The following is a 56,585-nucleotide window of genomic DNA, read 5'->3' on the forward strand; positions in this document are numbered from 1 at the left end:
CGGAAGTCGTGATGGTCGAACGGTTGGTGGCGGCCGAAGACCTGCCCGCGGGCACGCGCCTGCAGGCCGGCCATCTGGCGGTGCGCGACATCCCGCTGCCGTGGGTGCCCAGCGGCACGCTGGAACCCGAAGCGGCTGACCGCGCCATTGGCGCCATCCTGGCCAATGATGTCGGGCAGGGGGACCCGCTGCTCGATGTGCAGCTGATGCAGGAAGGCGCCTCGCCACCGCTGTCCGAGCTGCTGCCGGCCGGCCGGCGCGCCGTCACGCTGCCGGCTGACGAGATCAATGCGGCTTCCGGGATCCTGCGGGCCGGCGATGTCATCGACCTCTATGTATCGTTCGCGCATCGCGGGCAGCAGTTGACGGCGCCGTTGCTGCAGGGCGTGCGGGTCCTCGCGGCCGGCGGCGGGCCCGACGCCGCGCCGTCAGTCACCCTCGATACCGCGCCACAGGACGCCATCAAGCTCATTGCCGCGCGCCAGACGGGGGCCTTGACGGCCATGTTGCGGCACCGTGGCGATGCGGCCGTGCCGGGCCCGTCCGCGTCGGGCGACCTGGCCGCCCTGATGGGGCTCGAGAATCCGGATGCGTCGGCGCGGCGCGCGGTCCAGATTCTCTATGGCGACCGCGTGGATGCCGAAGGCGCGCGTGACCTGGATGGCGCGGCGGCCGGCCTTGCGGCCGCGGAGGGACCATGAAGCTGCCCTTCACGTTGGCGATGCTGTGCGCGATGGCGATGCTGGCGTGGCCAAGCGTCGCGGCCGAGCCCTTGCCGCTGACGCTCGAGGTCGGCCAGACCCACGTGGTGCGCCACGCGGGAGTCACCCGTGTGGCGGTGGGCAATGGCCAGGTGCTGAGCGCCGTGTCCGTCGATGGCCGCGAAGTCGTGCTGTTCGCGCGCCAGGAGGGCATGTCCTCGGTGCACGTCTGGACGCCCCGGGGCGTCGGCGCGGCCTACGAGGTGCAAGTCCGGCCAGCGGGATGGTCGCACATGCAGGAAGAGGTGCGGGCGTTGCTGCGGCACATTCCCGCGGTGCGCAGCAGCCTGGTGGGCGACAACATCGTGCTCGAGGGCGAAGATCTGGCGGACGATGACCGGGCCCGCGTGGCGGCGCTGGCCCAGCGCTATCCGCGCATTCTCGATTTCACCGGCCAGGTCGGCTGGGACCGCATGGTGCTGCTGGACGTGCAGGTCGTCGAACTGCCCAGCTCGCGCCTGCGCGAGTTCGGCGTGCAATGGGATGGCGCCACGCAGGGCGGCCTGCAGGCGGGGGTGGTATGGCGGCCCGGCTCGAGCGCGCAGCCGGGCGAAGCCGTCGAGGCTCCGCCGCTGACGGTCACGGGGCTGGGCGTCTTCGGCTATTTCGGCGCCAACGCCTTGCTGTCGTCGCGCATTGCCGCGCTGGCGCAGCGGGGCGAGGCCGTCATGCTGGCGCAGCCGCAGTTGCTGGCCCGCAGCGGCACGACAGCGTCCTTCCTGGCCGGCGGCGAGGTGCCCTATACCTCCACCGACGCGCAGGGCAACCCCAACACCGAATTCAAGCCATACGGCGTTTCGCTCAACATCACGCCGCGCATCGACCGCAACGGAACCATACGGTCGCGCATCGATGTCGAGGCCAGCTCGATCGATACTTCTCTCAGCGCGGATGGCGGTCCCGCCTTGCGGACGCGCCGCGCTTCCACCGAGTTCAATGTCCGCTCGGGCCAGACGCTGATCCTGGGCGGCTTCCTGTCGCGCGAACGCTCCAGCGAGCGCAGCGGCCTGCCGCTCTTGCAGGATATTCCCCTGCTGGGCGTGCTGTTCTCCGGGCGGCGCGAGCAACGCAAGCAGACCGAACTGGCCATTTTCGTGACGCCGCGCATCGTGTCCCAGGATCATCCCGAACTGGCCGCACGAGTGGAGCGCGGCCGCCAGGTGCTGGGGCAGGCCTTTCCCGATCCACCGCCACTGGGCACCGCCGTGCCGGGGCCGGACACGCCCGACTGGAGCGCGCATATGGGCCCGGGTTCCCAGTGGCAGGCCGCGGGCGGCGCGGCACTCGCTCATGGAGGCAATTGATCATGCTCGACATACATATGACATTCGAGGACGGGCAGCAGCGCACGATCCGCGCACCGTTGCCATTGGTCATCGGCCGCGCGCCGCAGTGCGGACTGCGCATCGCCAACTGGCGGGTCGCCAAGCGCCACGCGCGGCTCGATTGCCAGGGCCAGGCGCTGGAGCTGGAAGACCTGGGGTCGCTTGGCGGGACCTTCGTCAATGGGGTGCGCATTACCGTGCATCGCCCGGTGCTGCCGGGCGACGATGTGCTGATAGGCCCCTGCCGCTTGCGCGTGCGGATGCTCGCCGACGCCGAGTCCCGGGAGGCCGGGCGGGGCGAGGAGCCGGCCGGGCCGGCCACGCCGGACACAAGCCTTGCCGACGAGCCCGTTCCGGCCGCGCTGACCGCGTTGGCACTGCTGCCGCATCGCCGTCGCCTGCATGCGGCGCTGCTGCAGGCCCTGGACCTGCGGCGCCGCGACGTGGCGGGCATGAGCGATGGCCTGCTGCGCAGCGAGGCGCAACGCCTGCTCGGCGCCATCGTCGCGGCCGATCCCGAGATCCCCGCCCAGGCGGATCGCGCCGCGCTGTGCCGTGACGTGCTGGACGAGGCGGTCGGGCTGGGGCCGCTGGAGCCGCTGCTGGCCGATGCGGGCATCAGCGAAATCATGGTCAACCGCTATGACGAAATCTATATCGAGCGCCAGGGGCGCCTGTCGCGGCACGACGCGGCATTCAGCAGCGAGGATTCGGTGCGCTGGGTGATCGAGCGCATCGTGGCCCCGGTGGGGCGGCGCATCGACGAAAGCGCGCCCATGGTCGACGCGCGCCTGCCGGACGGTTCCCGCGTCAACGCGGTGATTCCGCCGGTTGCCCTGAAAGGCGCCAGCTTGACGATACGCAAGTTCCCGGCACGACGCCCGCAGATGGCCGATCTCATCGGCTCCGGCTCGATCGACCGGCCGATGGCCGAGTTCCTCTGCCTGTGCGTGCGCGCGCGCAAGAATATCGTGGTCTCGGGCGGTACGGGATCGGGCAAGACGACGTTGCTGAACATCTTGTCCAATGGCATTCCGGAGGGCGAACGCATCGTCACCATCGAGGACGCCGCCGAGCTGCGGCTGGACCACGAACACTTGATTGCGCTCGAGGCGCGGCCGGCCAACCTGGAAGGGCGCGGCCGCATCGATATCCGCGAGCTGGTGCGCAATGCCCTGCGCATGCGTCCCGACCGCATCGTGGTGGGCGAATGCCGCGGCGCCGAGGCCTTCGACATGCTGACGGCCATGAACACCGGCCATGAGGGCTCGCTGACCACGCTGCATGCCAACTCGCCGCGCGATGCGCTGGGCCGGCTGGAGGCCATGGTGCTGATGGCCGGAATGGATCTGCCCCTGGCCGTAGTGCGCGAGCATATCGGAGCCAGCATCGACATCATCGTGCAGCAGGCCAGGCTGTCCGACGGACGCCGGGTCGCCACCTCCATTGTCGAGATCACCGGCCTGGAAAGCGGCCGCATCCAGCTGCAGGAGCTGTTCCGCTTCCAGCACGGGCGGGGGTTCACGGGCTGCGGCTTGCTGCCGAGCTTTGCCGACGAATGGCGGGCCGCCGGCATCGGGCTGGATGCCGGCATGTTCTGCGGCGGCGCCGAACCTGGTTTCACGGCGGGCGGCCAGCCATGATCTGGCTGGCGGCCGCAATGACGATGGCGTCCGCCGGCGTGCTGGTCTGGCGCGCGCAGGCCTGGTTCGGACCGGCGCTGCGGCGCTATCGCGAGCTCTACACCCAGGATGCCGGCGTGCGCCTCGGCGAGGTCTTCCTGTTCATCGATCCGGCGCAGCTATGGCTGGCGGCCATGGTGCTGGCGGTCCTGGCCGGTCTTTTCGGCTTCGCCATCAGCGGCAGCACGGTGCTGGCATGCGGCGCCGCGCTGTTGGCGGCACGGCTGCCGCGTCACTTGATCGAGCGCCTGCGCCGCCGCCGGCTGGCACGTTTCGACCAGCAATTGCCGGGCGCCTTGCTGGCGCTGGCCTCGGCCTTGCGGGCGGGGGTCAGCGTGGCCACCGCATTGCGGCACATCGTCGATCACAGCGAGGCGCCGCTGGCCCAGGAGTTCGGGCTGATGCTGCGCGAACAGCGGCTGGGGGTTTCCTTCGACACGGCGCTGGCCAACCTGAGTGGCCGCGTGCCGTCGGAGGCCAGCGCCCTGGTGGCGGCGGCGCTGCGCGTGGCCGCCCACACCGGCGGCAACCTGGCCGAAACCCTGGATGGCATTGCGCTCACGCTACGCGAGCGCCTGCAACTGCAGGGCAAGGTACGCGCCCTGACCGCGCAGGGGCGCCTGCAGGCATGGATCATGGGGGGGCTTGCCGCTGCTGCTGATGTGGGTGCTGGATCGCATGGAGCCGGACGCCATGGCGGTGCTGTGGCATACCCCGCCGGGCTGGGCGGTACTGGCCGTCATGGCGGTGCTGGAGACCGCCGGCGTGGTGCTGATCCGGCGCATCGTGGATATCGACATCTGATGCTCTCGATACTGGCAGTCTGCCTGGCGGGCGCGGGCACGGCGGTAGCGGCCTGGCTGCTGGCCAGGCCGCTGGCGGATGCGCCGGCCGCGCCCGCCACGCTCGGACACATGCCGTGGGCCTGGCGGGCGGCATGGCCATGGCTGTCCGCCGTGGCCAAGGCATGCGGGCCATGGCTGCCATGGCGGCTACGGGCCCGCCTGGCGCGGGCGGTGGCACAGGCGGGCTTGCCTGCCGAGGTCACGGCGGCCCACGCCGCAGCCCTGGTCGGCAGCACGGCCCTGCTGGGCATGGCGGCCGGCGCCGCGCTGGCGTGGTGGGCCGGCTCGCTGGCGGCCGTGCCCTGGCTGGCGTCGGCTGGCGCCATGCTGGGCGGCGGCTGGCCCGTCGTGTGGGCGCACAACCGGGCGCGGCGTCGCCGCCGGCGCATCGGACGGGAGCTGCCGTTCGTGCTCGACATGATGACGTTGTGTGTCGAATCGGGCCTGGGCCTGCACGGCGCCTTGCAACAGGCCGAGCAGCATGGGCCGCCCGGGCCGCTGCGCCAGGAGCTGGCCCGGGCCTTGGCCGACATGCGGGCCGGCATGCCGCGCGCGGCCGCGCTCAAGGCGCTCGCCGAGCGCGCCGACGATCCGGCGGTACGCAGTTGGGTGGCGGCCCTGACGCAGGCCGAAGGCCTGGGCATGAGCATGGGGTCCTTGTTGCGGGGGCAGGCGGCACAGTGCCGGACCGATCGATTCCAGCGCGCCGAGAAGCTCGCCATGGAAGCGCCCGTCAAGATGCTGCTGCCCTTGATAGGCTGCATCTTCCCCTGCACTTTCATCGTGCTGGCGTTCCCCATCGCGGTGCAGCTATGGCAGGCGACGCAGTGAGCCCGCGCGCGCGCCGCCCGCTGGCCGTGGGCCGGATCCGGCTGGTGCGCGCACACGGCGCCCTCGGCCGGCTGCGTGGCCTGCTGTGCCGCGGGCGGGCGCCGGGCCCGCGCAGCGGGCTGTGGCTGGCGCCGTGCCGCGCCATCCATACCCTGGGCATGCGCCACCCCATCGATGCGGCGTTTCTCGATGCCGACGGCCGGCTGCTGCGCCTGGCGCGCAATCTGCCGCCCGGCCGCGTGGCGCTATGCCTGCGCGCGGCCTCGGTGGTCGAATTGGCGGTCAATGGCGTGGATACGCCGCTGCGCTATCGTCGCCGCCTGCGCGTCGCGGTGCGCCGCGCGCAAGCCCCGGGCAAGCGCGGGGCGTGCGGCAAGCGTGGCCGGACGCTATGAGGCCGGAGCGAAGAACCGCTCGCGCAAGGGCTGCAGCCCGATGCGGTCCAGTATTTCATTGAGCCGCTCGGCTGGCTTGCGGCGCGGCAGGTTCTTGTAGTGGGCGATGATCAGCTCGTTCTTCATCGAGTGTTCCCAGCCCACCAGTTCCGTGACGCTGACCTGGTAGCCATGCGCCTCGAGTTGCAGGCAGCGCAGCACGTTGGTGATCTGGCTGCCGAATTCGCGCGTGTGCAGCGGGTGGCGCCAGATCTCGGCCAGCGGGTCGGCCAGCGCGCGGGCCTTGTTCTTGCGCAGCACGGCGGCCACCTCGGCCTGGCAGCAGGGCACCACGACGATGTACTTGGCGTGCTTTTCCAGCGCGAACCGGATGGCGTCGTCGGTGGCGGTGTCGCAGGCGTGCAGGGCGGTGACCACGTCCACCCGCGCGGGCAGTTGCCCGGAGGCGATCGATTCGGCCACCGTCAGGTTCAGGAACGACATGCCGCCGAAGCCGAGCCGGGCGGCCAGCGCCTGCGACGAGGCTACCAGTTCGGCGCGGGTCTCGATGCCGTAGACGTGGGAGTCGTCGCGCAGCGCCTTGAAGAACAGGTCGTAAAGAATGAACCCCAGGTACGACTTGCCGGCGCCGCGGTCGACCAGGGTGACGGCGCCGCGTTCGGCCTTGACGTCGCGCAGCAGGGGCTCGATGAACTGGAACAGGTGGTACACCTGCTTGAGCTTGCGGCGGCTGTCCTGGTTCAGTTTGCCGTCGCGCGTCAGGATGTGCAGTTCCTTCAGCAGTTCGACGGATTGGTCGGGGCGGATCTCGGGGGCAGGGGACATCGGGGCGGCGCGCCGCGAGCGCGGCTGGCGAAAACCGGTATTTTACTGAAACCCGCGCCGCCGCCCCGCCGGTTGCCGGCTCAGTCCTGCGGGAATACCGGCTCGCCCAGATTCAGCATCAGGCGGTTGGCCCAGGCGAAGATGGCGTCCGAATGCAGCAGGTCCAGCACTTCGGCGTCGCTCAGGCCTACGTCCTTCAGCGCCTGGATGTCGGCCGCCGAGATCTCGGCCGGACGCTCGGTAATGGCGATCGAGAAGCGGGCGATAGCCTGTTCGCGCGGCGTGGTGCCGGCGCTGGCGGGATCGTCGAACACCTGTTCGACCACGTCGTCGCGCTTGGCCAGCTGGGTGAAGCGCTGCGCATGCACCGAGGCGCAGTACACGCAGCCGTTGATGCGCGACACCACGGTGGCACCCAGCTCGCGTTCGGCGCGCGGCATGCCGCCGGGCGCGTACATGATGGCGTTGAAGGCGGTGGAGCGCTGGCGCAGGATTTCCGGCTGGTGCACCAGGAACAGGTAATAGTCGGACACCTTGGCCTTGGGATGGCTTTCTTCCAGCACCGCGATCTGCTCGGGGCTGGCGCCCTCGACATCGACCACGTCCAGCCAGGCGCGCCATTCGAGCGTTTCGTTGGTGAAGCCGTGCGATTTGATGATGCGGCTCATGCGGACTCCTCGAGGGCTTTCATGGCTTTCAGGCCGGCGACCAGGCGTACCTGGTACGACAGGAAGGCGATCAGTTGCGACAGCGCCACCACCGCGGGGGTAGACAAGCCGGCGGCGGGCAGGGTATGCAGCGCGGCGCGGTCGCCTTCGACCGGCTTTTCGATCAACTTGCGGGTGAAGGCCAGGATGGCGGCCAGTCTCGCGTCGCCGGCATCGGCCGGCTCGCCGCGCTCCGCCAGCTCGACCAGCGCCGGCGCGGCGCCGCTGGCCGCCAGGCGCTCGCGATAATGCGCGGCCAGTTCCGGCGCGGGCGTCAGGCGGCAGGCATACAGCGCCACCAGCAGGCGCTCCTGCAGCGGCAGGCCGGGCAAGGCCGGGTCGAACAAGGCGTCATAGCTGCCCTGGGTGGCCGCGACCACCTTGTCGCGCTGGTGGCGCACCGCGTGGGTCTTGCTGCCGGGCGCCAGGCCGACCAGGCGGTCGACCAGGTCGTCGGCGGCGGAATGGGGGCGATCTTGCATATGCAGGCTCCTCGGGGTTATTGAGTGGCGGCGCGTGCCGCCACGGCGTCGCGCAGGAATTCCAGCACGGCCGGCCAAGATTCGGCGTCGGCGCGGGCGTTGGGGGCGGGGCTGCCGCCGCTGGTGCTGATGCGGCCCGAGACCGGGTGCGCGTATACCAGTTGCGTGGTGGGTACGTACGGAAACAGGATCGAGTGGCCGCCGCCCTCGTAGTCCAGCCATCGCACCGGGTACGGGTGTCCGGCCTCGCGCAGCGAGTCGCGCACCATGCGCGAATACAGCGAAGAGGGCCATGAGCCGTCGTCGGTGCCGGACAGCAGCATGACCGGGCCCTGGATGCGCTCGACGGGGATGCGGGCGCGCGCCACGGCGTCCGGGTCTTGCAGCGCGGTCAGGATGGCCCGCTCGTGGCGGTGCGGCGCCGGCCCCTCGTCGAAAGGGGCCCAGGTCGCGGTGCGGTTGCCTTCCCAGACATGCGGCAGCGGCTTGCCGCCGAGCAGCCAGGCCGGGCCTTCGCGGCCGATCCTGGGGTCGCAGGCGTTCTGCGCGCTATGCACCACCGCGCCCGGCACGTAGGCGACTACGGCCGAGACCGCCTCCGGGAAGGTCGCACCCAGCAACAGCACCAGTTCGCCGCCGCGCGACTGGCCGCTGACTGCGACGAAGTCGTGGGCCGGCTTGAGCGTGCGCCGCATCCAGCCCAGCCCGGTCTGGAAGTACTCCAGCGGCGTGTTGGAGATGTAGTCGGACAGCCCGGGCGCCTTGAAGTAGGCCAGCGCCAGCGCCGCGTAGCCGCGCGAGGCGTATAGGGCGGCGCGCGGCTCGTTGATGCCGCCGCCCGAGCCGTTCAGGATCATGACTGCCGGATGGGGGCCCGGCCCGGCGGGCGTGTACAGCACGCCGACCAGTCCGTCTTCGCGGATCTCGCGGCGCGTCACGCCGTCGGCCGCCAGGCGCTGCACCAGTTCGCCCTCGAGCGCCACACCGGGCGCGCGCACGTTGACCTGGGTGCGCAGCGGCTCGACGACGGCCGAATGGAAGTAAGTGCGGCTGGCTCCGTCTTCGGGCACCTGCGCCCAGATCAGCCCCATCGGGCTGACGTCCTGGTAGCTGCCGGAGGCGGGCGCATCGCGCGACAGGTCGACGCTGCCGGCCGCGTCGGCGCGGTAGTGCGCGCTGCTGGTCCAGGCGATGCCGTCGCGCAGCGTGCGGGTGGCGATCTCGACGGACTGGCCGGGCGCCAGTCCATCCACGCGGATCTGGCGGGCGACGTCGATCAGGTCGTCGGCGGGGGTGATGCGAAGCGTGGGCCGGGTCATGCAGGGCTCCATGAGAATCCGGGATCCGCCGCGCCGGCAATCGGTGCGGCGGGCGGCGGCGCGGGTTACTGTGCGTCCGCCTTGCTGACCATCTGCGCGGCGGTGCGGTCGCTGGTCATCGGCGTGACCTTCAGGCCCTTGCGGGCCGCCCAGATGTTCTTGTAGTGGTACAGCGGGATCACGCCCACGTCGTCCGACACCACTTGCGCCGACGTGCGCAGGATGGCCTCGCGCTTGGCCGTGTCGAATTCCGCCGTGGCCTGCGCCAGCGCCTGGTCGACCTTGGGATTGCTGTAGTGGCCCCAGTTCGAGGCGCCCAGGCCCTTGTCGGGCGCGACCGTGGCCAGCACATTGACCAGCGCATAGCTGGCTTCGCCGGTGCCGTTGCCCCAGGCCAGCATGCTGACCGCGTATTCATTCTTGCGCGCGCGGCTGGAATAGACGGCCCACGGCATGACTTCCACCTTGGTCTTGACGCCGATGCGGGTCCAGAACTGCGCCACCGCCTGCGCCGTCTCGGGGCCTTGCGGATAGCGGTCGTTGGGCACGTGCATGGTCAGGTTGAAGCCCTCGGGGTAGCCGGCCTCGGCCAGCAGGGCCTTGGCGCGCTTGGCGTCGTAGGCGATGTCGCGGATGTCCGGGTTGTAGCCGAAGGTGTCCTTGGGCATCCACTGGTTGGCCACGGTGGCGGCGTCCTGCAGGATCCGGTCGACGATGGCGGGGCGGTTGATGGCGATGCTGAGCGCCTGGCGCACCCGCACGTCCAGCAGCGGGTTCTTGGGCAGCGGCTTGCCGGCATTGTCGGTGATGTACGGGTTGGGCGCCGGGTTGAAGCTGGGCTGCAGCAGCATGACGCGCAGGCCGTCGTACGGGAACACCGTCACGCCGGGCGATTTCTTGAGCTTGTCCAGGTCGGACACCGACACCTTGTCGATCACGTCCACGTCGCCGGCCAGCAGCGCGGCGGTGCGGGCCGCGGCGTTGTTGATGTAGCGGTAGTTGACCTTGTCCCAGACCTGCTTTTCGCCCCAGTAGCCGTCGTTGCGCGCCATGATGACGCGGTCGCCCGGCGTGTAGGACACGAACTTGTACGGGCCGGTGCCGATCACGGCCTTGCCCGAGTTGTAGTCTTCGGTGCTGGATTTTTCGCCGACGTGCTTGCTGACGATGTGCACCGAGGCCAGGTTGAGCGGCAGGTCGGGGTTGGGGATCTTGGTCTTGATGACCAGCGTCAGCGGATCGGGCGCCTGCATCGACTCGATGGTGCGCAGGTAGCCGGCAAAGGTGGCGACGCTGCCCGGCACGTCGCGGGCGCGCGTGTACGAGAAGATGACGTCCTCGGCGGTGAACGGCTGGCCGTCCTGCCACTTGACGTCGGGCCGCAGCTTGAATTCCCAGGTGGTATTGTCGAGCGGCTTCCAGCTCAGGGCCAGGCCGGGCTGCAGCTTGTTCCACTTGTTCTCGACCAGCAGGTCCCAGAAATGCAGGTCGACCGAGCGGTCGCCCGCGTGGTTGTTCAGCTGCGGGTCCAGCGACGACAGGGGGTCGGCGAAGCCGATGCTCAGGTCGTCCGCGGCGGCGGCCGCCGACAGGCCGACGAGGGCGGCGGCAAGGGAGGTCAGGATCAGGCGCTTCATGGTTCGGGTTTCCATTGGGAGGATTGGGGGCGGCGGCGAGCCGGCCGGTTCATTTCCCGTCATTCAGGTGACAGGCGCTCAGGTGATTGATGGCGATGCCTTTCAGCGTGGGCGCTTCCACTTTGCAGCGCGGCATTGCGTGCGGACATCGCGGGTGGAAATGGCAGCCGGGGGGCGGGTGCAAGGGGCTCGGGATCTCGCCCTTGATGGCGGTGAACGTCTTGTGGCGCGCGTCCAGGCGCGGGATCTCCGCCAGCAGCGCCTGGGTATAGGGATGGTTGGCGCGCCGGAAGACCTGCTCGACCGGCGCGCTCTCGACCACGCGTCCCAGGTACATGATGACCACGCGGTCCGACAGGTGCTCGACCACGCCCAGGTCGTGGCTGATGAACAGGTAAGTCAGGCTCAGTTGCTCGCGCAGGTCCATGAACAGATTGAGGATCTGCGCCTGGATCGACACGTCGAGGGCGGCCACGGCCTCGTCGCACACCAGCACCGACGGCTGCACCGCCAGCGCCCGCGCGATGCCGATGCGCTGGCGCTGGCCGCCGCTGAACTGGTGGGGATAGCGATGGCGCAGCGCCGGGTCCAGGCCGGCGCGCTGCAACTGGGCGCTGACATAGTCGTCCAGTTCGCCGCGGCCCGCGATGCCGTGGATGGCGGCCGCCTCGCCGACAATCTGGTCCACGCGCAGGCGCGGATTCAGGCTGGCGTACGGGTCCTGGAAAATCATCTGCACCTGCAGGCGCGCGCGATGCGCCTGGCGGGCATCCATGCGGCCGCGCGGCAGGCCGTCGAACCACACTTCGCCCGCCGAGGGCGGCAGCAGGCCGGCGGCGATGCGGCCGAGCGTCGATTTGCCGCAGCCCGACTCGCCCACCAGGCCGACCACTTCACCCGGCCGCACCAGCAGGTCGACATGGTCGACGGCGCGCGTCACCGCGGGAGGACGGGCCAGCCCGAGCCGCTGCGCCAGCCGTCCGGCGGCGCCTACGCGGCGCTCGCCGAAGCGCTTGCTGACCTGCCGCAGTTCGATCATGGGCGCCGGTGTCGTGGCGGAAGCGTTCATGCCACCTCCGCGACCTTGAGAGTCGGATAGAAGCAGCGCACCAGGCGGCGCGGCGCGGGTTGAGTCATGGCGGGGCGTTCGCCGCAGGCTGCGCCGGCGCGCGGGCAGCGCGCCGGCGCAGCCGGCCGGCAGCTCGAGCAGGTTCGGGGTCATGCCGGGGATCTGGCGCAGGCGCTGGCCGCGGCGGTTGTTGCCGGGCAGGCTGCCGATCAGGCCGGCGGTGTAGGGGTGCAGCGGCGCGTCCAGCACGTCGTCGACCGGGCCGTGCTCGACGATGCGGCCGGCATACATCACGGCGACTTCGTCGGCCAGCCCGGCCACCACCGACAGGTCGTGGGTGATCCAGATCAGGCTGGTGCCGTGCTGGCGCGCCAGCTTCTGCACTTCGGAAAGAATCTGCGCCTGGATGGTGACATCCAGCGCGGTGGTCGGCTCGTCGGCGATGATCAGGTCGGGGCGGTGCAGCAGCGCGATGGCGATCGCCACGCGCTGGCGCATGCCGCCCGACAACTGGTGCGGGTAGGCGCGCAACCGGTCTTCGGGGCTGGGGATGCCCATCATGCCCAGCGTGTCGCGCGCCAGGGCGCGCGCCTGCCCGCGGGTCACGCGGCTGTGGGCCCGCACCGCCTCGATCATCTGCGCGTCCACCCGCAGCACCGGGTTGAGCGTCATCATCGGGTCCTGGAAGATCATGGCGACGCGGTTGCCCTGCAGGGCGCGCAGTTCGCGCGGCGCCAGGCGGGTCAGGTCGCGGCCCTGGAACAGCACCTCGCCGCCGACGATGCGGCCCGGCGCATCCACCAGCCCCATGATCGAGAAGCCGGTCACCGACTTGCCCGAGCCGGATTCGCCCACCAGGCCCAGGATGCGGCCGCGCTCCAGCGTGAAGGACACGCCGTCGACCGCCGGCAGCACGCCGGCACGCGTGAAGAAATGGGTGCGCAGGTCGCGCACCTGCAGGGTGGCCGGCGCGCCGGCGGCGGACGGGGGCGCGGCGGTCATTTGTGCGTCCTCGGGTTCAGCACGTCGCGCAGGCGGTCGCCCACCAGGTTGATGGCCACGATGGTCACCAGCAGCGCGATGCCGGGGTAGAAGCTGATCCAGTAATCGCCCGACAGCATGTACTGGTAGCCATTGGAAATCAGCAGGCCCAGCGACGGCTCGGTGATCGGCACGCCCAGGCCCAGGAAGCTGAGGGTGGCTTCCAGCGTGATGGCGCGCGCGATCTGCAGCGTGCCGATCACGATCAGCGGCGGCAGGCAATTGGGCAGGATGTGCCGCAGCATGATGCGCCAGTCGGGAATGTCCAGGCAGCGCGCCGCTTCGACATACTCGCGGCGCCGCTCGACCAGCGCCTGGCCGCGCGCGGTGCGCGCGTAGTAGGCCCATTCCAGGATCACCAGCGTCAGCACCACGTTGCCGACCCCCTTGCCCAGGTAGGCCAGGATCATCATGGCCACCAGGATCGAAGGGAACGACAGCAGCAGGTCGACCACGCGCATGATGAGGGCGTCGACGCGGCCACCGGCGTAGGCCGCCAGCAGGCCCATCAGCGTGCCCACCACGCCGGCGATCAGGGCCGAGCCCACGCCCACCATGAGGCTGATGCGCAGGCCGTACAGAATGCCGGAATACAGGTCGCGGCCCTGGCCGTCGGTGCCCAGCAGGTAGACGTAGGTGCCCAGGCCGTTCTCCGTGCCGGGCGGTAGGCGCGCATCGAGCACGTCCAGCTGCAGCAGGTCGTAGGGGTTCTGCGGCGTGATCCAGGGCGCCAGCGCGGCGGCCAGGATCAGCACCGCCGACACCGCCAGGCCCAGCACCGCCACCCGGGAGGCGAAGAACTCCGCCAGGTTGCGGCGCCATGGCGATTCGCGGCGCAGGGGGATGGCGACGGTGTTCATCGGGCGGCCTCCGCTTCCAGCCGTACCCGTGGGTCCAGCAGCTTGTACAGAATGTCGACGACCAGGTTGAGCGTCACGAACAGGCACACGATCACCACCAGGTACGACACGATGACCGGCCGGTCCAGGGCGTTGATGCTGTCCAGGATCAGCTTGCCGGCGCCCGGCCACGAGAAAATGCTCTCGGTGACGACCGCGAAGGCGATGGTCGAGCCCAGTTCGAGCCCCAGCACCGTCACCAGCGGGATCAGCGTGTTGCGCAGCACGTGCACGCCGACCACGCGCAGCGGCGACAGGCCCTTGGCGCGGGCGAACTTGACGTAGTCGAGCGGCAGCACTTCGCGCACACCGGCGCGGGTCAGCCGGATCACCAGCGAGATCTTGAACAGCGACAGGTTCAGCGCCGGCAGGATCAGGTGGCGCAGGCCGTCGAGCGTCAGCCACGACCACTGCGCGCCCAGCAGTTCGCGCGTCGCGCCGCGCCCGCTGGCCGGCAACCAGCCCAGCGATACGCTGAAGGCCATGATCAACATCAGGCCGACCCAGAACGTGGGCAGCGAAAAGCCCACGATGCTGCCGGCCATCAGCGCCTTGGACAGCGGGTGCTCGGGGTACAGGCCGGCCAGCAGCCCGAGCGGCAGGCCGATCACCACCGCCAGCAACAGCGCGGCCACGGCCAGTTCCAGCGTGGCCGGCATGCGGTCCAGGATGAGCTGGATGGCCGGCATGTTGTAGACGAAGCTGTTGCCCAGGTCGCCATGCAGGGCGCCGGACAGGAAGGCCAGGTACTGGCGCCACAGGGGCTGGTCCAGGCCCAGCCGGGCGATGATGCGCGCGCGCTCGACCTGGTCGACATCCTGGCCGATCAGGATGTCGACCGGATTGCCGATGGCGTGCAGGCCGATGAAGACGATCAGCGTCATCAACAGCACCACCACCAGCGCCTGAGCCAGGCGGCGAAGCAGCCAGGCGGTCATGCGAGCGGCTCCTGCACGCCCTCGGCGGGCACCCATTCGTCGCCGTAGACCTCGGGCTCGGCGAAGGCTTCCATGTTGGCGTAGTGCTGGGCCACATCCTCGCGGTAAAGCAGGCCGGCGATCCCCTGCGCCAGCCGCTTGGCGCCGTCGCTGATGGCCGGGATGTCGCCCGACACTGTGCCGTGCGTCAGCGCGGCCGGGTAGGCGAAGCAGTGCACGCGCTCCAGGCCCGGGCAGGCGCCCGGGGTCTTTTCCTGCAGCTCGAAGGCCGGGCCGAGGTCGGGGGAGTCGGTCAGTTCCTGGTCTTCCTGGCCGGGCGCCGGGGTATAGCGATCACCCCAGGCGCGCACGTGCGGCGCCAGGGCGGCGAACTCGGGCCGCGCATGCCAGTCGATGCGGAAGCCCGTCGAGAGGATCAGGAAGTCCAGCGCGAACACGCCGCGCGGCGTGGCGATGCGGATCTCGTCGCCCTGCATGGCGGCATCCAGCACCGGGCAGCCGAGGTTGAAGCGCGCATTGGGGTGGCGCGACACGCGCAGCGTGCTGCCGCGCGGCGGCGGCACCTGCTGCACATTGATGTAGTGGCGGATCTTCCATTTCCAGTCGTCGGGCAGGCCCAGGTGGCCATGCACCAGCCCGGCATTGCCGGCGCCCTTGCCCTTGTTGACGCGCGGGATGTCGGCGCGGCGGATCAGCAGGTCGACGCTGGCCGCGCCGGCTTCCAGCGCGGTGGCCGCGCTGTCCATGGCCGAGGCGCCGGCGCCGATCACGCCGACGCGCTTGCCGGCCAGCGTGGCGTAATCCATGGGGTCCGACGAATGCGCCCAGCGGTTGCGCGGCAGGGCGCGCGCGAATGCCGGCACATAGGCGCCGCCCAGGCCGTCGCGGCCGGTCGCCAGCACGACGCGGCGCGCCAGCACGCAGGCGGCACCCGCCGGCGAAGCGATGTCCAGCTGCACCACGCCATCGCCGCGCGGCGCCACGCGCCGCACTTCATGCAGGTTGCGCACGTCCAGGTCGAGCACGCGCCGATACCAGCGCAGGTAGTCCATCCACTGCAGGCGCGGGATCTTGTCCAGCTCTTCCCAGGCCTGCGCGCCGAACTGCGCCTCGAACCAGGCCCGGAACGTCAGTGCCGGCAGGCCCAGGGCCGGGCCGGTCAGTTGCTTGGGCGAGCGCAGTGTCTCCATGCGCGCGGTGGTGGCCCACGGGCCTTCATAACCCTGCGGTGCGCGATCGAAGACGGGCGCCTGCACGCCCAGGTGGTGGAGCGCGGCGGCGGCCGCCAGGCCGGCCATGCCGCCGCCGATGATGGCGACGTCCAGCACGGGCTGGCCATCCACCGTACAGGGCGGCACCCAGCGCCGGGCCGGGAGATCCAGCCAGGCCAGGTCCTGGCGCAGGCGCGCTTCCAGCGCGGCCAGGCCCGACGGCGAGCTTGCGGCGGTCGAGGTCATGATGCGGAATCCGAAAGAGGGGTGGCTTCGCCGTAGATGGATTGCAGCAGCGCGGCGTGCTCGCTGGCCGCGTGGCGCACGAAGCCGGGCAGCAGTTCGGCGGCGGCCTCCGCCAGCGCTTCGGCGGTCGCCAGGACGGCGGGCAGGGGCGGCTGCGACTGCGGCGTGATCACGCCGAAGAAAAAAGGAATCTCCACATCGAGCAGGCGGATCGCCACGCCCTCCAGCGGTGCGCCGTAGGCGGTCACCGGTTCCAGCACCGCGGCGCCCAGGCCGGCCCGCACGGCCGCCAGCGCGTTGACCGACGAGTTGGTCTCGATCAGGCCCGGCCGCTTGCCGCCGCGGTCGGCCAGCGCCTGGTCGAGCCGGCGGCGCAGCCGATAGGGGTTAGCCATGGTGATGAGGCGAAGGTCGGCCAGCGCCTCGGCCGGCACGGTGGCCTGCGCGGCCAGCGGGTCGTCGGCCGGCAGCGCCACCACGCACGGCGCCTGGCCGATCCAGTGGACCGTCAGCCCGCGGTGCTCCAGCGGCAGGCTGGTGGCGCCCAGCTGGGCGGCCCCGGTCAGCACGTCGTGCAGCACGCGCTCGGGCGAAGCGCTGCGGATGTGGATGTGGGAGGTGGCGGTATGCGCTTCGATGCGCTTGAGGGCGGCCGGCAGCAAGCCGGTGGACAGGGCCGAGGTCGCCGCCAGACGCAGCGGCCGCGCATCGCCGCGCGCGATTTCCTCGGCGCGGTTGCGGATCTGCTGCAGGTTGACCAGCGCCCGTTCGACGTCATCGTAAAGAAGAAAGCCTTGCTCGGTGGGCGTGACGCGCGGGCCGTTGCGGGTGAACAGCGCATAGCCGATCTCCGCCTCCAGTTCCTGGATCAGGCGGGTGATCGCGGGCTGCGAACGGCCCAGCAATCGGCCGGCAGCCGTCACGCTGCCGGTGGACATGACGGCCGCAAAGGCCTCCAGCTGGCGTAATTCCATTTCTTTGGTTTATGTCAAAGACGAATTCTTGCGCCGCTAGTATGTGCCTTACAAATACTTAAATGACATAAGTAAATTCCCCTAGCGCCCGGCGCGCCAGCCGGCGCTACGCCCGTGCGGCCGCCAGGGACTGTTGTGCTGGCGGAACACGCATCGATGTGCAAACGTTACGCCCCTTGTACCGATGCCTGGTCGCAACCAAAATACCCGGGATTAATTATTTTCCGCAGCGGCGGTAGGGCCAATGACCGATGTAGCCAGCGCAGTGCCGGACGTAGGTATGCCGAAGACGGCCGTCCTTGTCGTGGACGACAATGCCACCGTGCGCTGGCTGCTGGCCGAGCTCCTGGCGGTCGAAGGCTACGAGACATGCGAAGCCGGCGACGCCGACGAGGCGATGCAATGCATGGCTTTGCGTCCCGATATCCAGGCGGTGGTGACCGATATCGAGATGCCGGGCTCCATGAACGGCCTGGCCATGGCGGCGAAGATCCGCGCCGCCTTCCCGGGGACCGCGATACTGATTACCTCCGGCCGTCACCACCCGTCGGCCGCCGACCTGCCGCCGGGCAGTGCCTTCCTGGCAAAGCCGTGGCTGCCGGGGGATGTCATCGCCAGGCTGCAGCAGTTGCTGTTGTCGCACCCGGATGCCGCGTGAGCCGGTGCGCCCGCCGCCGCGGCAGCGGCGGGTTCAGGCGGCCGGCGCCACTTGCGGGAAGTACAGGGTGAATGTCGTGCCGGTGCCCGGAGTGCTGGAGACGTCGATCTGCCCGCCGGACTGCGAGACGTAGCCGAACACCTGGCTCAGCCCGAGGCCGGTGCCCTGGCCGGCCGGCTTGGTCGTGAAGAATGGTTCGAATATCTGGCCGAGCGTCTCGGGCGGCATGCCCGTGCCGCTGTCCCGGACCACGATGGCCACGTGCCGTCCGCCGGCGCGGTGGCCGTGCGAGACTTTCGGGACGGCGCCGACGGATCGGACGTGGATCTCGAGCCTGCCGCCCGACGGCATGGCGTCGCGCGCGTTGATCACGAGATTCAGGAGCGCCGTTTCCAACTGGCTGCGGTCGGCGCAAATGACGCAAGGCTCATCGGCGAGCCGGTAGTCGACCTGGATTGCCGAGCCGACCGTGGGCATCGAACAGCGGATTCATTCCGTCGATGCAGTCGCGCACGTCGAATGCGGTCGGCTGGAGAGACTGGCGGCGGGCATAGGCCAGCATCTGCCTGGTCAGCTGCGCCGCGCGCCGCGTCGTATCTGCAATGGAGTCCAGATGGTAGAGGCGCTTGTCCGGCGGCAAGGCCGGGTTGCGCAGCAGTTCGGCATTGCCGCCGATGACCGACAGGAAGTTGTTGAAGTCGTGCGCCAGCCCGCCTGTCAGGCGGCCCAGCGCTTCCATTTTCTGGGCCTGGTGCAGCGCTTCCTGGGCGGCGCGCAACTCTTCCCTGGCCTGGCGCTTGTCGGTTATGTCCCGGGTAATTTTGGCATAGCCTATCAGCCTGCCCGCATCGTCGCGGATCGGGTCGATGACCACGCTCGCCCAGAACTGCGACCCATCCTTCCGGACGCGCCAGCCTTCCGCTTCGAAGCGCCCCTCGGTGGTCGCGGTCTGCAGCGCCCGGCCGGGCACGCCGGCGGCGCGATCGTCCGGGGTATAGAAGCAAGAAAAATGCTTGCCGATGATCTCGGCGGCCCGATAACCCTTGAATCGCTGCGCGCCGGCATTCCAGCTGGCCACGAAGCCGTTTGCGTCGAGCAGGAAAATGGCATAGTCGAGCACCGCCTCCACCAGGACTTTATAGCGGTAGGGCTCGTCGAGGCCGGCGAGGTTGGTGATTTGATTCCTTTCGTCTAGCCCGGCTCGGCGCGTGGTCATCGGGATTCCATGGGTAAGGCTGCTTGTCGCTGGATGGCGCCCGAATCGATGGAGATCGATGCGGCTGATGCGGGGCCGGCTTGGCGTATCCGCCGCGCGGGACAAAGAAGCATACTCTCTATCCGGCATGCACAGTTGGCAGCGTTTGTACGGGACTGCTAATGGTCTTGCATATCCGGCGGCGCCGCGCCGCGAGGGCGATCGCATTCCCTCGCGGCGCTGGCTGGAAAAGGCATCGCGCCCGCTGCCATGGCGCGATGCCCGGGCTGGCGCTCAGAAGTCCATGGCTTCGGCCGGCGCGGCCTGCCGCTTGGTTTCTTCCGGAACTTGGGCCACGGTGGCGTCCGTCGTCAAGATGAGCCCCGCGATCGACGCCGCGTTCTGCAGCGCGGTCCGTGTGACCTTGGTGGGGTCGACGACGCCGATATCGACCAGGTCGCCGTATTCGCCCGTGGCGGCGTTGTAGCCGTAGTTTCCTTTGCCGTCCGCCACCTTGGCCACGACCACCGACGGCTCGTCGCCGGCGTTGGCGACAATCGCGCGCAGCGGCGCCTCGAGGGCTCGCAGGACGATGCGGATGCCCGCATCCTGGTCGGCGTTGGCGCCCTTGAGCTGCTCGATCGCCGCGCGGGCGCGCAGCAGCGCCACGCCACCGCCCGGCACGATGCCTTCTTCGACGGCTGCGCGCGTGGCATGCAAGGCGTCTTCGACCCGGTCTTTCTTTTCCTTCATTTCGACTTCCGTCGCGGCGCCGACCTTGATGACCGCCACGCCGCCGGCCAGCTTGGCCACGCGTTCCTGCAGCTTTTCGCGGTCGTAGTCGCTGGTGGCGTCTTCGATCTGCTTGCGGATCGACTTGACGCGAGCCTCGATGGCGTCCTGTTTGCCGGCGCCGTCGATGATGATGGTGTCTTCCTTGCGCACCTCGACCCGCTTCGCGCTGCCCAGGTCTTGCAGCGTGGCTTTCTCCAGCTGCTTGCCGGTTTCTTCCGAAATGACCGTCGCGCCGGTGAGGATCGCGATGTCTTCCAGCATCGCCTTGCGGCGGTCACCGAAGCCCGGCGCCTTGACGGCCGCCACCTTCAGTACGCCGCGCATGGCATTGACCACCAGCGTCGCGAGCGCCTCGCCTTCCACGTCTTCAGCGACGATGAGCAGGGGCTTGCCGGCCTTGGCGCTGCTTTCCAGTACCGGCAACAGCTCGCGCACGCTGGAGATCTTCTTGTCGTGCAGCAGGATGAGCGGGTCCTCGAGCTGGGCGACCTGTTTCTCGGGGTCGGTCATGAAGTACGGGCTGAGGTAGCCGCGGTCGAACTGCATGCCCTCGACGATATCGAGTTCGTTGTCCAGCGACTTGCCGTCTTCGACCGTGATCACGCCCTCGCGGCCGACTTTTTCCATTGCGTCGGCGATGATCTTGCCGATCGCCTCGTCGGCATTGGCCGACAACGCGGCCACCTGCGCCGTTTCCTTGCTGGTGGAAATCGGCTTGGACATCTTGCGCAGGGATTCGACCACCGCGGCTACGGCTTGATCGATGCCGCGCTTGAGGTCCATCGGGTTCATGCCCGAAGCCACGTACTTCATGCCTTCCTGGACGATGGACTGCGCCAGGACCGTCGCGGTCGTCGTGCCGTCGCCGGCCACATCGGCGGTCTTGGAGGCCACTTGCTTGACGATCTGCGCGCCCATGTTCTCGAACTTGTCCTGCAGTTCGATTTCCTTGGCCACAGAAACCCCGTCCTTGGTGATGACCGGCGCGCCGAAGCTGCGCTCGAGCAGCACGTTGCGCCCCTTCGGGCCGAGGGTGACCTTCACCGCATCAGCCAGGATATTGACGCCCTTGACCACCCGGCTGCGGGCGTTATCGTGGAACTTAACGTCTTTGGCACTCATGTCTTGCTCCTTGATGTGTCATTGGCCTGGCGGGCTTTACGCCGCCTTCTTCAATTGATCATTTTGGGAAGCGAGCACGGCGAAGACATCTTCTTCGCGCATGACCAGCAACTCTTCGCCATCGACCTTGACAGCCTGGCCGGCGTATTTGCCGAACAGCACCTGGTCGCCGACCTTGAGTTCGAGAGCGCGTATCGACCCATCGGCATTGCGCTTGCCGCTGCCGATCGCGATCACCTCTCCCTGTTCGGGTTTTTCCGCCGCCGTATCGGGAATGACGATGCCGGAGGCTGTCTTGCGCTGCTGTTCGATTCGCTTGACGACAATCCGGTCATAAAGGGGACGGATCTTCATGACTCTATCTCCTTAAGTCTTGAATCATCAAAAAGTGAATTCCAGCGCGGCCTGGCGCGGCCGCATGCCGTACCACCCAGGACGGGTGCGCGAGAAATTTATGGGCGCCCGGAAGCGCTTCAAGAGCCTGGTTTGATTCTCGATGAAACTTATTGAATCAAAATGTTTCTTCCGCGACCAAGGCGATAAAGCACCCGGCGGCGCAGTTGCCGCCCCTCCGCCTGTACAGGCACGGGGCAGGGCGCCGAGCGCCCGCCGTCGGCATCCAGGGTGCAATCGTCGTCGTCCAACTGCTTCCAGAGCCCGCCTTTCCGGGGCCTGAACAGCCAGCGCAAATAGCCGCGCCGGGCCGCCAACTCGAGCAGCATCTGCTGGTCCGGGGCGTCGAGGATGACCGCGTTATCGGACTCCGGCAGGTCGGAATAATCGCCAAAAGCCCGGTGGCCGGCCAGTGCTTCGGAGACGGGGGCGTTCAGGCGCCACCACGCCGGCCGGGCCACACGCTCCACGTCCCAGGCACCCAGCTTCCAGCCGGCATCCAGCACCGCGCGGTCGATGTCGGCGTAGTCGTGCCAGCGCTGATTGATTTGCACCGCCGAGCCGGCGACGGAATCCAGCTCGCCCGGCATCTGCCCGCTTTTGCGAAAGCCGTGCCAGTGCATGATCACCATGACCGGCGTGTCGGATTTTTGTATGGCGGTCGCCGTGACGGCATACAGCGGCAGCCGCAGGGCGGCCGCGTGCGTAGCGATGGTCTCGAATATATCCATCCGTATACCTCATCGAGTTCGCCAGCCTTGCAACAAGGCCGAGGCAACGATATCGCTCTGAATTAATTTATCGCCTCGCATGGCGATGCTCAAGCCGGCGGCGCGGCGACTTGAATCCGGGCGGTCCGCCCTTATATCGCCATCGCAGTCCGCCTGGTCCCCCGCCGGACCAGCAGGCTTTTCGTTGATTCTGATTCCCTAGTGACTCAAGGCGTGCCCTTTCTTGGCAAGGGCAGAGAACATTTTGTGCTTAGGAGAATAAACGTTGAGCAACAACAGGCTAATCAGCACCGTCGTGGCCACTCACAACCGGCCCGACTTCGTGGTCAGGACGCTGCAGTGCCTTGCCCGGCAGACATGCCGGCCGACAGAGGTCATCGTCATCGACGACGGTTCGCAACCCGATACCGAGCAGGCCATAGCGGCGTGGCGCCGCACCTGCCGCCCGAATTTTCCGCTGGTTTATCTGTGGCAGCCCAACTCGGGCCCTGCCGTCGCGCGCAATCGCGGGGTCGCGGTGAGTTCATGCGATTTGATTCATTTCATCGACGATGACGACATCATGCATCCAGGTGCGCTCGAATCGTTGGTTGGGGCGCTGGATACCGACGCGGCCGCCATCGCCATGGCGTCATACCAGGACCGCTGGGACAGCGGCGCGGTCGGCGAGCTGGTCGGACCGCCGGACCTGAGCGCGGACGAGCGCCTGGCGGCGATGATCGCCGGAACCTGGTTCGTGCCGATCCACGGTTATCTGTTTACGCGCGCCGCGGTCGAGCGGATCGGCGGCTGGAATACCGCGCTGACGTCCCAGGAGGATGACGATTACCTGTTGCGTGCCGCCCTGGCGGCGATCGACTTCCGGCCGGCGCCGGCCTCCCGCGTTTACTACTGCCAGCATGCCGGCGTGCGCCGCGCCACGCCCGGCAAGCCGGGAGAATCCGTCCAGCGCGGGCTGGAGAAGCGGTTCTACGCCGACCTGGCGATTCGCGAGTCCATTTACGAGCATCTGCGCGGCACGGGTCAGGCGCAAAAGTACCGGCACGCTTTCGGGATGTGGCGGGAGCGGTTGCGCGATCGCTACCACACGGTGATGGGCAGCACGCGGCCGAAGAGTCGCTTGCTCGACTGGCTGGAAGCCACCGAAGAAGCCGCGGCCACGACGGTGGCCTGCGCGGCGCGGCAGAGCGGCGCGGCGCCGCAGCCGGCGGTCCGCCCCATGCTCGCTCCAGCCGATTTCACCCTGCGGCGCTCGATGAAACGGACCGGCCGCAGGGCAGAGGGGCCCGCCGGGGCCCAGGCCGCGCGCAAGCCGGCGGCCGGGCCCTGGATCAACGGAGCATCGCGCCGGTCTCCTTGATGCCGCGCCGGCGCCTCGTTCATGCAAACGCCAGCCGCGTCGCGTGTTCGCGTATGTCCGCCGGCCAATCCGCCACGCATTCGGCGAAACGGTCCGGGTCGCCGGCGAACAGGGCGCGCGTGGCTTCCTCGAAGCCCGGCATGTCGCCGGCGATGGACGACATGAAGGCATAGGCGGCCTCTTGACGCTGGCGCAGCCGGTCCTGGTCTTCATTGGCGCGGCGCGCTTCTTCGACCAGCTTGCGCAAGGCCACCGACGCGCCGCCCGGCTGCGCGGCCAGCCATTCCCAGTGGCGCGGCAGCAAGGTGACCTCGCGCGACACCACCCCCAGTTTGGGCCGGCCGCGGCCACGGACGCCGGGGGCGTCGTCCGGCGGCGCGGCTGCGGCAGGCGTCAGACGCGCCACGATTTCGGCGTCGGAGCCGCGCAAATCGACATCGACCAGACGCCCGGTGGCGTCGCTGTAGATCAGGACCGGCCCGGCCGCATGGGCGTCCACGGCATGCTTGACCGCCAGCGCCACCGCCGCCAGGTCGCCCGAGGCGATGCGCCGGTGGCCGTCGAAGGCCGTGCAGAGGGACAGAGAGTCGCTCGTATTCATGGGTGCTCTCCCAGGTTGCAGAGCCTTAATTATTATCCGGGTAAAAATTACAGTCAATATTACCCGGGTTAATTTGTGCAACCAGATTAGACCTGTCCCCTGTAAGGGGAAACACCTAGTAAAAACACTTCAACGGCGTATAATCTTGCTTTGCGCCCGGAGTTCCCCATGCGTCTCGTCCAAAAAGCGCTCACCTTCGACGATGTGTTGTTGGTGCCTGCGTACTCCGAGGTGTTGCCGCGCGACACCTCCCTGGTCACCCGCCTCACTCGCAACATCACCCTGAACATCCCGCTCGTGTCCGCCGCCATGGACACCGTCACCGAATCGCGCCTGGCCATCGCCATGGCCCAGGAAGGCGGCATCGGGATCATCCACAAGAACCTGTCGGCCGACGAGCAGGCCAAGGAAGTGGCCCGCGTCAAGCGCCACGAGTTCGGCATCGTCATCGATCCGGTCACCGTCACGCCCGACATGAAAGTGCGCGACGCCATCGCCCTGCAGCGCCAGCACGGCTTTTCCGGCCTGCCGGTGGTCGAGGGCAAGAAGGTGGTCGGCATCGTCACCAACCGCGACCTGCGCTTCGAAGAGCGCCTGGACCAGCCCCTGCGCAACATCATGACGCCGCAGGAACGCCTGGTCACCATGCAAGAGGGCGCCACGCTGGAAGAAGCCCAGGCGCTGATGCACAAGCACCGCCTGGAGCGCGTGCTGATCGTCAACGACGCCTTCGAACTGCGCGGCCTGGCTACCGTCAAGGACATCGTCAAGAACACCGAGCACCCGGTCGCCAACAAGGACGCCCAGGGCCAGCTGCGCGTGGGCGCCGCCGTGGGCGTGGGCGCCGGCACCGAAGAACGGGTCGAAAAACTGGTGGCGGCCGGCGTCGACGTCATCATCGTCGACACCGCCCATGGCCATTCCGCCGGCGTGCTGGAGCGCGTGCGCTGGGTCAAGCAGAATTTCCCCAAGGTCGAGGTCATCGGCGGCAACATCGCCACGGCCGAGGCGGCGCGCGCCCTGGTCGAGCACGGCGCCGACGGCGTCAAGGTCGGCATCGGCCCCGGTTCCATCTGCACCACCCGCATCGTGGCCGGCGTGGGCGTGCCGCAGATCACCGCCATCGCCGACGTCGCCAAGGCGCTCGAGGGCACCGGCGTGCCGCTCATCGCCGACGGCGGCATCCGCTACTCGGGCGATATCGCCAAGGCCCTGTCGGCCGGCGCCTTCGCCTGCATGATGGGCGGCATGTTCGCCGGCACCGAAGAAGCGCCCGGCGAAGTGGTGCTGTTCCAGGGCCGTTCGTACAAGTCCTACCGCGGCATGGGCAGCCTCGGCGCCATGTCCGACGGCTCGGCTGACCGCTACTTCCAGGACCCGGCCAACAACGCCGACAAGCTGGTGCCCGAGGGCATCGAAGGCCGCGTGCCCTACAAGGGCAGCGTGCTGGCCATCATCTACCAGCTGGTGGGCGGCATCCGGGCCTCCATGGGCTATTGCGGCTGCGCCACCATCGACGACATGCGCACCAAGACGCAATTCGTCGAGATCACCTCGGCGGGGGTGCGCGAGTCCCACGTGCACGATGTGCAGATCACCAAGGAAGCGCCCAACTACCGCGCCGACTGATCCGCACCGGCCAGTACAATGCAATCCATCGCGCACCGGCAGAACTCCCGCGGTTCTGGCCGGTGCGCTTTTATTTAACCGGCAGAGTCTCCATGCACCACCAGCGCATTCTCATTCTTGACTACGGTTCGCAAGTCACCCAACTGATCGCCCGGCGCGTCCGCGAAGCCGGCGTCTATTCGGAAATCCACCCGGGCGACGTCGACGACGCCTTCGTGCGCGAGCAGGCGGGGCAGGGGCTCAAGGGCATCATCCTGTCCGGCAGTCATGCTTCCGCCTACGCGGAAGACTCCCTGCGCGTGCCGGCCGCCGTGTTCGACCTGGGCGTGCCGGTGCTGGGTATCTGCTACGGCATGCAGTCGATGGCGCAGCAGCTGGGCGGCACGGTCAGCTTTTCCGACCACCGCGAATTCGGCTACGCCGAGGTGCGGGCGCATGGCCACACCAGGCTGCTGGACGGCCTGGCCGATTTCACCACCCCGGAAGGCCACGGCATGCTGAAGGTGTGGATGAGCCACGGCGACAAGGTCACCGAGCTGCCGCCCGGCTTCAAGCTGATGGCCTCGACCCCGTCGTGCCCGATCGCCGGCATGGCCGACGAAAGCCGCGGCTTCTACGCCGTGCAGTTCCATCCGGAAGTGACCCACACGGTGCAGGGCAGGGCCATGCTGTCGCGCTTCGTGCACGAGATCTGCGGCTGCCAGGGCGACTGGAACATGCCCGACTACGTGTCCGAAGCCGTGGCCCGCATCCGCGAGCAAGTGGGCAGCGACGAGGTCATCCTGGGCCTGTCGGGCGGGGTGGACTCTTCCGTCGCGGCGGCGCTGATCCACAAGGCCATCGGCGACCAGCTCACCTGCGTGTTCGTCGACCACGGCCTGCTGCGCCTGGACGAAGGCAAGCAGGTCATGCAGACCTTCGCCGAGAACATGGGCGTGAAGATCGTCCACATCGACGCCACCGGGCAGTTCATGGGTAAGCTGGCCGGCCAGGCCGACCCGGAAGCCAAGCGCAAGATCATCGGCCGCGAGTTCGTCGAAGTGTTCCAGGCCGAGGCCGCCAAGCTCAAGAGCGCCAAGTGGCTGGCCCAGGGCACCATCTACCCCGACGTGATCGAATCGGCCGGCGCCAAGACGGGCAAGGCCACCTCGATCAAGTCGCACCACAACGTGGGCGGCCTGCCGGACACGCTGAACCTGCAACTGCTGGAGCCCTTGCGCGAACTCTTCAAGGACGAGGTGCGCGAACTGGGCGTGGCGCTGGGCCTGCCGCCGCAGATGGTGTACCGCCATCCGTTCCCCGGCCCCGGCCTGGGCGTGCGCATCCTGGGCGAAGTCAAGCAGGAATACGCCGACCTGCTGCGCCGCGCCGACGCCATTTTCATCGACGAACTGCGCAGCACCATCGACGAGACCAGCGGCAAGAGCTGGTACGACCTGACCTCGCAAGCCTTCGCGGTGTTCCTGCCGGTGAAGTCGGTGGGCGTGATGGGCGACGGCCGCACCTATGAATACGTGGTGGCCCTGCGCGCGGTGCAGACCTTCGACTTCATGACGGCCGACTGGGCGCCGCTGCCCCACGCGCTGCTGGCCCGGGTGTCGTCGCGCATCATCAACGAAGTGCGCGGTATCAACCGGGTGGTGTACGACGTGTCGAGCAAGCCGCCGGCGACGATTGAGTGGGAATGATCCCACGTCCGGTATAGACCGGCACCAAAGAGCATTAAAACACCCATAAGCCCGCGTAATTGCGGGCTTTTTTCGTTCTTGGCGTTGCACTGTCTGGCAAATTTTCGCATCGCCAAGCACCCCGTTTCTATGGCATGGTAGATGGTACGATTTGAACCTGATGCCATGTTCGGCACTCGATACCATGCCGCCTCTGATGGAGTTTTCATGGTATTTAATTTAGGTAACACATTGTTCTTAAAGAGTTTTTTTGAGGATTTGTGGGGCTTTTTGAGCATGGTATTTTTGAGAGGAAACCCAACCCGACCATGCTGACTGATACCAAGCTGCGCAACCTCAAGCCAAAGGACAAGCTCTACAAAGTGAATGACCGTGACGGCCTCTACGTGGCCATCACGCCAGCGGGTTCGATTTCATTCCGCTACAACTACTCGATCCACGGCAGGCAGGAGACAATCACCTTCGGCCGCTACGGTGTCGGAGGGATCACGCTAGCGGAAGCCCGCGAACGGCTGGGCGAAGCCAAGAAGATGATCGCCGCAGGGAAATCTCCAGCCAAGGAGAAGGCGCGGGACAAAGCCCGCGTCAAGGATGCAGAGACATTCGGCGCGTGGGCCGAGAAATGGTTGCGCGGCTATCAGATGGCGCCCAATACCCGAGACATGCGCCGCTCGGTCTACGAACGCGAGTTAAAGCCGAAATTTGGCAACCAAAAACTGGTAGAGATTACCCATGAGGACTTGCGAGCGCTGACAGACGCCATCGTAGAACGAGGCGCACCGGCAACAGCGGTGCATTCGCGAGAGATCGTCTTGCAGGTCTACCGCTGGGCCATCGAGCGCGGCCAGAAGGTCGAGAACCCGGCCGATCTGGTGCGCCCCTCGACCATCGCCAAGTTCGAGCCGCGAGATCGAGCACTGACGCCCGATGAAATCGGCTTGATGTACCAGTACATGGAGCGCATTGGCACCACGCCTTCCATTCGGGCGGCCGCCAAGCTGCTGTTGCTGACGATGGTACGTAAAAGCGAACTGACTAACGCAACGTGGAGCGAGATCAATTTCACCGAAGCGCTTTGGACAATCCCCAAGGAGCGGATGAAGCGCCGCAACCCCCATTTGGTGTTCCTTTCGAGGCAGGCGCTCGACATTTTCATAGCTCTGAAAACCTTCGCGGGCGGCTCGGAGTACGTGCTGCCATCGCGCTATGACTCGGACTTGCCGATGAGCAGCGCCACGCTCAATCAGGTGCTCACGCTGACCTATCGTCTGGCCCAGAAGGAAGGGCAGTCGCTTGGCAAGTTCGGACCGCATGACCTGCGGCGCACAGCCAGCACGCTTCTACATGAGGCGGGCTATAACACTGACTGGATCGAGAAGTGCCTTGCGCACGAACAGAAGGGGGTTCGCGCCGTCTACAACAAGGCCGAGTACCGCGATCAGCGCCGGGCAATGCTTCAGGATTGGGCGGACATGATCGATGAGTGGACAATCAGGAAGCCCCGCCTCCAGGACTGATTCGGAGCCTTGAGACCTGCATTTTGTCGCGAAATGCCCACTTTGGTGGGCATTTTTTTGTCCCGAAATAGACGTTTGTTGGACAGTCTTTCTCTCCTAAATTTCCTTAAGAAAACTTCCGGAAAAACAAGAGATTGGGCGAATATCGTTGTCCCGAAACTATACGATTGCCGGACAGTTAACCCATTGATTTTTAACGAAAAAATAGTCCATAAATGCTGGAAAACACCGGCATTGTGTAGCAATAATTAAACCTCGGACGATGACAAAACGAGGTATTCGGTGTGGAAAGAGAATTAAGGAGAGCGAGTAAAGTTCTCATTAGCAAAAAGCAGCTGCTGGAGATGATTCCACTGTGCGAGCGCACGATCTACAACTTTGAAAAGCAGGGGAAATTCCCTCAGCGCATTGCACTCAGCAGCCGCAAGGTCGTGTGGGATTTGGCTGAGGTTGAGGCATGGATTGATGCGTGCAAACATTCCAGCCCGGCCCCTCGCCCCGGAATGGGGGCTTGAATTGTGGCGATTGACTTACGGGCAGCGTTCGAGAACGAACCGCCCACACTAGACTTTATTTGGCCGGGCTTCCTCGCAGGGACAGTAGGCGCGTTGGTGGCTCCCGGAGCCACAGGTAAGAGCTTCTGGGCGCTGGAAGCCGCAATGACCATCGCGTGCAGCGTCGCGGGTGGTGATCTTTTAGGGCTTTCCCCGGCCAGTACTGGCCGCGTGGTCTATTGCGCCGGAGAAGACCCGGCAGTCGCACTGGTGCGCCGTATTCATTCCATTGGCCAGCACCTGAACCAGCAGTCACGCGACGCCATCGCGCAGAACCTCACCCTTGAGCCGATCATGGGTAAGCGCTTGAACGTGATGGATGAGCGGCACCTTGCCCGCGTCATTGAATTTTGCGCCGGTGCCCGATTGATCGTACTGGATACCCTGAGCCGCATTCATGACAGGGACGAGAACAGCAATGGCGACATGGCAAGGCTTGTCGCCACGCTGGAGCATATTGCGGCCAGCACCGGGGCGTCAGTTCTGTATCTGCATCATGTCAGCAAGGGCAGTGCCCGCGAGGGGCAGACGGATCAACAGCAGGCGGCACGAGGCGCATCCGCTCTAATCGACAATGCCCGCTGGTGTGGCTATGTCGCCAGAATGACCGAGGCTGAGGCCGAACGCCTCAGTGATCGCATATATGACCGACAGCCTATCGGGGAAAACCGCCGGAAGTTCTTCGTTCGTTTCGGCGTTAGCAAACAGAACTACGCCGAGATTGACGCTGATCGTTGGTATCAGCGTCATGACGGCGGCGTGTTGCTGCCGGTGGAATTGGCGGCGGTGACGAAGGAACGCACTCTGCACGTCGTAAGTGGGAGTGACGATGAGCGGTGGTAATGCTGTGACCCCCACCAGTACTAGCGCACAGGCGCGGGTAATGCTCTATCAGCCTAGCCAGCGCCCGCGATTGCGCGAGGGTGATTGGACAGACACATCATTTGGCCGCTGCCGCGTGGCAGGCAGGCTAGGCCAGAGGCACGCCGATATTGTGGAAGCGGTCCTGTACTGCGCAGAACGTCGGCGCCCTGTCTCTGACGGCGGCGTAGAGCTGCTGGTAGACCCCGCTCGGGTGAGAAAGACGCTTTCCGACAGCCGCTACAGCTTTACGCAGATCGAAAAGCTGTTGGCCGAGCTGCGAGCGGCGACGATCACAATTGAGACGCCACAATTCGATTTCCCAATAATCGGGGGATTGATTGATCACGTTATCCCATCGCCCATGACACGGCCTGATCCCCTAACAGGGGGAGAGCGGAATCTGTGGAGAGTGCGCCTTGGCGTAGCGCTGGTGATGCTGCTTGAGCATGACTTGAGTCTGTACTACGACCCAGCCCCCATTGCTCGCCTACAGCATGGCATCAGCCAAGCAGTCGCAAGGCACGTCTTGAGCCACAAAATAGAGCCGACAGGCGGTTGGTATCTTGATACCGTTATCGTGGCCGTTGCTGGGATCGTGCCGAGCAAAGCAATGCGAGATGCACGATTCAGGCTGAGAGAAGATGCCGACGAATTGAAGGCGCTCGGCCTGATTCTAGATGGCGACCGGTTGAGGAAAAAAGGTACTGGTGACGCCTAAAGCGTCGCACACCCGCCCGATAGCGTCGCACAACCGCCCGGTAGCGTCGCACAGCCGCCCGAAACGTCGCACACCCGCCCGGAGTTAGCAGGATATTCAGGATATTCAGATCCTGCGCGGCACAGCCCGCGCTTGAGGCGCGGTCCGGCCTTGCCAGTCGGCCTACGGCCGTTGGGCACCAAAAAAGGTAGGGCGGGCCTGCCGTCGTCGACGCGGTTAGTTCCGTGGATTACCCACCGGTCGCAGCACCTGGTCGAGCCGTTGAAACCGGCAAAAAGACATCAGGCACCAAAAAGGGAAGGGCAGGGCCAAAACGAGCATAAGGCCTCTAACGGCCTGCGAAATCGTCCAAAATCCCTCCTGTATGGGCCGTGGTGGCGTTTTTTCAGTGTCGGAATGGGGGTTGTGGCTGTCATGTGTGAAAACTTCTCACAGCGCTATACAGGCCGTTTTTGCGGTGTGTAATAGACGGAGAAGCTGCGGCAGGAAAACAAAACCCCGCACTTAGGCGGGGTTGTTTGGGTGGCTGGCCAGCGATCAGCTATTGTCGCGCTTCTCCTGCCTTTGAGCTTCCTGTGCGGCTTGGATGGCCATCAACACTTGCTGGTTTAGAGCGGCGTTATTCTTGCTGCCAAGCAGCGGTAGACGGTTCAGCGCCTGTGCCCCGGAAAACATGCGATAGGAAGCTGACAGGGCGAGCGGGCTTACCCGAAGCTGTAAGGCCGTGTATTGGCGATCCAGCCTATCAAGCTGTGGCCCGTAGCCCTTGCTACGTAGCCATCGGCCGAGCGCCCACATGCCGATAGCGAAGGTCGAGGCGAATACTACAAATCCAGCGAATATCAGAATGTCAAACATGGTTATTTCTCCAGTTGATCGTTGTTCGAAGCGGTGCCCTGCGCGTCGAGCGAAGCGAGGCGACCGGGAGTAGAACTGGTGTCCGAAGCTGGTCGGATAACATTAGATTCCTCGACTACCGTTTCCGCGCCGTTGGCCGGGGCTGTCGAGTTGGCATCGTCGGAAACAGGTGGTGGAGAGCCTGCGCCAAGAGACAAAGAGTGCGCGTTCTCCATGCCCGGCACTGCCATCGAGGCCATTACGCCGAGCATCTTTGCACCACCATTGGCCGCTTGGGAAAGTGCGTTGCCGGAGCTGACAACTCCCCCTTTTGGTGTCGCTTGCTGGTCGTTGTTGTCGTTGCCCTGCGCCGCTTTTCCGGCCTGCTTGGCTGCCTGCTGCACTCCGCTGCTAGGATGCTGCGGCGCGGCCTCCGGCGTTTGTGGTGCGCCGCTACCGCCCACTCGGGCACCTACCGACGCCGCGCCCTTGGCCGCCGTTTGGCCGCCAGTGCTCGCGCCGATACCAGAGGTCGCACCGCCCCTACCTGTTGCGGCCGCTGCGGGCGCACCACCACTGGCAAAGCTGGAATTGATTGCGGCGGCCAGACCGCCGCCGCCAATCCCTCCGGCACCCGCCGCACCGGTAGCGCCGCCAGTCCCAGCAGCGCCGAGAGCACCGGCAGCAGCAGGAGCCGCAGCCCCTGCCGTGGCGATGGTGGCCGCCGCTGCGGCGGCCCCGGCAGCACCGGCTACCGCCATCCCGCCAATGGCGGAGCCGCCGCCCATCGATGTGCCGCTTATCATGCCGCCGATCAAATCAGGGATGGTCTTCGTCAGATAGCAGCACACCAAGGCCAGACCGACCATCGTCATCAATGACGCTTCGTCGTTGGTATAGGCCGCTAACCACTGCTTAGCCGACTGTACGATCAGGCCGACAATCAGCGCTAAAATGAACAGTTTGGCTCCGATTGCGACGGTAAAACGCATGGGCGCAGTTGCAAAGTCCCGCGTCCATTGCGAACCACCAAAGCCAAAGAACAGCACAGATGCGTTGATGATCACGTAGGACTCTACGAGCGTCACAAACATGAACGCTGCGATGAAGGCGAAGCACGCCAAGACCAGCACAGCGCATACAGCGATCAGAATTCCCTTGGCCGGAGAAAACACTGAAATGCCTTCCACCATGGTGCGGCCGAAATCCAGCGCAACTGCGAGCATGTCGCCGGGTTCTAATGCACGGCCAAGACCGCTTGCCGATGCTGCCGCATCGCGGAAGCTATCGACAATGGCCGTCGACCACTCCACGGAATAAGTCATGACTGCGAGGAAGAAACCGATCACCATCACGAAGCGCAGCAGTTCGCCGACAATCTCGCCGAAATCAGCTTGCTTCATGACCAGAGGCATAAGCGTCCATACGAACTGGATGGTGGCCAGCAGCCAGAACAGTCTAATGGCGTAGTAATACAGTTTTCCTGACCACTGGTGCGACTGCTGCAGAACGAGATCGAGAAGGCCCTGAACCGATGTATCGGCGTGGGACAGGTCGTTCGCAGCCATAGCATTTCCGGCGACAAGCACGCTCGCTAGGACAAGGAACAACAACAGACGACGTTCCATAACTAGTACCCCTTGACGCCGCCGCGAGTGTTCGGGCGCGCCTCAAATGCGGCATCAGCGTCACGCTGGTGCCGTTGTTGTTCCGACACCGCAGTGCATTCGCTATTGCCTTGAACAGCCACAGTGACCACAGAACCGGCCAATGCGGACGCGGTGCAAATCAGGGCTATAAGCCATTTCGAAATAGTCATTCTCAGTACCCCTTAACGCCGCCGCGTGTGTTTTTACGCGCTTCAAACTGTTGTTCGGCGGCTTCGCTAGCGGCCGTCCGGTCGCCTTGCTGGGCCATGTAGTTGCCCTGCATATTGATTTGCGTGGCTACCAGATCGCGCAGCTTTTGCAGTTGCTGCACGTTCTGCGAGGCTATTTCGTTGCCCGCCTGAATCGCCTGCATCCGGCCAGCGGCCGACTGCGAACGGGAAACCATGCGGGCAAGTTGCGCGTCCTCAGACTCGAAAGTGCCGGTATTGAGGTTCGCCGCTTCCATCGCCGTTTTCACGTTGTCGCGCCCCTGCTCTGACCACTTCTGATAACGATCCCGCGCCGGGACTGCCTCCGAGTTCGCGGCTTGATTCAGGTAGGACTCGAAGCCCGGAAACTGCGTGTTGAACTGCGAATCCATGTTCTGGATTTGGCGGCCCAAGGCCTGCGACTTCGTGTAGATATTCACCACGCTTTGCAGGTCGGCCGCGATGCTGCCGAACATGGAGTTGGGCAAGCTCAGACCCTGCGTAACCATGTTTTGATACTGCTGAATCTGCGTTGCCAGTTGCTGGGCCGTGTTCAGTTGCGTGTTGACCGCTTCGGCGTACTCGTACATCTGCTGATAGAACGTCGAGCAGTTCGAGCAGTAGATGGCATAGGCCGGAGCCGGTGCCATGTAGAGACTTACACCAAGGCCTGCGCTTGCCATTGCTAGAGCGAGCGCCGCGCCTCGACCCAATTTTCGGGCGGCATAAGCCGACGTTTTTTGCGATTCCATTTCCATACCGAATACCTCATTTTGTCATCGTCCGAGGTTTGATTATTGACCGATATGGAGCAGTTTTAAATATGCGGATAATCTTGTATCCGCATAGAATTCAATGATTTATGTCCGTAAACTGTCCGTCAATCTTCACGAGATTGTTTCTCAACGCTATGATTTTGATCGCGTTTCTCATGACAAGCGGAACGAGCTTGGTTGTCCGTTTTGATACATTTTGCGGACAAAAAAAAGCCCACCGAAGTGAGCTTTTGATAGGGCAGTGCGCGGCGTCAGTGGGCAGCGTAATAGGGATTCTGTGCGCGATAGAGGTCACGCTCCGGTTCAGGAATGTGTAGCGTTTCAAGGTGCCAATCTTCGAGTGAAGAAGCCAGCTCGGCCGCTATGCGCTGGGCTTCCATAACGCTGTCGCCATGCCGCCCGCTGGCTCGACCGAGGCAGGCTTGCAGTTCGTTGAGTTGATTGGCCAATGCGCTGATGCGGTGAGCTGTCTTCATGATCAATTCCCCTTGCTGATCCTTTCCACGATTTTGTCGAATTCTTCCCGGACTTGATCGTCCGTCAGCTCAAGATTAACCAATCCTGACTTTATTGCAATTCTTCCGATTCTTTCTGCTGCCTCATTGTCGAGTTTTGCCAGTCTTGCTTTCGCCATTTCAAGCTCTGAAAGGGCATCAGAACGGCGCTCTGCGAGGGTTTTTCGTGCCATGATTACTCCGTTGTTTCTTGATGATCGATTTTCGAAAAAAAGCGCGTAAACGGAGGCTATGTTCTCACCTGAGTCTAGCAATTTACAAGGCTTAGATTTGGCTGGTCTAGCGGATGGCCTCTCAAAGCCCCTCCTTTTGGTGTCAGTCAGTCCTTGATGCTCATGAACTCAATCGGAAACGCATTTCTATGCGAATGTACGCGATTCTACGCGATTAAAAGAATTGATTAACGCGACGCTACGCGAATGTATGCGAATTAGCGCGAATGTGCGCGATTACGCCATATTTTAATGGCGATTCTGCTCCAGTCGCATAGAATCGCAGAGAAGTAGCAGGCAGGATGTGTGTTGTACGGGTACGGGCAGTCCCGCACCCGTACAACACCGCCCCTTACTCACCTTCGGTTCGACGGCATCTTGCTCTGCGAGGCTAACCGTCGCTGCCGCGATGACAAACGGATAAGCACCAAAAGGAGGAGCAAGTACCGGTTAGAGCAAAGAGCCCGTAGACGCGGAAAACCCGTTGAGGTTTGGGTTACCGATGAGGAAAAGGCGGAGATCGACGCAAGGGCAAATAGTGCGGGTTTGTCTCGGTCAGCCTACATGCGTGCGGCCGGATTAAATCACCGTGTAGGAGCAATAGCCGATCTCGATGCTGTTCGTGACCTTGTCAAAGTAAATGGGGACTTTGGACGGCTCGCTGGGCTATTGAAATTATGGCTAGCGGAAAAGCGCGGTCAGGGTGCTCGGCCATTTGACGTGGAAGCGTTGATGATGCAGTTCAGAGAACTTCAGCATCAGACAAGAGCGATTATGAGCCGAATAGTATTCAAGAAAAAATGAAAACGGCCCTAAACGGGCCGTTTTCAATATATCAATTAAAGGCGCAACCAATCCATTGCTCTGCTAACAGATTGGTAGTCTGGAAGGCCAGCTTTATATTCCTCATTAGAAAGGCTGGTCATGAAGGTTATGTGGGCTGCACTTGTTTTGGCTATACCAAGGTGCGCTTCAATCGCGCCTTTCGTCCATAGCCAAATGCCCATCGCTTTCAATTCTTCATGCAATCTTGCAATGCAGTCTATTGCGTTTTCTTCTTGGGCAAGTCTTTCGAAAGCCGCCGCAGCGGGCATTCCATTATGTCTAGTAGGCAGCCCATCTGCATCAAGGCCAATGTGGCCGCCATTTCTTAATTCTTCCAGTATTGCCTTGCATGCGATGAGATCAGCATGATCGGGAGCGAGCAGACCCTTAAGAGGAGCTATCCTAAAGGCAAAATCTAAATCTACAATCGCCTTGCAAGGCACTCCCATCGACCGCAATACTTTTATAGTATCAGGAATATTGGGAGTTCCTCCGATATCAACAAATCCAATCTTATCTTCACCGGGAGTGGTTCCAAAAGAGTTGAGAAATATTGTAGGCAGAATTGTGCGTTCGGTTTTCCCTTCAGTGATTACGACTCGCTCGGAAAAAAGAATTTTACTCGAGTTTGAAAGGGCAAATAGCGCTTCTGACTGATGCTGGGCATCATCAATTGCTGCTGCCACCGCATCCTTTATTCGTGGATAGCATCTTGTCCCTAAAGCTGCGCTTCTTCGTATGAGAAGGGTATTGGGGGCATCGTCCCGCGAAATCATATTTGCCGAATGCGTTGTAATGACCACCTGATAGCCGTCGCCAGCGAGTCGGCTTAAAGCTGCACGTACGACTTCGATAGCTTGGGGATGTAGATAGAGCTCTGGCTCATCAATCAGAAGGAGCGTCGTTCTACCAGCATTTCCACCGCCGGCTCTCCGAACTTCGGCTAGACACTTAATAAGCGCTATTTGTATAGAGCGTTGGGCGCCATGCCCAAATGACGAGGCATCCCTACCGTCAGGATTTTCGAACCCCTCTTCGAAAATCCGTATCGTCGCTGATTTCATGAAATCAGAAAAATCTGGGACAGGTATGTGGGTCTTGGCCGAGACACCGGGAAACAGCTTGGACAGCTCGCCTTGAATACGGCCGTCGAGATCGACTAAAGTTTCGTCTTTATTCTCAGCGTTGGCTGAAAGACGCCTTCCGACGTCTTGCAGTGCCTCAGCAACAGCAGGCGAGTGCCGATCAATGACGGGAGCCATTATCTCTTTAAGAAGCTTGCCGATTGTGGTTCCGCTACCAAATTTCGCTACGTCCTCTGTGGCGTTTTCCATCGCTCCAATAAAAATAGGCTCGGGAAACAGAGCGCCTATTGCAGCGTCGATCCCTGCTGGATTGATAACCCATTCATCTTGACCGGCTTCTCGCCTTAATACTTCAAATCGTATCCCCGCAACTGCCTGCCCTGGGGTGGCTTGCGTGCGCCTAATACGTATCTGACCGTCAACGACAAGGGGCTCGATACGTCCACGGTGAGCATCACCAATCGCATCGAGCACTTCAGCACTTATGCCAGAGATTTCCGCTTCTACAATAATTGGCTGATCGGCAAGGTGAAAGTCTTCTGGTGGGAGGCTAGATCGTTTTATTATCCAGCCAATAGCCCGAATAATATTAGTTTTTCCAGCGTTGTTGTAGCCAACCAAAGGAGTATAGTGCGAAAGTGGAAATATTCCGTCCGAGATTGATTTGAAATTCTGTATTCTAATTTGTGAGATGTGATGCATTACCCCTCCCGCTATTGGTAATCAAAGTTAGATACTTTCAAGACTCACATTTAAAATAAAAACTATTGCGTTGATCGAGTGGCTTCATATCGAGATATTGAGTTTTTGTGAGCGCTAAGTCCCAGTTTTAAAATCAAGGTTTGGATGAATCTCGAAGCGCCACAGCGGTAATGCTTTTCCCTTGTAATCGCGAGGAATCTTCAAGCTGAAAATTTCAGGATCAAACCTAACGTCGAGTGCGACTATGCCTGTTTGGTCGTCAACAGTAAGCTCTCGAAAAGCTGTACTAATCATCGAGCTTAAATCCCCAATGATCTGAAAGTCCTGGTCCTCTGTGGGGTTCTCTGGCTTCATTTCGTGAGCGAAGGAAATAAGCCGTCCGTCAACCACGGTCGCAGGGGTTTCTGTTTCCGACCAATTTCCGTAGCGCATGAGGTAGAAGGCTAATTTTTGTTCATTCTCGTTGGTGATGGCAGTGCCTGCGCAGCTCATGCGAATATCGCGAATTGTAAATAGGGCGGTGCCGTTGTCTGCGACCATCGCCTTTTCATCGTTAGAATCACCGATGAACTCGATACGTAATGGAGGCAATGTTGCAATCATGCAATCACCTACAAGAAACATTTCGTTTCTAGCCAGTGCGTGAGGCAGGTCAATAAATATACTAGAACCGGAATCAAAGAAGGAGTCGGGAGGCAATAGTACCCATTTGTTTATTCGGGAGAAGTAGATCGCAATTTTGAGATCAGCTTTATTTATGTTTGAATATGAAACAAGTTTTTTTAGGTAGGATTTTTTCAGAGAGAAGCGTGAGCCAAGCGACTTCATATGAAAATTCTTTACCTCGACAAGGATTACATCTCCGCTGTTCGTTACAATCCGGTAGTCAGGCGGGATGAATTCATCGGAACTTGCGAATGCCGCTCCACTGTCCTCCTGCTTGATGTATTGGCATCCACCAAGTGCTCCTAATACATGAGCAAACATCGCCTCCACACGTTTCCCATGTAATACATTAGGATTATCTAGCGTCGCTTTGAGAGATGCTCCAATTTTTTGCTGAAACGCGCTAATATCTTCAGAAATGCCTATGCGATACCCATTTTGTCGCGATAAGGTAGTATAAAGCTCCAATGCATCGAAACTCTCCGCATTTCTCGATACGCGTTTCATTGCTTTCGCCCGCCCCCTCATTTATGTTAAATATCCTAGTTTAAAATTGCTCTACCAAGATGCCAGTGAACGCTACTTTTTTCTACGTTCTCAAGCTAAAAATTGCTTCTTGATGACAGTGTTGCCGGTATCATGAGATTGACTCATGATGTATTAGGCGTGCAACTATGATAAATGCAACTTCCGCCGGAGTTGCGGCATGTTTTGGGAGGATGATGCTAAATGAAGGACAGACCGCATGACACGGCGATGGCCGAGCACTTCCGCGCCGATCCGACCTATGCAGCGGAGCTGCTTGCTGAAGTTCGCCGCGACGGTAACTCCGCCGACGAGCTAACCATTCTGTTGCGGCAGATGGCCACGGCCTCGGAAGGTTGCTCGAAGTCGGATTACGCCGATACAGGGCGCGCTCTACCTCGCTGATTTGAACGTGGTATTTTTCATGGTTCAGTGAATAATTCTCTACTCAAGGTGCTGATTTAAAACATTTTTTTTTGTGTTATTTATAATTGAGTGGGAGTGAATTGACTCCTTCGGGGACTATCGCCAGCTATCGAGAATCCGCCGTAACGTGTTGATTCTTAAATGCGTCACGGCGGCTATCGGTGGCTAGCGCCGGCCAGCAGAACAAGTCGGCGGTAAAACGGCGGCAAGAACCGGAGGCCGGATCAAGACCTTCCCGTTCACTATTGAAACCTACCCAGTCTTTGACGGTAGAAGCCTCCTCGGGAAAGCGGCTTTTATGCAGCTTTCCGGGCGTCAGCAGGTCTCCCGGCCCCTGCTGGTAAAAGCCGTCCCCAACGGGAGAAAAAGCGTCGCGACCTGGATCAGCAACTGATCAGCTGTGGCAAAGGCCGGCGTGATCCGGGCTTTGGCGGCGAGGCCAAACACGCGATGCAGCAGCGCGCCGACGTCCTGGCCGGGCAGAGGCTACGCGGGCGACGCGGGCAGCAGTTTGGACCACAAGTCATTGCCACGATGCGAGATGGCGGGGCCTGGAAGATCGGGCGAAATGGGGGGCTGTCAATTGCTTGAGCCATCACTCGCCATTTCATCGCCCGGAACCTTCTTCACGAATAGCGCATCACGCTGTTCCGCCCACTTCAGCATTGCATCCAACGCAGGGCACAAGGCTTGTCCCCAATCCGTTAGTCGGTATTCGACCTTGGGGGGAACCTGCGGATACAGCTTCCGGGAAACAACCCCGTCGGCTTCCAGCTGCCGCAATTGTTGGGCCAGCATCTTCTGGGAGATGCCCGGGATCAGCCGCTCGAAGTCCGAATAGCGTTGCACTTTTCCATCGAAGAGATGAAAAAGGATGATGAGCTTCCATCGGCCTTCCAGCAGTCGAAGGGCTTCCGCTACCCCCAGTGCGGCAGTGGCAGGCGTATATACCTTTCTCATGGATCAGTAACTTACTTTTTAGTGCGTTCTTGCCGAATAGCGAGTCTATGTCGAAAATGCCTGTACGGCAATTCACCGCGAGAACGCACCAACCATGGCTCTTTCACTACCAGATCCCATTTCTGCCTACTTCGAGCTCAGCAACGGCTCGGACACCGTTCGCGTCGACTACTGCTTCACGCAGGATGCGGTTGTTGTTGATGAAAGATACACACACCGAGGCCATGAGGCTATCCAGTCCTGGAAGCGTGAAGCACGGAAGAAATTTGAGTACACCGTTGAGCCTGTCAACGTTTCCCGAGAGGGTGACCGGATAACCGTTTTGGCAAATGTTGTCGGCAACTTTCCCGGTAGCCCTGTTCACCTTGACCATGTTTTTGAACTGGCGGACGACAAGATCAAATCGTTGGAGATCCGCTAATGTCCCTGAACCTGGAACTACAAGGCAAGCGGGTCCTGGTGACGGCGGGTACCAAAGGCGTGGGAAAAGCTGTCGTTGACCTGTTCCGAGAACTCGGCGCGAAAGTGCTCACCACCGCGCGGGAGCAACCCGCCGATATGTCAGCAGACATTTTCGTCGCTGCTGACCTGACAACAGTCGAAGGCTGCAACTCTGTGGCAAATGCAGTTATTGCCAGTTTTGGCGGCGTGGACATCATCGTCCATGTCCTGGGTGGCTCGACCGCACCTGCTGGAGGCTTCGCGGCTTTGGGTGAAGAGGAGTGGCAACGCGAATTGAGCCTCAATTTGCTGCCCGCTGTCCGACTTGATCGCGCGTTGCTGCCTGGCATGTTGGCTCAAGGCGCAGGCGTGGTTATTCACGTCACTTCAATCCAGCGCGAGTTGCCTCTGCCGGAATCAACCACCGGCTATGCGGCAGCGAAGGCCGCGCTCTCGACTTACAGCAAGAGCCTGTCGAAGGAGATTTCGCCCAAGGGCATCCGCGTCGTGCGGGTCGCGCCAGGCTGGATCGAGACAGAGGCAGCCGTGGCCCTTGCCGAGCGCCTGGCCTTGCAGGCTGGGACAGACTATGAGGGGGGCAAGAAGATCATCATGGACTCTCTAGGCGGCATTTCGTTGGGGCGACCATCAAAGCCCGTCGAGGTTGCGAATCTCATCGCCTTCCTGGCTTCGCCACGCGCGGCAACCATCACGGGTGCCGAGTATGTGATCGACGGCGGCACGGTCCCGACTGCATAGGGCTGACCCGCCCCGCGGCGCAAGACGCTCCAGTCGTCGTTCCCTAGTCAGTGCGGCATTTTCTCGCCCGGGCGCAGCGTCAGAATCCTCACGCCATTGCGGGTCACGGCCACGGTGTGCTCGAACTGGGCTGACAGTTGGCCGTCGCGTGTAACGACCGTCCAGCCATCGTCTTCGGTTTGGACGGCCCCTCTGCCTTGGTTCAACATGGGTTCGATGGTGAACACCATGCCTTCGCGCAGCACCAGGCCGGTACGCGGCTTGCCCCAGTGCAGCACCTGTGGCTCTTCGTGCATTTCGCGCCCGATGCCGTGTCCGCAGTATTCCCTCACCACCGAATAGCCTTTCCTGTGGGCATGTCGCTCGATGGCATGGCCCACGTCGCCCAGCGTGGCGCCGGGGCGGACGGCCTGGATGCCTTTCCACATCGCTTCATAGGTTGCGTCCACGAGCCTGCGGGCGGGCGGCGACACCTCGCCCACCAGGTAGGTCTTGCTGGAGTCGGCGATGTAGCCATTTTTTTCCAGCGTGATGTCGAAATTGACGATGTCCCCGTCCTGCAGAATGTCCTTCGCAGAGGGGACTCCGTGGCATACCACCTGGTTGCGGGAGGCGTTGAGCGCGTAGGCGTACCCGTACTGCCCCTTGCTGGCCGGACGTGCATGCAGCTTATGCACGATGAGGTCTTCGACCAGGTCGTTGACCTGCATGGTGGAGATGCCGATCAGGTCCAGCCTGTCGAGGTGATTGAACACCTCTGCCAATAATCGGCCCGACTCTGCCAGTAGCGCGATTTCTTCCGGCCGTTTGGTCATGCCGGCTCCATCTTGACAGGCTGTGCCACGACGCCGGCGGCCCGCAGTTCACGCCCCATGATCTCGTTGAACGTCAATGTCGGATTCGTTTCGCACAGCATGCCGACCCTGATCCAGAAGGCTGCTTGTGCGTTGATCGACCGGCACGACACCGCGCTGGCCTTTCGCAACTGGTCGTGCAGCTCGTCGTCGATGTTTACGATGCCCATGAGTGCAGGTCTATATGAAACGTATACGGATCATATATTCCTTTTGTGTGGCGACGCAAGTGCATGCCTACCATGACCGTAGGGAAGGGAGCGGGTTGGCCGTTTTGAGGCAAAGTCATGCCGCGCTAAGATGCGTCCTGTTTCGAGGGCCCCCGGCACTGCCGTGGTGGCCCCGTCAAGCGTTGAAGCGTCGTGCGGCGGTGTCTTCGCGTCCCCGCCGCGATGGCCGAGGCCGGCCAGCCTCGGCATGGGGCGCGCACCGGGCGCGCCCGATCTCCGAGTACACCAGGAAACCATTTACACACAGCCCGACGGCTGCCTGATTTTCGCTGGCTGCCATGCCATGCCATGCCTTGCCGCGCCGCCGGCCAGCACCATTGCCATACATGACAGAACAAGAACGAACCAAGCACTATTCCATGTCCGCTTCCGCTTCGCCCGAAACGATGCCGTCGGGCGACGAGGTGTCGCATTTGCGGCGGGTCCTGAAGCCGCGCCATTTGACCATGATCGCCATTGGCGGGGCCATCGGCACCGGCCTGTTCGTGGCGTCGGGCGCGACGATCGCGCAGGCCGGGCCGGGCGGCGCGCTGCTGACTTATCTGATCATCGGCGCGATGGTCTATTTCATCATGACCAGCCTGGGCGAACTGGCGGCCTTCATGCCGGTGCCCGGTTCCTTCGCCACGTATGCGTCGCGCTATGTCGACAAGGGCTTCGGCTTCGCGCTGGGCTGGAATTTCTGGTTCAGCTGGGCGGTGGTGGTGGCGGTCGACCTGGTGGCGGCGCAACTGGTCATGGCGTACTGGTTCCCGGATGTTCCCGGGATTCTCTGGAGCGGGCTGTTCCTGTTGTTGATGCTGGGGCTCAACGCGTTTTCGGCGCGCGGCTTCGGCGAGAGCGAGTACTGGTTTTCGCTGATCAAGGTGGTTGCCGTGATCTGTTTCTTGGTCACGGGCGTGGCGATCCTGGCCGGCATCGTCCATACCGGGCACATGCCGGGGTTCGCCAACTGGACCGTGGGCGAGGCGCCATTCGTCGGCAACTTCGCCACCATGGTCGGGGTGGCCATGGTGGTGGCGTACTCGTTCCAGGGCACGGAGCTGGTGGGCGTGGCCGCCGGCGAGTCGGAGGACCCGCGGCGCAACGTGCCGCGCGCCATCCGCCGCGTGTTCTGGCGCATCCTGCTGTTCTATGTGCTGTCGATTGCCGTGATCGGCTTCCTCATCCCTTATACGGACCCGCATCTGTTGCGCAGCGAAGTGAGCGACATCGCGGTCAGCCCGTTCACGCTGGTGTTCGAACAGGCCGGGCTGCTGGCGGCCGCCACGGTGATGAACGCGGTGATTCTGACGTCGGTCCTGTCGGCGGGCAATTCCGGCATGTACGCGGCGACGCGGATGCTTTTCAACATGGCCCGCGAAGGCATGGCGCCGCGCCGGTTCGCCCGGTTGAGCCGTTCCGGCGTGCCGCTGTATGCGCTCTTGGGAACCACGGCGCTGGCCAGCCTGTGCCTGTTGAGCGCGGTGTACAGCCCGCAGGCTGTCTATATCTGGCTGCTCAACCTGGCGGGCATGACGGAGTTCATTGTGTGGCTGAGCATCGCGGTGAGCCACTACCGGTTCCGCAAGGGCTATGTCCTGCATGGCCACGACGTGCAGGCGCTGCCTTACCGGGCGGGGCTGTTTCCGTTCGGGCCGCTGTTTGCCTTCGTGCTGTGCCTGGTGATCACCCTGGGCCAGAACTACGAGGCTTTCCTGCAGGACCGCATCGACTGGGGCGGCGCCCTGTCCACGTACCTGGGCATCTTGTTGTTCCTGGCGACCTGGGCGGGCTACCGGATCGTGTGCCGGTCGCGCTGGGTGCGCTACGCGGATATGCGCTTCGATTTCGCCGACGTCGAAGACGCCGCGGGGCCGCCGGCGCGCGGCTGAGCGCCTACGAAACCTTGCGCACTTCGGTGGCGGCGGGCGGCAGCCCGGTGCCATCCCTGGCCTGCGGGGCCATGAACGGGATGGGCTTGCCGGTGCGCTTGTCGACCAGCACGGAGTGCGGTTCGCCCCGGGCGAACAGGTGCCGTTCGCCCCATTGCCGCAGCGCCACCACCAGCGGAAACAGGCTTTCGCCCTTGGCGCTGAGCACGTATTCCTGGTAGGCGCTGCCGTCCGAGGCCGCCTGGGTCTCGAGTATGCCGGCCTCGACCAGTTTGCGCAGGCGGTCGGCCAGGATGTTGCGGGCCACCCCCAGGCTGCGCTGGAAATCGCCGAAGCGCCGCATGCCATCGAAGGCGTCGCGCACGATCAGCAGCGACCAGCGGTCCCCGACGAGATCGACGGAGCGCGCGACGGGGCAGGATTGGCCGTTCAATGGTTTGCGGCGTGGCATGAGAGGGCGGGGCGTGAGATTGGCGATCGTGTGGTTGCATTTTAAAACTGCATGGCCTAGCATTCAACTAGTTTTGTTTTAAAACTAGATTGGATGGTATCGATCATGGCGGCTTCTTGTGATGTGGCGGCGGTCGGCCGCGGCGTGGCTTGCGCGGCGCGCGCCGGTATGCCGCGCGGCCTGGTGATGTTGTTTGCCGCGGCGTGCGGCCTGAGCGTGGCGAACGTGTATTACGCACAGCCGCTGCTGGACGCGCTGGCGCTGGAGTTCGGCATCGGCCACGCGGCGGTGGGCGGCGTGATTACGGCCACGCAGGCTGGCTGCGCGCTGGCTTTGCTGCTGCTGGTGCCGCTGGGCGACCGTGTCGACCGCCGCCGCCTGATGGCCGCACAGGCGCTGGCGTTGGCGGTGGCGCTGGCGGTGGTGGGCGTGGCGCCGTCGGCGCCGGTGTTGCTGGCCGGCATGCTGGCGGTGGGCTTGCTGGGCACGGCGATGACGCAGGGCTTGATCTCCTACGCCGCCAGCGCGGCGGAGCCGGGCGAGCAGGGGCGGGTGGTCGGCGCGGCGCAGGGCGGCGTGGTCATCGGCCTGCTCGGGGCGCGCGTGTTCGCGGGCGGCGTCAGCGACCTGGCGGGCTGGCGCGGCGTGTATTTCTGCGCGGCCGCGCTGATGCTGGCGATCGCGCTGCCGCTGTGGCGGCGCTTGCCGGCGCTGGCGATTCGGCCGGATGCCATGGGCTACGGCCGCCTCATCCTGTCCATGCTGGGGCTGTTGCGCGCCGAGCGGGCGCTGCAGATCCGCGGCGTGCTGGCGCTGTTGATGTTCGCCGTGTTCAACATTTTCTGGAGCGCGCTGGTACTGCCGCTGCGGGCGCCGCCCTATGGCTTCTCGCATACGGCGATCGGCGCGTTCGGGCTGGTCGGCGTGGCGGGCGCCCTGGCGGCGGCGCGCGCAGGGCATTGGGCCGACCGGGGCCACGGCCAGCGGACCAGCCTGGCCGCGCTGGCGCTGTTGTTGCTGGCCTGGTGGCCGCTGTCGCTGCTGGAAAGCTCGCTATGGGCGCTGGTGATCGGTATTGTGCTGCTGGACATGAGCGGCCAGGCGCTGCACGTCACCAACCAGAGCATGATCTTCCGCGCCCGGCCGCAGGCGCACAGCAGGCTGGTCGGCCTCTACATGCTGTTCTATGCGGTGGGCAGCGGCCTGGGCGCGGCCGCCGCGACCGCCATGTATGCCCACGCCGGCTGGCACGGCGTGTGCCTGCTGGGCGCGACGGTCAGCCTGCTGGCGTTGTTGTTCTGGGCGGCTACCCGGCGCTATATGCCGCCGGCCTTGCCGGGCACGCCGCCAGGGCGGGGGCCGGCGGCTGCTGTCCCGGGGCACGGGTAAAGCGCGGGCGGCGCGGCAGGCTCAGGGCGCATGCCGGCTGCTGCTGTCGCGCACCACCAGTTCGCAGGGCACGCTGTGCACGGTGGGGCCAATCGCCTCCTCGGGCGCGGCCTGCATGGCGGCGAGCAGGGCGCGGGCGGCCTGCCGGCCGATTTCGTAGGGGCGCGTGCGCACGGTGGTCAGGCCCGGTTCCACGATGCCGGCCAGCGGCACGTCGCCAAAGCCGGCCACCGCACAGTCGCGTGGTATGGATACGCCGAAGGCCGGCGCGCGCAGCAGGGCGCCGATGGCGAGGTGGTCGTGCGCGAACACGATCGCCTCGGGCCGGCGCCCGGCCGGCTCCTGGGCGAACCGGGCGATGTGGGCGATACCGGCGGCGTAGTCGTCGGTTTCGTCGGCGCGCGCGATGTCCGCATCCAGCCCGGCTTGTTGCATGGCTTCGGCATAGCCTTGCGCGCGGCGCGCGGCGCGCGTGTCGTGCTGTGCGCCGCTGAGCGCGAAGCGGATGCGGCGCGCGCCCTGTTGCAGGAAATGCCCGGCCAGCATCCGGCCCACGTCGCGCTGCGCGAAGCCGACTTGGTGATAAGGGCGGCCGTCGAGGATTTCCCAGGCCTCGACCACGGGAATGCGCAAGCTCTGCAGCAGCGTCTCGATAGCCGGCGCATGGTCGCCGCGGGTCAGGATCAGCCCGCTGGGGTGCCAGCCGGCCAACGCGCGGACCGCCCGGGCCTCGGTGTCCACGGAGTATTCGCTGTTGGCCAGCAGCAGTTGCAGGCCTTGGGCGTCCAGCGTCTCGCTCATGCCGCGGACCAGTTCGGCGAACGTGGGGCTGCTGACGTTCTGCATGACCGCGCCCACCGGTCCGCCCTGGGTAGAGGCGAGGCGGCGCGCCACCTGGCTGGGCATGTAGCCGGTGTCGGCGATCACCGCGTCGATGCGCGCCCGCAGCTTGGGCGAGACTTTATGCGGCGTATTGAAATAGCGCGAGGCCGTGACGGAGGAGACGCCGGCCAGGGCGGCCACGTCGTGGATGGTGTAGTGGCCGAGCTTGGGCCGCGCGCGAGGCCGCGCCTGCGCGGCGTCGTCGTCCGCCTGGGGCGGCCCGAAAGGCTTGGGCCGGGAAGGCCGTGGGGGTGTCGTCATGGTTCGCACTATACCTCTTGCACACCATGAATGATACCGGTACCATTTGAAATGAAACCGGTATCATTTTGGCCGGCGCCACCATAACCACAACCCTGCATCCACCAGACAGGAGACAAAACCATGAAGACTTCACGCATTCGCTGCGGGCTGGGCGCCCTGGCCGCGTTCGCCATCCTGGCCGCCGCGCCGCTGGCCCAGGCGGCCGGCTATCCGGAAAAGCCGGTCACGCTGGTGGTGCCGCAGCCGCCCGGCGGGGCCGCCGACGCGGTGGCGCGGCCGTTCGCGCAAGCGCTGTCGGACCGGCTGGGCCAGCCGGTCGTGGTCGAGAACCGGGCGGGCGCCAACGGCAACATCGCGGCCGCCTATGTGGCGCAGCGGCCCGCCGACGGCTACACCATTTTCTATGGCTCCATCAGCACGCTGGCGGTCAACCCGCACCTGTACAAGTCGCCGGGCTTCGATCCGTTCAAGGATTTCCAGCCCATCACCCTGACCAACCAGACGCCCAATGTGCTGGTGGTCGGCGCGCAGACGCCGTACCAGTCGGTGGCCGACGTGGTGAAGGCCGCCAAGGCGCAACCCGGGCGGCTGGCCTTCGGGTCGGCGGGCAATGGCAACACCATGCACCTGACCGGGCTGCAGTTCCAGGCCAGCACCGGGACCGAGCTGGTGCACGTGCCGTACAAGGGCGGCCCGGCCGCGCTGACCGACGTGATGGGCGGGCAGATTCCCATGATGTTCCACAACCTGTCGGCGGTCTTGCCCGTGGCGCAGACCGGCAAGGTGCGCATCCTGGCGGTGGCCGACGAGAAGCGCGCGCCGCTGGCGCCGGACGTGCCCACCATGGCCGAGGCCGGCGCGCCCGGCACGGTGCAGATCGCCTGGAGCGGCATGCTGGTGCGGCGCGGCACCCCCGCGCCCATCGTGCAGCGCCTGCACCAGGAAATGGCGGCCATCCTGGCCACGCCGGAATTCCGCAAGCCGCAGGAAGCCCAGGGCAGCGAGATCCTGTCTTCCACCCCCGAGGAATTCGAGGCCCGCCTGAAGGCCGACTCCCGGCGCATGGCCGAGGTGATCAAGGCCGGCAATGTGCATATCGACTGAGTTTCATTGATGCCCGCTCCCAATCTTTTCAAGCGCGCGCTGCAGGCGCGCCAGCCGCAGATCGGCCTGTGGTCGACCCTGCCGTTTCCCATGGTGTCCGAGTTGATCGCAGGCGCCGGCTTCGACTGGCTGCTGATCGATACCGAACACACGCCCAGCGACCCGATCGTGGTGCAGCAGTTGCTGCAGGCCGTGGCCGCCGAGCGCGAGCGGCCGTCATCGGCGGTGGTGCGGCCGGCCTGGAACGACACGGTGCTGATCAAGCGCCACCTGGACGTGGGAGCGCAGTCCTTGCTGCTGCCGTTCGTGCAGAACCGCGCCGAAGCCGAAGCCGCGGTGGCGGCCACGCGCTACCCGCCGCGCGGCGTGCGCGGCATGGGCGGCTCGATGCGCGCCTCGCGTTTCGGCCGCGACGCCGACTACGTGCGGCAGGCCGAACGCGAACTGTGCGTGCTGGTGCAGATAGAAACCATGGAGGCGCTCGAGCAGCTCGAGCAGATCGCTTCGGTCGACGGCGTGGACGGCGTGTTCATCGGGCCCGCCGACCTGTCGGCCAGCCTGGGAGTGGCCGGCGAACTGCAGCATCCGAAGGTGCGCAAGGCCATCGACGACGCCATCGCCCGCATCCTGGCCTGTGGCAAGGCGCCCGGCATTCTCATGCTGGACGAGCCGCGCGCGCGCCAGTGCCTGGCGCAGGGCGCCCTGTTCGTGGCGGTGGCCACCGACCAGGTGCTGCTGCGCAAGGCTTGCGACGAGACCGCGGCGCGCTTTGCCGGGCGCCCGGATGGTGGCGCGCCCGCTGCCTATTGATGCCCCAGGAAACGCCCCCCATGACCGACACTCCCACGCGCAAGACGCCCGCGACCCTGCGCAGCCATCGATGGTTCGCCAGCGACGATATCCGCGGTTTCGCGCACCGCCAGCGCATGCAGCAGCAAGGCCTGAACCGCGAAGAATTCATGGGCCGGCCGGTGATCGCGCTCATCAATACCTGGAGCGACCTGTCGCCATGCCATGCACACCTGCGCGAGCGCGCCGAGGCGGTCAAGCGCGGCGTGCTGCAGGCCGGCGGCTATCCGCTTGAGCTGCCCGCATTGAGCCTGGGCGAGGTGATGGTCAAGCCCACCACCATGCTGTACCGCAACCTGCTGTCGGTCGAGTGCGAAGAGCTGCTGCGCAGCCTGCCGATCGACGGCGCGGTGCTGATGGGCGGCTGCGACAAGACGCCGCCCGCGCTGGTAATGGGCGCATTGTCGATGGACCTGCCGGTGATCTTCATGCCGGCCGGCCCCATGCTCAACGACCGCTACCGGGGCCAGGCCGTGGGCGCCGGCACGCATACCAAGAAATTCTTCGCCGAATACACCATCGGCGCCATCGGCAAGGCCGAATGGGTGGCGCTGGAGTCGCGCATGACGCGCAGCGTGGGCACCTGCAACACCATGGGCACGGCCAGCACCATGACCGCCATCGTCGAGGCGCTGGGGTTGTCGCTTCCGGGCGCGATGGCGATCCCGGCGGTGGACGCGGCGCATACCCGCATGGCGTGGCAGTGCGGCTACCGCGCGGTCGAGATGGTGTGGGAAGACCTGCGGCCTTCACGCATTTGCAGTGCCTCGGCGTTTCGCAATGCCATGGTGGCCTACGTGGCGCTGGGCGGCTCCACCAATGCTGCCGTGCATTTGCCGGCCATGGCGGGGCGGGCCGGCATCGCGCTGTCGATCGACGAGATCGACGCCATCGCGCGCGACGTGCCGGTGATCGCTAACCTGTATCCATCGGGCGAGCGCCTGATGGAGGATTTTTTCTACGCGGGCGGACTGCCGGCGGTATTGCGCAAGGTGGCCGCGCACCTGGACCTGTCGACTCTGACCTGTACCGGCCGCACCCTGGGGGAGAATCTCGCCGCCTGGCCGGTCGCGGACGACGACGGCACCATCCTCGATCCGTCGGCGCCCCTCAAGCACGGCGTGGCGGAGTGCCCGGAAGCCGGCCTGGCCATGGCGGTGGTGCGCGGCAACCTGGCGCCGGACGGGGCCGTGATCAAGCCGTCGGCGGCCAGCCCGTGCCTGCTGCGGCATACCGGCCCGGCGCTGGTATTCGATTCGAATGCCGAGATGTTCGCGGCCATGGCCGACCCCGACCTGGACGTGGACGAGAATACCGTGCTGGTGCTGCGCAACGGCGGGCCGATAGGCGGGCCCGGCATGCCGGAATGGGGCAACCTGCCGATTCCGAAGAAGCTGCTGCAGCGGGGAGTGCGCGACATGCTGCGCATTTCGGACGCGCGTATGAGCGGCACGCATTACGGCACCTGCGTGCTGCACGTATCGCCCGAATCCGCCGTGGGCGGGCCGCTGGCGCTGTTGCGCAGCGGCGACCTGGTGCGGCTGGACATCGGCGCGCGCAGCCTCGACATGCTGGTGTCCGAGGCCGAGCTCGAGGCGCGCCGGCGCCAGTGGTCGCCGCCGCCGCGGCCCCATGCGCGCGGCTACTCCCGCATCTACCAGAACGAAGTCACCCAGGCCCACCTGGGCTGCGACTTCGCCAGCCTGGCCGGCAACGCGCCGACGCCCGAACCGCCTATCTACTGAGTCCGCCATGCCCGCCGAACCCCTCGTCATCGAGCGCCTGGAAGCCTTTGTTTTCCGCGCGCCCGCCGAACCACCCGTGCAGACTTCGTTCGGCATCATGAAGAGCCGGCCGGCGGTGCTGGTGAGCGTCACCGATGCCGATGGATGCTTTGGCTGGGGCGAGATCTGGTGCAACTTCCCGATCGTCGGCGCCGAACACCGCGCGCGGCTGGCGCTGGCGTATTGCCGCCCGCTGGTCGAAGGCCGCGCCTGGCCTGGGCCCGCCGCATGCTGGCGCGCGCTGCAGGCGCAACTGGCGGTGCTGGCGCTGCAGACCGGCGAACAGGGGCCGCTGCAGCAGGTCATGGCGGGCGTGGACACCGCCATGTGGGATCTGGCCGCGCGCCGGGCCGGCGTGCCGCTGTGGCAGTTGCTGGGCGGGCCCGCCGAGGCGCCGCCGGTGGCGGTGTATGCGTCGGGCATCAATCCGACCCGACCGGCGGAGCTGGCGGCCGCCAAGCGCGCCGAGGGCTATCGGGCCTTCAAGCTGAAAGTCGGCTTTGGCGCCGGGCGCGACCTGGCCAACCTGCGCGCCATGCGCGAGGCCATCGGGCAAGACGTCGCGCTGATGGTCGATGCCAACCAGGCGTGGGACGAACAAGAGGCCGCGCAGGCGGGCCGGCGCATGGCCGATTTCGGCCTGCTGTGGCTGGAGGAGCCGATGCGCGCCGACGTGCCGCTATCGCGCTGGGCGGCGCTGGCGCAAGCCCAGCCGTTGCGGCTGGCGGGCGGCGAGAACTATGCCAGCCTGGTGCAATACCAGAATGCCATCGCGCGCCCCGGGCTGGCCGTGCTGCAGCCGGACGTGGGCAAATGGGGCGGCATCACGGGTTGCCTGGAAGTCGGGCGCGCCGCCGTCGCGGCGGGCAAATGGTATTGCCCGCACTGGCTGGGCGCGGGCATCGGCCTGCGCGCGTCCATGCACTTGAAGATCGCGGCCGGCGGCGCGGGCTATGTGGAGGTGGACGCCAATCCGAACCCGCTGCGCGACTTGCTGGCCGAACCATCGTTCGCTGTCCGGGACGGCCTGGTGCGCCTGCCCGCGGCGCCTGGCCTGGGCGTGGCGCCGAACCTGCAGGCATGCCGCCCATATGCGGTGGCGGTGGCAACGGCAGAGGTCTAGGCCCGCGCATCACGTGCCGCGGATGCCCGCCTGTTCGATCACCGCTGCCCACTTGCGCATTTCCGCGTCGATGAAGCGGCCGAAGTCCGCCGCGCTGCCGGGATGCGGCTCCATGCCTTGCGCCAGGAAGCGGCGCTTGATGTCGGCGTCGGCCAGGGCCTGGTTGATGGCTTCGTCCAGCTGCCCGACCACCGCGGGCGGCACCTGGGCCGGCGCCATGAAGCCATACCAGCCCGCCGCGACCACGCTGGGCAGGCCTTGTTCGCGCAAGGTCAGCGCGTCCGGGTAGATCGCGCTGCGCTCCGCGGACGCCACGCCGAGCACGCGCAGTTTGCCGCTCTCGATATGGGGCAGCGCTGCCGTGATCGCCGTGAGGGTGGCGTCCAGCCGGCCCGCCAGCAAGTCCGTATAGGCCATGACGTCGCCCCGGTACTGCACCACCAGGCCCTTGGCGCCGGCATCGCGCAGGAACAGCTCGGCCGCCAGGTGGGGCAGCGAGCCATTGCCGGGCGAGCCGAAAGTCAGGCCGTCGGGCAGCGACTTGCCATGGGCGACCAGTTCCTTGGCCGTCTGGGCGGGCGATTGCGCGTTGACGACCAGGAACAGCGGCACGGTGGCGGACATGGCCACCGGCTGCAGGTCTTTCCTGGGGTCATAGCCGAGTTTGCCGTACAGGGCTTCCAGTGTGGAATAGGGCGCGGCGGCATAGAGCAGCGTGTAGCCGTCGGCGGGCGCCTGGGCCACGAATTCGTTGGCCACGCGCGTGCCCGCGCCTGCCTTGTTTTCGACCACGAACGGCTGGCCCAGGCGCCTGGCCAGGTATTCGCCGAGCAGCCGCGCCGACAGATCGCTGGGCCCGCCGGCCCCGTACGGCGCGACGATCTTTACCGCCCGCGCCGGCCACGCGCCCTGCGCGAACACCCGCGGCAGCGCCGCCATGCAGGCGGCCGCGCCCAGCAGGGTCCTCCGGTTCATTTTCATGGTTGTCTCCTGATTGTTCGAATAGGCAGCGGCGGGGCGCTGGTCGGCGCGGTGGTCGAAGGATCGGCGATAGCGGGGCCCGCCACCGGATGATAGATGGCGAGTTCTATCAGAACAATTTTCAAATTATTGATGACTTAAAAGCCTGGGTTATAAATAGGTTTTGCCGCATCGACAGGAGACCTTCCATGGCGTTCGAAGTCACGCTGAGGCAGCTGCGGGCCTTCATCACCGTGCTGGAATGCGGCAGCTTTTCCGAGGCGGCCGAGACCATGCACTTGTCCCAGGCGGCGCTCAGCGGCCTGGTCAAGGAACTGGAGAGCCGGCTGGGCGTGCGGCTGCTGGACCGGAATACGCGCAGCGTCAGCGCCTCGGTGGTGGGCACGGCGTTCGAGCCGATGGTCCGGCGCGTGCTGGCCGACCTGGACGAGGCGCTCAGGCAGGTCACCAATCTGAAGGAGCTGCGGCGCGGGCTGGTGCGGGTGGCCGCGCCGGAACCGCTGTCGTGCACGTTGTTGCCGGAACTGATCGCCGCCTATGGCGCGCGCCATCCCGGCGTGGATGTGCGCTTCGACGATGTGCCGATCGAGCAAGTACTGGCGGGCCTGCATAACGGCAGCGCCGATATCGGCTTCGGTCCGGCCGGCGTGCTGGCCGACGACGCGGTGCAGGCGCATGTGGTGCGCGTCGACCCCTTGTGGGCCGCGCTGCGCGCGGATGATCCCCTGGCCGCCAATCCCTCGATCGCCTGGCGGGACCTGCGCGAACGGCCGTTGATCAACTACATGCCCAACCTGGCCGCCAACGTGCTGGGCAATGTGCCGTCGCGCAATCACCCCCGGCGCATCGTGCCGGTCCATCGGGTCAACACGGCCCTGGCCCTGCTGCGGGTGCAGCCGGGGTATGTGATCTGCCCGTCCATGGCGCGGCCCCTGGTGGAAGGCTTCGGCCTGGTATTCCGGCCGCTGTGCCAGCCCACGGTGACCTGGCGCATCGCGCTGTTCGTGCGCGGGCGCCAATTCCTCTCGCCCGCGGTGGAGAGCTTCCTGGATTTCGCGCTGGCGAGCGCGGAAGGCTGACAGACGCCGGGCCGGCGCCGGTTGAATAAATAATCCAAGCTTATTAAAGCTTCGGAAAACTCAGATTGTCCGATAAAAGGCCGGCGCGTATCTTTGGCGGCCAGCCCTGGCTGTCCGCATGGTGTGGCGGCCGGATCGCAGTGCGCGAGGGCGTTGCTCAACCGAAACCCGCCCATGACCTCGTCAGACCTGGATGCCTTTCTGTCGCCGCGTTCCATCGCCATCGTCGGCGCGTCCTCCCACGCCAGCAAGATAGGCGCCGTACCAGTGAAGTATCTCGCCGAGCATGGCTATGCCGGCACCATTTACCCGATCAATGCCAACGCCGGCGAGATCGGCGGGCGTCGCGCCTACCGTTCGCTGCAGTCGGTGGGCGCGCCCATCGACCTGGCCATCTTCGCCATTCCGGCTTCCGGGGCCGATGCCGCGCTGGACGACGCGATCGCGGCGGGCGTGAAGAACATCGTCATGTTCTCGGCCGGATTCGCCGAGATGGGCGCGCAAGGCGACCAGGCGCAGCGCGCCTTCGCGGCCAAGGCCCGCGCCGCGGGCATCCGGGTGCTGGGACCCAATTGCCTGGGCTTCATGAACGTGGCGCGGTCGGTGTACGCCACGTTCTCGCCCGTGGTGATGGCCGGGGCGGCCCGGCCCGGCAAGGTCGGCCTGGTCAGCCAGAGCGGCGCGTTCGGCGCCTACGCCTATGCCATGGCGCGCGAGCGCGACCTGGGGCTGTCCGTGTGGGTGACCACCGGCAATGAGACCGACATCGACGTTGCCGACTGCATCGCCTGGATGGCGCGCGACTGCGCGACGCAGGTCATCATGGCCTATCTCGAGGGATGCCGTGACGGCGCGAAGCTGGGGCGCGCATTGGAGCTGGCGCGCGCCGCCGGCAAGCCGGTGGTGGTCGTGAAGGCCGGCCGTACCGCCCTCGGCGCCCAGGCCGCCGCCTCGCATACCGCGGCGCTGGCGGGTGACGACGCCATTTACCAGGCGCTGCTGCGCCAGCATGGCGCCTGGCGGGCGCACAGCATGGAGGAGTTCTTCGACATCGCCCATGGCCTGGCGGTCGCCGGGCTGCCGCCTAATACGCGGGTTGGCCTGCTGACCGTGTCGGGCGGAGTCGGCGCGATGATGGCCGACGACGCGGCCGAGGCAGGGCTGGACGTCGCCGAACTGCCGGCCGCGGCGCAGGCCGGCATCCGGGCCCGCGTGCCGCTCGCGGCAACGCGCAATCCGGTCGATGTGACTGGGCAGGTTACTGCCGAGCCCGCGTTGCTGGAGCACGCCGCGCGCACCATGCTGGCCGAGGCGGACCATGGCAGCGTATTGATCTTCCTCGCTGCTTTTGGCGCGACGCCGGCCATGCTTGCGGTTCAACAGCAACTGGCCCGCGACCTGCGGCGCGATTTTCCCGGGCGGCTGCTGATTTTCAGCACCCTGGCCGACCCGGCGCAGCGGCGCGCGCTCGAAGCGCACGGCTGCCTCTCGTTCGCGGACCCGGCGCGGGCCATACGCGTCCTGGCCGCCATGGCTTTCTTCAGCGCCCAGCTGCGGCGGCCCGCCACGCTGCCTGACGCGAACCCGTCCCGGCCGCCCCTGGCCTTGCGGCGCGGCGCCTATAACGAGGCCGATGCGCTGGAGTTGCTGCGGGAGCACGGCATTCCCGCCGTGCGGGTCTTGCGCGCCACGTCCCGCGACAGCGCGATCCGTCACGCGTGCGCGCTGGGATTCCCGGTTGCCATGAAGGTGTTGTCGGCCGATATCGTGCACAAGAGCGAAAGCGGCGGCGTGGTGCTGGACATTCGCAGCGCCGAACAGGCTGGCGCGGCATACGAGCGGATCATGGCGGCCGCCGCGGACGCGGCGCCCCAGGCCCGCATCGATGGCGTGGTCGTGGCGCCGATGGTCCGTGGCGGCGTGGAGTGCATCCTGGGCGCGCGCCGGGATCCCGCGCTTGGCGTGGTCGTGATGCTGGGGGCGGGCGGCGTGAATGTCGAGCTGCTGCGCGACACGGTCTTCCGGCTGGCGCCGGTAGACCGCCGGCAGGCCCGCGAGATGATCGCGGAACTGAAGACCGCCGCGCTGCTGCACGGCTTTCGTGGCGGGCCACCCGCGGACG

Annotated in this window: 52 protein-coding genes and 3 pseudogenes (2 of these 55 running past the window's edge); 26 read left to right on the forward strand and 29 right to left on the reverse strand. The window is 65.1% G+C overall.

The annotated features are described in order from the left end of the window. The 6 genes and pseudogenes from cpaB to CAL24_RS08550 form a co-directional block, all read left to right on the forward strand. Positions 1-701: the 3' portion of a Flp pilus assembly protein CpaB gene (gene cpaB, locus CAL24_RS08525; protein WP_249278497.1), read on the forward strand. Its footprint begins 133 nt before the window's first position; only the last 701 of its 834 coding nucleotides appear in the window; the start codon falls outside the window, past its left edge; its stop codon occupies positions 699-701. Beyond that, entirely contained in the window at positions 698-2,065 is a 1,368-nt protein-coding gene (locus CAL24_RS08530; RefSeq protein ID WP_094806395.1) for a type II and III secretion system protein family protein, read from the forward strand. Before cpaB ends, CAL24_RS08530 begins: the two co-directional genes overlap by 4 nt. A gap of 2 nt (positions 2,066-2,067) precedes the next feature. Next, on the forward strand, positions 2,068-3,729 hold the full coding sequence (locus CAL24_RS08535) for an ATPase, T2SS/T4P/T4SS family (RefSeq protein WP_094806396.1): 1,662 nt from the start codon (positions 2,068-2,070) through the stop codon (positions 3,727-3,729). Beyond that, a pseudogene (locus CAL24_RS08540) lies at positions 3,726-4,572 on the forward strand (type II secretion system F family protein). Before CAL24_RS08535 ends, CAL24_RS08540 begins: the two are co-directional and overlap by 4 nt. Further along, positions 4,473-5,444, forward strand: coding sequence for a type II secretion system F family protein (locus CAL24_RS08545; protein ID WP_432759280.1), 972 nt, complete (start codon positions 4,473-4,475; stop codon positions 5,442-5,444). Before CAL24_RS08540 ends, CAL24_RS08545 begins: the two are co-directional and overlap by 100 nt. Further along, a complete protein-coding gene (locus CAL24_RS08550) occupies positions 5,441-5,839 on the forward strand; it encodes a DUF192 domain-containing protein (protein WP_170947042.1) in 399 nt (132 codons plus the stop codon). Before CAL24_RS08545 ends, CAL24_RS08550 begins: the two co-directional genes overlap by 4 nt. On the opposite strand, the gene CAL24_RS08555 is transcribed toward CAL24_RS08550, so the two are convergent. From CAL24_RS08555 to CAL24_RS08605, 10 genes and pseudogenes are all read right to left on the reverse strand, one after another. Beyond that, positions 5,834-6,664, reverse strand: a complete 831-nt coding sequence (locus CAL24_RS08555; protein WP_094806399.1) for a class I SAM-dependent methyltransferase — start codon at positions 6,662-6,664, stop codon at positions 5,834-5,836. The genes CAL24_RS08550 and CAL24_RS08555 overlap by 6 nt on opposite strands. Positions 6,665-6,744: 80 nt before the next feature. Continuing rightward, positions 6,745-7,853, reverse strand: a pseudogene (locus CAL24_RS24505) (CMD domain protein). Between the two features lie 17 nt (positions 7,854-7,870). After that, positions 7,871-9,172, reverse strand: coding sequence for an acyl-CoA thioesterase/bile acid-CoA:amino acid N-acyltransferase family protein (locus CAL24_RS08570; RefSeq protein WP_094806401.1), 1,302 nt, complete (start codon positions 9,170-9,172; stop codon positions 7,871-7,873). A gap of 65 nt (positions 9,173-9,237) precedes the next feature. Beyond that, entirely contained in the window at positions 9,238-10,809 is a 1,572-nt protein-coding gene (locus CAL24_RS08575; RefSeq protein WP_094806402.1) for an ABC transporter substrate-binding protein, read from the reverse strand. Positions 10,810-10,858: 49 nt separating this feature from the next. Beyond that, positions 10,859-11,878 carry an ABC transporter ATP-binding protein gene (locus CAL24_RS08580; RefSeq protein WP_094806403.1) on the reverse strand — a complete coding sequence of 340 codons (1,020 nt, stop codon included), beginning with the start codon at positions 11,876-11,878 and terminating at the stop codon, positions 10,859-10,861. Continuing rightward, a pseudogene (locus CAL24_RS08585) lies at positions 11,875-12,880 on the reverse strand (ABC transporter ATP-binding protein). Before CAL24_RS08585 ends, CAL24_RS08580 begins: the two are co-directional and overlap by 4 nt. After that, positions 12,877-13,779, reverse strand: a complete 903-nt coding sequence (locus tag CAL24_RS08590; RefSeq protein WP_094806404.1) for an ABC transporter permease — start codon at positions 13,777-13,779, stop codon at positions 12,877-12,879. The pseudogene CAL24_RS08585 and the gene CAL24_RS08590 overlap by 4 nt, the downstream one beginning before the upstream one ends. Beyond that, positions 13,776-14,756: an ABC transporter permease gene (locus tag CAL24_RS08595; protein WP_028353401.1), complete on the reverse strand. Its 981-nt coding sequence runs from the start codon at positions 14,754-14,756 to the stop codon at positions 13,776-13,778. Before CAL24_RS08595 ends, CAL24_RS08590 begins: the two co-directional genes overlap by 4 nt. Then, complete coding sequence (locus tag CAL24_RS08600; protein WP_028353400.1) at positions 14,753-16,213, reverse strand: flavin-containing monooxygenase; 1,461 nt, start codon at positions 16,211-16,213, stop codon at positions 14,753-14,755. Before CAL24_RS08600 ends, CAL24_RS08595 begins: the two co-directional genes overlap by 4 nt. Then, the gene (locus tag CAL24_RS08605) at positions 16,210-17,187 is read right to left on the reverse strand and encodes a LysR family transcriptional regulator (RefSeq protein ID WP_094806405.1); all 978 of its coding nucleotides are present in this window, start codon (positions 17,185-17,187) and stop codon (positions 16,210-16,212) included. The genes CAL24_RS08600 and CAL24_RS08605 overlap by 4 nt, the downstream gene beginning before the upstream one ends. 280 nt (positions 17,188-17,467) lie before the next feature. Here CAL24_RS08605 and CAL24_RS08610 point away from each other — a divergent pair, with 280 nt between their 5' ends. Next, positions 17,468-17,845 carry a response regulator gene (locus CAL24_RS08610; RefSeq protein WP_094806406.1) on the forward strand — a complete coding sequence of 126 codons (378 nt, stop codon included), beginning with the start codon at positions 17,468-17,470 and terminating at the stop codon, positions 17,843-17,845. Positions 17,846-17,878: 33 nt separating this feature from the next. Here the strand turns inward: CAL24_RS08610 and CAL24_RS24295 are convergent, their stop codons facing one another. The 5 genes from CAL24_RS24295 to CAL24_RS08630 all read right to left on the reverse strand — a co-directional run bounded on the left by CAL24_RS24295 (position 17,879) and on the right by CAL24_RS08630 (position 22,081). Beyond that, entirely contained in the window at positions 17,879-18,322 is a 444-nt protein-coding gene (locus CAL24_RS24295) for a sensor histidine kinase (RefSeq protein WP_249278498.1), read from the reverse strand. Next, positions 18,273-19,061: a PAS domain S-box protein gene (locus CAL24_RS08615; protein WP_249278499.1), complete on the reverse strand. Its 789-nt coding sequence runs from the start codon at positions 19,059-19,061 to the stop codon at positions 18,273-18,275. The genes CAL24_RS24295 and CAL24_RS08615 overlap by 50 nt, the downstream gene beginning before the upstream one ends. A 273-nt stretch (positions 19,062-19,334) precedes the next feature. Next, positions 19,335-20,957 (reverse strand): chaperonin GroEL, encoded by a 1,623-nt coding sequence (gene groL / locus CAL24_RS08620; protein ID WP_094806407.1) that lies wholly within the window; start codon positions 20,955-20,957, stop codon positions 19,335-19,337. A 36-nt stretch (positions 20,958-20,993) separates the two neighbouring features. Then, positions 20,994-21,311, reverse strand: a complete 318-nt coding sequence (locus tag CAL24_RS08625; protein WP_094806408.1) for a co-chaperone GroES — start codon at positions 21,309-21,311, stop codon at positions 20,994-20,996. Positions 21,312-21,460: 149 nt separating this feature from the next. Further along, the gene (locus CAL24_RS08630) at positions 21,461-22,081 is read right to left on the reverse strand and encodes a hypothetical protein (RefSeq protein WP_094806409.1); all 621 of its coding nucleotides are present in this window, start codon (positions 22,079-22,081) and stop codon (positions 21,461-21,463) included. 265 nt (positions 22,082-22,346) lie between these two features. Here CAL24_RS08630 and CAL24_RS08635 point away from each other — a divergent pair, with 265 nt between their 5' ends. Next, positions 22,347-23,441: a glycosyltransferase family 2 protein gene (locus CAL24_RS08635; protein WP_094806410.1), complete on the forward strand. Its 1,095-nt coding sequence runs from the start codon at positions 22,347-22,349 to the stop codon at positions 23,439-23,441. Between the two features lie 19 nt (positions 23,442-23,460). On the opposite strand, the gene CAL24_RS08640 is transcribed toward CAL24_RS08635, so the two are convergent. Further along, complete coding sequence (locus CAL24_RS08640; protein ID WP_094806411.1) at positions 23,461-24,042, reverse strand: DUF2239 family protein; 582 nt, start codon at positions 24,040-24,042, stop codon at positions 23,461-23,463. Positions 24,043-24,210: 168 nt separating this feature from the next. Between CAL24_RS08640 and guaB the strand changes: the two genes are divergently transcribed. The 6 genes from guaB to CAL24_RS08670 all read left to right on the forward strand — a co-directional run bounded on the left by guaB (position 24,211) and on the right by CAL24_RS08670 (position 31,012). After that, positions 24,211-25,671 (forward strand): IMP dehydrogenase, encoded by a 1,461-nt coding sequence (gene guaB / locus CAL24_RS08645; RefSeq protein ID WP_028353392.1) that lies wholly within the window; start codon positions 24,211-24,213, stop codon positions 25,669-25,671. Between the two features lie 92 nt (positions 25,672-25,763). After that, the gene (gene guaA, locus CAL24_RS08650; RefSeq protein WP_028353391.1) at positions 25,764-27,359 is read left to right on the forward strand and encodes a glutamine-hydrolyzing GMP synthase; all 1,596 of its coding nucleotides are present in this window, start codon (positions 25,764-25,766) and stop codon (positions 27,357-27,359) included. A 308-nt stretch (positions 27,360-27,667) separates the two neighbouring features. Beyond that, positions 27,668-28,876 carry a tyrosine-type recombinase/integrase gene (locus CAL24_RS08655; protein ID WP_094806412.1) on the forward strand — a complete coding sequence of 403 codons (1,209 nt, stop codon included), beginning with the start codon at positions 27,668-27,670 and terminating at the stop codon, positions 28,874-28,876. A 284-nt stretch (positions 28,877-29,160) separates the two neighbouring features. Then, a complete protein-coding gene (locus tag CAL24_RS08660) occupies positions 29,161-29,391 on the forward strand; it encodes a helix-turn-helix transcriptional regulator (RefSeq protein ID WP_071961390.1) in 231 nt (76 codons plus the stop codon). A 3-nt stretch (positions 29,392-29,394) separates the two neighbouring features. Continuing rightward, complete coding sequence (locus tag CAL24_RS08665) at positions 29,395-30,273, forward strand: helicase RepA family protein (protein WP_012540887.1); 879 nt, start codon at positions 29,395-29,397, stop codon at positions 30,271-30,273. 40 nt (positions 30,274-30,313) lie between these two features. Next, on the forward strand, positions 30,314-31,012 hold the full coding sequence (locus tag CAL24_RS08670) for an ABC transporter ATPase (RefSeq protein ID WP_233256763.1): 699 nt from the start codon (positions 30,314-30,316) through the stop codon (positions 31,010-31,012). A 537-nt stretch (positions 31,013-31,549) separates the two neighbouring features. Here CAL24_RS08670 and CAL24_RS08675 read toward each other — a convergent pair. From CAL24_RS08675 to CAL24_RS08700, 5 genes are all read right to left on the reverse strand, one after another. Beyond that, positions 31,550-31,870 carry a hypothetical protein gene (locus CAL24_RS08675; protein WP_023115107.1) on the reverse strand — a complete coding sequence of 107 codons (321 nt, stop codon included), beginning with the start codon at positions 31,868-31,870 and terminating at the stop codon, positions 31,550-31,552. 2 nt (positions 31,871-31,872) lie between these two features. Next, positions 31,873-33,417, reverse strand: coding sequence for a P-type conjugative transfer protein TrbL (gene trbL / locus CAL24_RS08680; protein WP_249278500.1), 1,545 nt, complete (start codon positions 33,415-33,417; stop codon positions 31,873-31,875). A gap of 253 nt (positions 33,418-33,670) precedes the next feature. After that, a complete protein-coding gene (gene trbJ, locus CAL24_RS08690; RefSeq protein WP_094806414.1) occupies positions 33,671-34,465 on the reverse strand; it encodes a P-type conjugative transfer protein TrbJ in 795 nt (264 codons plus the stop codon). A gap of 269 nt (positions 34,466-34,734) precedes the next feature. Continuing rightward, positions 34,735-34,959, reverse strand: coding sequence for a hypothetical protein (locus tag CAL24_RS08695; protein WP_094806415.1), 225 nt, complete (start codon positions 34,957-34,959; stop codon positions 34,735-34,737). Positions 34,960-34,961: 2 nt separating this feature from the next. Next, entirely contained in the window at positions 34,962-35,171 is a 210-nt protein-coding gene (locus CAL24_RS08700) for a TraC family protein (RefSeq protein ID WP_000101767.1), read from the reverse strand. Positions 35,172-35,516: 345 nt separating this feature from the next. Here CAL24_RS08700 and CAL24_RS24510 point away from each other — a divergent pair, with 345 nt between their 5' ends. Further along, positions 35,517-36,014: a plasmid mobilization protein gene (locus CAL24_RS24510; protein ID WP_432759281.1), complete on the forward strand. Its 498-nt coding sequence runs from the start codon at positions 35,517-35,519 to the stop codon at positions 36,012-36,014. A 35-nt stretch (positions 36,015-36,049) separates the two neighbouring features. Here the strand turns inward: CAL24_RS24510 and CAL24_RS08710 are convergent, their stop codons facing one another. Continuing rightward, positions 36,050-37,822, reverse strand: coding sequence for an ATP-dependent nuclease (locus CAL24_RS08710; protein WP_141218061.1), 1,773 nt, complete (start codon positions 37,820-37,822; stop codon positions 36,050-36,052). 114 nt (positions 37,823-37,936) lie between these two features. Next, entirely contained in the window at positions 37,937-38,995 is a 1,059-nt protein-coding gene (locus tag CAL24_RS23990) for a hypothetical protein (RefSeq protein WP_141218062.1), read from the reverse strand. A 222-nt stretch (positions 38,996-39,217) separates the two neighbouring features. Here CAL24_RS23990 and CAL24_RS08720 point away from each other — a divergent pair, with 222 nt between their 5' ends. After that, a complete protein-coding gene (locus tag CAL24_RS08720) occupies positions 39,218-39,418 on the forward strand; it encodes an addiction module antidote protein (protein ID WP_094806416.1) in 201 nt (66 codons plus the stop codon). A gap of 600 nt (positions 39,419-40,018) precedes the next feature. On the opposite strand, the gene CAL24_RS08725 is transcribed toward CAL24_RS08720, so the two are convergent. Continuing rightward, entirely contained in the window at positions 40,019-40,399 is a 381-nt protein-coding gene (locus CAL24_RS08725) for a winged helix-turn-helix transcriptional regulator (protein ID WP_028353390.1), read from the reverse strand. A gap of 94 nt (positions 40,400-40,493) precedes the next feature. Between CAL24_RS08725 and CAL24_RS08730 the strand changes: the two genes are divergently transcribed. After that, positions 40,494-40,820, forward strand: a complete 327-nt coding sequence (locus CAL24_RS08730) for a nuclear transport factor 2 family protein (protein WP_094806417.1) — start codon at positions 40,494-40,496, stop codon at positions 40,818-40,820. After that, positions 40,820-41,599, forward strand: a complete 780-nt coding sequence (locus CAL24_RS08735) for an SDR family oxidoreductase (protein WP_094806418.1) — start codon at positions 40,820-40,822, stop codon at positions 41,597-41,599. Before CAL24_RS08730 ends, CAL24_RS08735 begins: the two co-directional genes overlap by 1 nt. 47 nt (positions 41,600-41,646) lie before the next feature. On the opposite strand, the gene map is transcribed toward CAL24_RS08735, so the two are convergent. Together map and CAL24_RS08745 are read right to left on the reverse strand one after the other, a co-directional pair. After that, entirely contained in the window at positions 41,647-42,414 is a 768-nt protein-coding gene (map, locus tag CAL24_RS08740; protein WP_094806419.1) for a type I methionyl aminopeptidase, read from the reverse strand. After that, positions 42,411-42,623, reverse strand: coding sequence for a ParD-like family protein (locus tag CAL24_RS08745; RefSeq protein WP_028353387.1), 213 nt, complete (start codon positions 42,621-42,623; stop codon positions 42,411-42,413). Before CAL24_RS08745 ends, map begins: the two co-directional genes overlap by 4 nt. Positions 42,624-43,042: 419 nt before the next feature. Between CAL24_RS08745 and CAL24_RS08750 the strand changes: the two genes are divergently transcribed. Further along, positions 43,043-44,557 carry an amino acid permease gene (locus CAL24_RS08750; RefSeq protein ID WP_094806420.1) on the forward strand — a complete coding sequence of 505 codons (1,515 nt, stop codon included), beginning with the start codon at positions 43,043-43,045 and terminating at the stop codon, positions 44,555-44,557. A 4-nt stretch (positions 44,558-44,561) separates the two neighbouring features. Here CAL24_RS08750 and CAL24_RS08755 read toward each other — a convergent pair whose 3' ends face one another. Then, the gene (locus CAL24_RS08755; RefSeq protein ID WP_028353385.1) at positions 44,562-45,008 is read right to left on the reverse strand and encodes a winged helix-turn-helix transcriptional regulator; all 447 of its coding nucleotides are present in this window, start codon (positions 45,006-45,008) and stop codon (positions 44,562-44,564) included. Between the two features lie 105 nt (positions 45,009-45,113). On the opposite strand from CAL24_RS08755, the gene CAL24_RS08760 reads away from it, so the two are divergent. Beyond that, positions 45,114-46,397 carry an MFS transporter gene (locus CAL24_RS08760; RefSeq protein WP_170947043.1) on the forward strand — a complete coding sequence of 428 codons (1,284 nt, stop codon included), beginning with the start codon at positions 45,114-45,116 and terminating at the stop codon, positions 46,395-46,397. 21 nt (positions 46,398-46,418) lie between these two features. On the opposite strand, the gene CAL24_RS08765 is transcribed toward CAL24_RS08760, so the two are convergent. After that, entirely contained in the window at positions 46,419-47,540 is a 1,122-nt protein-coding gene (locus tag CAL24_RS08765) for a LacI family DNA-binding transcriptional regulator (protein WP_094806422.1), read from the reverse strand. A gap of 123 nt (positions 47,541-47,663) precedes the next feature. Here CAL24_RS08765 and CAL24_RS08770 point away from each other — a divergent pair, with 123 nt between their 5' ends. From CAL24_RS08770 to CAL24_RS08785, 4 genes are read left to right on the forward strand one after another with little or no spacing between them, the layout of a single operon-like run. Next, on the forward strand, positions 47,664-48,647 hold the full coding sequence (locus CAL24_RS08770; RefSeq protein ID WP_094806423.1) for a Bug family tripartite tricarboxylate transporter substrate binding protein: 984 nt from the start codon (positions 47,664-47,666) through the stop codon (positions 48,645-48,647). Positions 48,648-48,656: 9 nt separating this feature from the next. Further along, positions 48,657-49,457, forward strand: a complete 801-nt coding sequence (locus CAL24_RS08775) for an aldolase/citrate lyase family protein (RefSeq protein WP_094806424.1) — start codon at positions 48,657-48,659, stop codon at positions 49,455-49,457. 20 nt (positions 49,458-49,477) lie between these two features. Continuing rightward, complete coding sequence (locus CAL24_RS08780; RefSeq protein WP_094806425.1) at positions 49,478-51,241, forward strand: IlvD/Edd family dehydratase; 1,764 nt, start codon at positions 49,478-49,480, stop codon at positions 51,239-51,241. A 7-nt stretch (positions 51,242-51,248) separates the two neighbouring features. Then, on the forward strand, positions 51,249-52,403 hold the full coding sequence (locus CAL24_RS08785; RefSeq protein ID WP_094806426.1) for a mandelate racemase/muconate lactonizing enzyme family protein: 1,155 nt from the start codon (positions 51,249-51,251) through the stop codon (positions 52,401-52,403). 9 nt (positions 52,404-52,412) lie between these two features. On the opposite strand, the gene CAL24_RS08790 is transcribed toward CAL24_RS08785, so the two are convergent. Then, positions 52,413-53,384: a Bug family tripartite tricarboxylate transporter substrate binding protein gene (locus tag CAL24_RS08790; protein ID WP_094806427.1), complete on the reverse strand. Its 972-nt coding sequence runs from the start codon at positions 53,382-53,384 to the stop codon at positions 52,413-52,415. Between the two features lie 188 nt (positions 53,385-53,572). On the opposite strand from CAL24_RS08790, the gene CAL24_RS08795 reads away from it, so the two are divergent. Both CAL24_RS08795 and CAL24_RS08800 read left to right on the forward strand, forming a co-directional pair. Continuing rightward, entirely contained in the window at positions 53,573-54,463 is an 891-nt protein-coding gene (locus tag CAL24_RS08795; RefSeq protein WP_094806428.1) for a LysR family transcriptional regulator, read from the forward strand. Positions 54,464-54,637: 174 nt separating this feature from the next. Next, positions 54,638-56,585: the 5' portion of an acetate--CoA ligase family protein gene (locus CAL24_RS08800; protein WP_094806429.1), read on the forward strand. Its footprint extends 1,400 nt past the window's final position; only the first 1,948 of its 3,348 coding nucleotides appear in the window; the start codon lies at positions 54,638-54,640; its stop codon lies beyond the right edge, outside the window.

The organism is Bordetella genomosp. 2, assembly GCF_002261345.1.
In the GTDB taxonomy this organism is placed as follows: domain Bacteria; phylum Pseudomonadota; class Gammaproteobacteria; order Burkholderiales; family Burkholderiaceae_B; genus Bordetella_A.

Bases quoted from the DNA above. Each gene is read 5' to 3' on its own strand.
- CAL24_RS08530 (WP_094806395.1), top strand. From the start codon at position 698: ATGAAGCTGCCCTTCACGTTGGCGATGCTGTGCGCGATGGCGATGCTG.
- CAL24_RS08735 (WP_094806418.1), top strand. From the start codon at position 40,820: ATGTCCCTGAACCTGGAACTACAAGGCAAGCGGGTCCTGGTGACGGCG.
- CAL24_RS08625 (WP_094806408.1), bottom strand. From the start codon at position 21,311: ATGAAGATCCGTCCCCTTTATGACCGGATTGTCGTCAAGCGAATCGAA.
- CAL24_RS08730 (WP_094806417.1), top strand. From the start codon at position 40,494: ATGGCTCTTTCACTACCAGATCCCATTTCTGCCTACTTCGAGCTCAGC.
- CAL24_RS08765 (WP_094806422.1), bottom strand. From the start codon at position 47,540: ATGACGACACCCCCACGGCCTTCCCGGCCCAAGCCTTTCGGGCCGCCC.
- CAL24_RS08535 (WP_094806396.1), top strand. From the start codon at position 2,068: ATGCTCGACATACATATGACATTCGAGGACGGGCAGCAGCGCACGATC.
- CAL24_RS08580 (WP_094806403.1), bottom strand. From the start codon at position 11,878: ATGAACGCTTCCGCCACGACACCGGCGCCCATGATCGAACTGCGGCAG.
- CAL24_RS08555 (WP_094806399.1), bottom strand. From the start codon at position 6,664: ATGTCCCCTGCCCCCGAGATCCGCCCCGACCAATCCGTCGAACTGCTG.
- CAL24_RS08790 (WP_094806427.1), bottom strand. From the start codon at position 53,384: ATGAAAATGAACCGGAGGACCCTGCTGGGCGCGGCCGCCTGCATGGCG.
- CAL24_RS08725 (WP_028353390.1), bottom strand. From the start codon at position 40,399: ATGAGAAAGGTATATACGCCTGCCACTGCCGCACTGGGGGTAGCGGAA.
- CAL24_RS08570 (WP_094806401.1), bottom strand. From the start codon at position 9,172: ATGACCCGGCCCACGCTTCGCATCACCCCCGCCGACGACCTGATCGAC.
- CAL24_RS08640 (WP_094806411.1), bottom strand. From the start codon at position 24,042: ATGAATACGAGCGACTCTCTGTCCCTCTGCACGGCCTTCGACGGCCAC.
- CAL24_RS08575 (WP_094806402.1), bottom strand. From the start codon at position 10,809: ATGAAGCGCCTGATCCTGACCTCCCTTGCCGCCGCCCTCGTCGGCCTG.
- CAL24_RS08710 (WP_141218061.1), bottom strand. From the start codon at position 37,822: ATGCATCACATCTCACAAATTAGAATACAGAATTTCAAATCAATCTCG.
- CAL24_RS08675 (WP_023115107.1), bottom strand. From the start codon at position 31,870: ATGTTTGACATTCTGATATTCGCTGGATTTGTAGTATTCGCCTCGACC.
- CAL24_RS08670 (WP_233256763.1), top strand. From the start codon at position 30,314: ATGCTCTATCAGCCTAGCCAGCGCCCGCGATTGCGCGAGGGTGATTGG.
- CAL24_RS08745 (WP_028353387.1), bottom strand. From the start codon at position 42,623: ATGGGCATCGTAAACATCGACGACGAGCTGCACGACCAGTTGCGAAAG.
- CAL24_RS08630 (WP_094806409.1), bottom strand. From the start codon at position 22,081: ATGGATATATTCGAGACCATCGCTACGCACGCGGCCGCCCTGCGGCTG.
- CAL24_RS08750 (WP_094806420.1), top strand. From the start codon at position 43,043: ATGTCCGCTTCCGCTTCGCCCGAAACGATGCCGTCGGGCGACGAGGTG.
- CAL24_RS08595 (WP_028353401.1), bottom strand. From the start codon at position 14,756: ATGACCGCCTGGCTGCTTCGCCGCCTGGCTCAGGCGCTGGTGGTGGTG.
- CAL24_RS08795 (WP_094806428.1), top strand. From the start codon at position 53,573: ATGGCGTTCGAAGTCACGCTGAGGCAGCTGCGGGCCTTCATCACCGTG.
- CAL24_RS08770 (WP_094806423.1), top strand. From the start codon at position 47,664: ATGAAGACTTCACGCATTCGCTGCGGGCTGGGCGCCCTGGCCGCGTTC.
- CAL24_RS08720 (WP_094806416.1), top strand. From the start codon at position 39,218: ATGAAGGACAGACCGCATGACACGGCGATGGCCGAGCACTTCCGCGCC.
- CAL24_RS08615 (WP_249278499.1), bottom strand. From the start codon at position 19,061: ATGACCACGCGCCGAGCCGGGCTAGACGAAAGGAATCAAATCACCAAC.
- CAL24_RS23990 (WP_141218062.1), bottom strand. From the start codon at position 38,995: ATGAAACGCGTATCGAGAAATGCGGAGAGTTTCGATGCATTGGAGCTT.
- CAL24_RS08785 (WP_094806426.1), top strand. From the start codon at position 51,249: ATGCCCGCCGAACCCCTCGTCATCGAGCGCCTGGAAGCCTTTGTTTTC.
- CAL24_RS24295 (WP_249278498.1), bottom strand. From the start codon at position 18,322: ATGCCCACGGTCGGCTCGGCAATCCAGGTCGACTACCGGCTCGCCGAT.
- CAL24_RS08605 (WP_094806405.1), bottom strand. From the start codon at position 17,187: ATGGAATTACGCCAGCTGGAGGCCTTTGCGGCCGTCATGTCCACCGGC.
- CAL24_RS08610 (WP_094806406.1), top strand. From the start codon at position 17,468: ATGCCGAAGACGGCCGTCCTTGTCGTGGACGACAATGCCACCGTGCGC.
- CAL24_RS08695 (WP_094806415.1), bottom strand. From the start codon at position 34,959: ATGAAGACAGCTCACCGCATCAGCGCATTGGCCAATCAACTCAACGAA.
- map (WP_094806419.1), bottom strand. From the start codon at position 42,414: ATGACCAAACGGCCGGAAGAAATCGCGCTACTGGCAGAGTCGGGCCGA.
- CAL24_RS08700 (WP_000101767.1), bottom strand. From the start codon at position 35,171: ATGGCACGAAAAACCCTCGCAGAGCGCCGTTCTGATGCCCTTTCAGAG.
- trbJ (WP_094806414.1), bottom strand. From the start codon at position 34,465: ATGGAAATGGAATCGCAAAAAACGTCGGCTTATGCCGCCCGAAAATTG.
- CAL24_RS08755 (WP_028353385.1), bottom strand. From the start codon at position 45,008: ATGCCACGCCGCAAACCATTGAACGGCCAATCCTGCCCCGTCGCGCGC.
- CAL24_RS08655 (WP_094806412.1), top strand. From the start codon at position 27,668: ATGCTGACTGATACCAAGCTGCGCAACCTCAAGCCAAAGGACAAGCTC.
- CAL24_RS08760 (WP_170947043.1), top strand. From the start codon at position 45,114: ATGGCGGCTTCTTGTGATGTGGCGGCGGTCGGCCGCGGCGTGGCTTGC.
- guaA (WP_028353391.1), top strand. From the start codon at position 25,764: ATGCACCACCAGCGCATTCTCATTCTTGACTACGGTTCGCAAGTCACC.
- guaB (WP_028353392.1), top strand. From the start codon at position 24,211: ATGCGTCTCGTCCAAAAAGCGCTCACCTTCGACGATGTGTTGTTGGTG.
- CAL24_RS08590 (WP_094806404.1), bottom strand. From the start codon at position 13,779: ATGAACACCGTCGCCATCCCCCTGCGCCGCGAATCGCCATGGCGCCGC.
- CAL24_RS08780 (WP_094806425.1), top strand. From the start codon at position 49,478: ATGACCGACACTCCCACGCGCAAGACGCCCGCGACCCTGCGCAGCCAT.
- trbL (WP_249278500.1), bottom strand. From the start codon at position 33,417: ATGGCTGCGAACGACCTGTCCCACGCCGATACATCGGTTCAGGGCCTT.
- CAL24_RS08600 (WP_028353400.1), bottom strand. From the start codon at position 16,213: ATGACCTCGACCGCCGCAAGCTCGCCGTCGGGCCTGGCCGCGCTGGAA.
- CAL24_RS08775 (WP_094806424.1), top strand. From the start codon at position 48,657: ATGCCCGCTCCCAATCTTTTCAAGCGCGCGCTGCAGGCGCGCCAGCCG.
- groL (WP_094806407.1), bottom strand. From the start codon at position 20,957: ATGAGTGCCAAAGACGTTAAGTTCCACGATAACGCCCGCAGCCGGGTG.